The 57,671-nt window shown below is 61.1% G+C and carries 41 protein-coding genes (1 of these 41 only partly in view); 24 read left to right on the forward strand and 17 right to left on the reverse strand.

Going from position 1 to position 57,671, the window contains the following annotated elements; translation table 11 throughout:
- Positions 1-207: the 3' portion of a DUF6124 family protein gene (locus tag CD58_RS22820; RefSeq protein ID WP_419178811.1), read on the forward strand. The gene continues 66 nt to the left of window position 1, outside the view; 207 of the gene's 273 nt are visible here — the last part of the coding sequence; the start codon falls outside the window, past its left edge; its stop codon occupies positions 205-207.
- Positions 208-376: 169 nt separating this feature from the next.
- Here the strand turns inward: CD58_RS22820 and CD58_RS22825 are convergent, their stop codons facing one another.
- Positions 377-736 (reverse strand): PilZ domain-containing protein, encoded by a 360-nt coding sequence (locus CD58_RS22825; RefSeq protein WP_025215262.1) that lies wholly within the window; start codon positions 734-736, stop codon positions 377-379.
- A 293-nt stretch (positions 737-1,029) separates the two neighbouring features.
- Positions 1,030-1,404: a tetratricopeptide repeat protein gene (locus tag CD58_RS22830; RefSeq protein WP_025215263.1), complete on the reverse strand. Its 375-nt coding sequence runs from the start codon at positions 1,402-1,404 to the stop codon at positions 1,030-1,032.
- A 365-nt stretch (positions 1,405-1,769) separates the two neighbouring features.
- On the opposite strand from CD58_RS22830, the gene pyk reads away from it, so the two are divergent.
- Positions 1,770-3,221, forward strand: coding sequence for a pyruvate kinase (pyk, locus tag CD58_RS22835; RefSeq protein ID WP_025215264.1), 1,452 nt, complete (start codon positions 1,770-1,772; stop codon positions 3,219-3,221).
- A gap of 1,269 nt (positions 3,222-4,490) precedes the next feature.
- Here pyk and CD58_RS22840 read toward each other — a convergent pair.
- Together CD58_RS22840 and CD58_RS22845 are read right to left on the reverse strand one after the other, a co-directional pair.
- Positions 4,491-5,438 (reverse strand): iron-sulfur-binding ferredoxin reductase, encoded by a 948-nt coding sequence (locus CD58_RS22840; RefSeq protein ID WP_025215265.1) that lies wholly within the window; start codon positions 5,436-5,438, stop codon positions 4,491-4,493.
- Positions 5,431-6,537, reverse strand: coding sequence for a sensor domain-containing diguanylate cyclase (locus CD58_RS22845; protein ID WP_025215266.1), 1,107 nt, complete (start codon positions 6,535-6,537; stop codon positions 5,431-5,433). The genes CD58_RS22840 and CD58_RS22845 overlap by 8 nt, the downstream gene beginning before the upstream one ends.
- Positions 6,538-6,999: 462 nt before the next feature.
- On the opposite strand from CD58_RS22845, the gene CD58_RS22850 reads away from it, so the two are divergent.
- From CD58_RS22850 to CD58_RS22860, 4 genes are all read left to right on the forward strand, one after another.
- Entirely contained in the window at positions 7,000-8,523 is a 1,524-nt protein-coding gene (locus CD58_RS22850) for a fumarate hydratase (RefSeq protein WP_025215267.1), read from the forward strand.
- Between the two features lie 239 nt (positions 8,524-8,762).
- On the forward strand, positions 8,763-9,884 hold the full coding sequence (locus CD58_RS31995) for a SpvB/TcaC N-terminal domain-containing protein (protein ID WP_419178812.1): 1,122 nt from the start codon (positions 8,763-8,765) through the stop codon (positions 9,882-9,884).
- Between the two features lie 29 nt (positions 9,885-9,913).
- Positions 9,914-13,222 carry a toxin TcdB middle/N-terminal domain-containing protein gene (locus CD58_RS22855; protein WP_419178813.1) on the forward strand — a complete coding sequence of 1,103 codons (3,309 nt, stop codon included), beginning with the start codon at positions 9,914-9,916 and terminating at the stop codon, positions 13,220-13,222.
- Positions 13,219-16,017 (forward strand): RHS repeat domain-containing protein, encoded by a 2,799-nt coding sequence (locus CD58_RS22860; protein ID WP_025215268.1) that lies wholly within the window; start codon positions 13,219-13,221, stop codon positions 16,015-16,017. Before CD58_RS22855 ends, CD58_RS22860 begins: the two co-directional genes overlap by 4 nt.
- Before the next feature lie 59 nt (positions 16,018-16,076).
- Here CD58_RS22860 and CD58_RS22865 read toward each other — a convergent pair whose 3' ends face one another.
- A complete protein-coding gene (locus tag CD58_RS22865) occupies positions 16,077-18,926 on the reverse strand; it encodes an NEL-type E3 ubiquitin ligase domain-containing protein (protein ID WP_158482162.1) in 2,850 nt (949 codons plus the stop codon).
- The gene (locus CD58_RS22870; RefSeq protein WP_144238615.1) at positions 18,817-20,646 is read right to left on the reverse strand and encodes a dermonecrotic toxin domain-containing protein; all 1,830 of its coding nucleotides are present in this window, start codon (positions 20,644-20,646) and stop codon (positions 18,817-18,819) included. Before CD58_RS22870 ends, CD58_RS22865 begins: the two co-directional genes overlap by 110 nt.
- 252 nt (positions 20,647-20,898) lie before the next feature.
- Between CD58_RS22870 and CD58_RS22875 the strand changes: the two genes are divergently transcribed.
- The 3 genes from CD58_RS22875 to CD58_RS22885 all read left to right on the forward strand — a co-directional run bounded on the left by CD58_RS22875 (position 20,899) and on the right by CD58_RS22885 (position 26,948).
- Positions 20,899-23,637 carry an RHS repeat-associated core domain-containing protein gene (locus CD58_RS22875; protein WP_025215271.1) on the forward strand — a complete coding sequence of 913 codons (2,739 nt, stop codon included), beginning with the start codon at positions 20,899-20,901 and terminating at the stop codon, positions 23,635-23,637.
- A gap of 202 nt (positions 23,638-23,839) precedes the next feature.
- Entirely contained in the window at positions 23,840-25,606 is a 1,767-nt protein-coding gene (locus CD58_RS22880) for a sensor histidine kinase (protein WP_025215272.1), read from the forward strand.
- The gene (locus tag CD58_RS22885) at positions 25,599-26,948 is read left to right on the forward strand and encodes a sigma-54-dependent transcriptional regulator (protein ID WP_025215273.1); all 1,350 of its coding nucleotides are present in this window, start codon (positions 25,599-25,601) and stop codon (positions 26,946-26,948) included. The genes CD58_RS22880 and CD58_RS22885 overlap by 8 nt, the downstream gene beginning before the upstream one ends.
- 110 nt (positions 26,949-27,058) lie before the next feature.
- Here the strand turns inward: CD58_RS22885 and CD58_RS22890 are convergent, their stop codons facing one another.
- The gene (locus CD58_RS22890) at positions 27,059-27,388 is read right to left on the reverse strand and encodes a hypothetical protein (RefSeq protein ID WP_144238616.1); all 330 of its coding nucleotides are present in this window, start codon (positions 27,386-27,388) and stop codon (positions 27,059-27,061) included.
- Positions 27,389-27,756: 368 nt separating this feature from the next.
- On the opposite strand from CD58_RS22890, the gene CD58_RS22895 reads away from it, so the two are divergent.
- The 7 genes from CD58_RS22895 to CD58_RS22925 all read left to right on the forward strand — a co-directional run bounded on the left by CD58_RS22895 (position 27,757) and on the right by CD58_RS22925 (position 36,296).
- The gene (locus CD58_RS22895) at positions 27,757-28,470 is read left to right on the forward strand and encodes a fimbrial protein TcfA (protein WP_158482163.1); all 714 of its coding nucleotides are present in this window, start codon (positions 27,757-27,759) and stop codon (positions 28,468-28,470) included.
- Between the two features lie 90 nt (positions 28,471-28,560).
- Positions 28,561-29,058, forward strand: coding sequence for a CS1 type fimbrial major subunit (locus tag CD58_RS22900; protein WP_025215276.1), 498 nt, complete (start codon positions 28,561-28,563; stop codon positions 29,056-29,058).
- Positions 29,059-29,130: 72 nt separating this feature from the next.
- Positions 29,131-31,830 (forward strand): TcfC E-set like domain-containing protein, encoded by a 2,700-nt coding sequence (locus CD58_RS22905; RefSeq protein ID WP_025215277.1) that lies wholly within the window; start codon positions 29,131-29,133, stop codon positions 31,828-31,830.
- On the forward strand, positions 31,827-32,990 hold the full coding sequence (locus CD58_RS22910; protein ID WP_080712605.1) for a CfaE/CblD family pilus tip adhesin: 1,164 nt from the start codon (positions 31,827-31,829) through the stop codon (positions 32,988-32,990). The genes CD58_RS22905 and CD58_RS22910 overlap by 4 nt, the downstream gene beginning before the upstream one ends.
- Before the next feature lie 347 nt (positions 32,991-33,337).
- Positions 33,338-34,657, forward strand: a complete 1,320-nt coding sequence (locus CD58_RS22915) for an MFS transporter (protein ID WP_025215279.1) — start codon at positions 33,338-33,340, stop codon at positions 34,655-34,657.
- A 299-nt stretch (positions 34,658-34,956) separates the two neighbouring features.
- Positions 34,957-35,406, forward strand: a complete 450-nt coding sequence (locus CD58_RS22920) for a hypothetical protein (RefSeq protein ID WP_025215280.1) — start codon at positions 34,957-34,959, stop codon at positions 35,404-35,406.
- A gap of 269 nt (positions 35,407-35,675) precedes the next feature.
- Positions 35,676-36,296 (forward strand): flavin reductase family protein, encoded by a 621-nt coding sequence (locus CD58_RS22925; protein WP_025215281.1) that lies wholly within the window; start codon positions 35,676-35,678, stop codon positions 36,294-36,296.
- A gap of 163 nt (positions 36,297-36,459) precedes the next feature.
- Here the strand turns inward: CD58_RS22925 and CD58_RS22930 are convergent, their stop codons facing one another.
- Positions 36,460-36,693, reverse strand: a complete 234-nt coding sequence (locus tag CD58_RS22930) for a hypothetical protein (RefSeq protein WP_025215282.1) — start codon at positions 36,691-36,693, stop codon at positions 36,460-36,462.
- Between the two features lie 42 nt (positions 36,694-36,735).
- Positions 36,736-37,089 (reverse strand): putative quinol monooxygenase, encoded by a 354-nt coding sequence (locus tag CD58_RS22935; RefSeq protein ID WP_025215283.1) that lies wholly within the window; start codon positions 37,087-37,089, stop codon positions 36,736-36,738.
- A 331-nt stretch (positions 37,090-37,420) separates the two neighbouring features.
- Here CD58_RS22935 and CD58_RS22940 point away from each other — a divergent pair, with 331 nt between their 5' ends.
- Positions 37,421-38,350 carry an AraC family transcriptional regulator gene (locus CD58_RS22940; RefSeq protein ID WP_025215284.1) on the forward strand — a complete coding sequence of 310 codons (930 nt, stop codon included), beginning with the start codon at positions 37,421-37,423 and terminating at the stop codon, positions 38,348-38,350.
- Positions 38,351-38,410: 60 nt separating this feature from the next.
- On the opposite strand, the gene CD58_RS22945 is transcribed toward CD58_RS22940, so the two are convergent.
- Positions 38,411-39,430 (reverse strand): alpha/beta fold hydrolase, encoded by a 1,020-nt coding sequence (locus tag CD58_RS22945; RefSeq protein ID WP_025215285.1) that lies wholly within the window; start codon positions 39,428-39,430, stop codon positions 38,411-38,413.
- A 217-nt stretch (positions 39,431-39,647) separates the two neighbouring features.
- On the opposite strand from CD58_RS22945, the gene metR reads away from it, so the two are divergent.
- Positions 39,648-40,565, forward strand: a complete 918-nt coding sequence (gene metR / locus CD58_RS22950) for a transcriptional regulator MetR (RefSeq protein ID WP_025215286.1) — start codon at positions 39,648-39,650, stop codon at positions 40,563-40,565.
- Positions 40,566-41,051: 486 nt separating this feature from the next.
- Here metR and CD58_RS22955 read toward each other — a convergent pair whose 3' ends face one another.
- The 4 genes from CD58_RS22955 to CD58_RS22970 form a co-directional block, all read right to left on the reverse strand.
- Positions 41,052-41,549, reverse strand: coding sequence for a GNAT family N-acetyltransferase (locus CD58_RS22955; RefSeq protein ID WP_025215287.1), 498 nt, complete (start codon positions 41,547-41,549; stop codon positions 41,052-41,054).
- Positions 41,546-42,184, reverse strand: a complete 639-nt coding sequence (locus CD58_RS22960; protein ID WP_025215288.1) for a LysE family translocator — start codon at positions 42,182-42,184, stop codon at positions 41,546-41,548. Before CD58_RS22960 ends, CD58_RS22955 begins: the two co-directional genes overlap by 4 nt.
- Positions 42,185-42,201: 17 nt before the next feature.
- A complete protein-coding gene (locus tag CD58_RS22965; protein WP_025215289.1) occupies positions 42,202-42,618 on the reverse strand; it encodes an NUDIX hydrolase in 417 nt (138 codons plus the stop codon).
- Positions 42,619-42,910: 292 nt separating this feature from the next.
- Positions 42,911-44,278 carry an HD domain-containing phosphohydrolase gene (locus CD58_RS22970; protein WP_025215290.1) on the reverse strand — a complete coding sequence of 456 codons (1,368 nt, stop codon included), beginning with the start codon at positions 44,276-44,278 and terminating at the stop codon, positions 42,911-42,913.
- 228 nt (positions 44,279-44,506) lie between these two features.
- On the opposite strand from CD58_RS22970, the gene CD58_RS22975 reads away from it, so the two are divergent.
- The 6 genes from CD58_RS22975 (at position 44,507) to CD58_RS23000 (ending at position 54,755) form a co-directional block, all read left to right on the forward strand.
- Complete coding sequence (locus tag CD58_RS22975; protein ID WP_025215291.1) at positions 44,507-46,798, forward strand: EAL domain-containing protein; 2,292 nt, start codon at positions 44,507-44,509, stop codon at positions 46,796-46,798.
- Positions 46,795-48,669 carry a putative bifunctional diguanylate cyclase/phosphodiesterase gene (locus CD58_RS22980; RefSeq protein ID WP_025215292.1) on the forward strand — a complete coding sequence of 625 codons (1,875 nt, stop codon included), beginning with the start codon at positions 46,795-46,797 and terminating at the stop codon, positions 48,667-48,669. Before CD58_RS22975 ends, CD58_RS22980 begins: the two co-directional genes overlap by 4 nt.
- A gap of 40 nt (positions 48,670-48,709) precedes the next feature.
- Complete coding sequence (locus CD58_RS22985) at positions 48,710-49,669, forward strand: cytochrome-c peroxidase (RefSeq protein WP_025215293.1); 960 nt, start codon at positions 48,710-48,712, stop codon at positions 49,667-49,669.
- Positions 49,666-51,468: a DAHL domain-containing protein gene (locus CD58_RS22990; protein WP_025215294.1), complete on the forward strand. Its 1,803-nt coding sequence runs from the start codon at positions 49,666-49,668 to the stop codon at positions 51,466-51,468. The genes CD58_RS22985 and CD58_RS22990 overlap by 4 nt, the downstream gene beginning before the upstream one ends.
- Entirely contained in the window at positions 51,465-52,871 is a 1,407-nt protein-coding gene (locus tag CD58_RS22995; protein WP_025215295.1) for an ATP-binding protein, read from the forward strand. The genes CD58_RS22990 and CD58_RS22995 overlap by 4 nt, the downstream gene beginning before the upstream one ends.
- A 264-nt stretch (positions 52,872-53,135) precedes the next feature.
- Complete coding sequence (locus CD58_RS23000; protein WP_025215296.1) at positions 53,136-54,755, forward strand: FMN-binding glutamate synthase family protein; 1,620 nt, start codon at positions 53,136-53,138, stop codon at positions 54,753-54,755.
- A 16-nt stretch (positions 54,756-54,771) separates the two neighbouring features.
- Here CD58_RS23000 and CD58_RS23005 read toward each other — a convergent pair whose 3' ends face one another.
- The 3 genes from CD58_RS23005 to CD58_RS23015 are packed head-to-tail and all read right to left on the reverse strand — an operon-like array spanning position 54,772 to position 57,613.
- Positions 54,772-56,292: a glucosyltransferase domain-containing protein gene (locus tag CD58_RS23005; protein ID WP_419178847.1), complete on the reverse strand. Its 1,521-nt coding sequence runs from the start codon at positions 56,290-56,292 to the stop codon at positions 54,772-54,774.
- On the reverse strand, positions 56,292-57,242 hold the full coding sequence (locus CD58_RS23010) for a glycosyltransferase family 2 protein (protein ID WP_025215298.1): 951 nt from the start codon (positions 57,240-57,242) through the stop codon (positions 56,292-56,294). Before CD58_RS23010 ends, CD58_RS23005 begins: the two co-directional genes overlap by 1 nt.
- Positions 57,239-57,613, reverse strand: a complete 375-nt coding sequence (locus tag CD58_RS23015; protein ID WP_025215299.1) for a GtrA family protein — start codon at positions 57,611-57,613, stop codon at positions 57,239-57,241. The genes CD58_RS23010 and CD58_RS23015 overlap by 4 nt, the downstream gene beginning before the upstream one ends.
- Positions 57,614-57,671 lie beyond the last annotated feature (58 nt).

Here is a 57,671-nt window from a genome sequence, read left to right on the forward strand (position 1 = left end):
TTCATCGTCGCCCCCGACGCCGATCCCGAAGGCATGCTCGCGCACACTTACGAAACCTTCTGCTCGGTGAGCACGCTGATTCTGGATTTGTCCGAAGACCTGGAAGGCGCCCCGCGCAACCTGGCCCTGGCGATTCACCAGATGGGCGAGATGGGGGTGTTGTTGCTGGAGCGGTTGCTGGATAACGAGGCGAAGGTTCAGCGCTGAAGGTCGAACGACCTATAGACATACAGGGTGTATGAAGAACTTGTGGGAGCGGGCTTGCTCGCGAAGGCGGCGGCACATTCAGCATTGATGCAAGCTGAACCGCCGCTTTCGCGAGCAAGCCCGCTCCCACAGTTGGATTGAGGTATACCCGCGAGAGTCAGGCCAGCTATCAAGCCGATTCCGGCAACGGATAAAAACTGAAATATTGCTGCAACGCACTGATCAGTTGCCCGTACTCCGGCGGCGCCCATTTCAAGCTGAAACCGGCATCGAAATGCATCGGCGTCACGTCTTCACGGCACCACAGGCAATTGGCTGTCAGCTTGATGTTTTGCTGCGGTCCCTCATCGGAAGGGATTTTCAAATGCAGTTCAAAGTCCGCCCCCACCATCAAGGGCAAATGGCTGATCAGCATCAGGCCACTTTCAGAGACGTTACCCAAAAAACCGATGGGCCTGTCATTGACGCCGTTGAACACACGCAAAAAACACGGCAACTGGTGCCGCTCGATTCGCCTTTTTTTGTACATGTCTTGTATCGCTTTTTCAACGACCCCGAACAGGGGTAAACGAATACTTCGGAACGAACCCAAGCCAGGCCGCTCTCCCCGATCTCGGTGCCAGACACTTCAGGTGCTTGGCTAAGACTTTCTGCCGGTCACAGGTGCTTCTCAACATTAGAGATCTAACTCTAATACGACTTGTACAAATATAGCTGAAGGTTTGGCAACAGCCAGTCCGGTCACCCACCTTTCATCTACCCCAACGGTACAAGAAGGAGGTGGCCAGGGATTGCCCCTGGCCGTGGATCTGACGAGCGGTATCAGGACGCTGTAGGGCGCACTGCCGAGGCGCTGCGGGTGGGGTAATGACCCAGGCTCTGCAAGGTTTCGAGGCGGGCGCGGGCACGGAACGCGTATTCGCTGTTAGGGTATTGGGTGATGATGAACTGGTAGGTTTGCGCCGCATCGATGAACAGCTTCTGCCGCTCCAGGCACTGGCCACGCAGCATCGAGACTTCCGGCTGCATGTAGCGGCGGGCACGGCTGGCGCGGTCGACTTGCGACAACTCGAGCATCACTTGCTCGCAATTACCGCGGTCATAGGCCTTGTAGGCCAGGTTCATGTGGTGGTTCATCGACCAACGGGTGCAGCCCGTGACGCTCAGGGCCAGGGCAACAAAAAGCACGAATCGCATGGGAGGTTCTCCTGTCTTGAGCTCTGTATCGACCTGGCTGGAAAAATCTTCAGCCTGAAAACAGTACGGCGGCAAGCACCTATCCCCGTGGCGAGGGAGCTTGCTCCCGCTGGGCTGCGCAGCAGCCCTGAAACCTGGCCCCTCGGTGTATCAGGCAGCCCGGGTTCAACTTGTTTGGGGTCGCTTCGCAACCCAACGGGAGCAAGCTCCCTCGCCACAAGAGCCTGTGCCAGGTTTTAAAGAGGCGCAAAAATTTTCAAGAATGTTCATTTCGAAAAACAAACGAAAAAGTAGTGCATATGAACAATGACTACACCCAAAGAGCATAGTAGCCTTCGCTGGCGCTTGAACTTGAGGAGTCTTGCATGTCCGTCCGTCGCACCAAAATCGTCGCTACCCTTGGCCCGGCCAGTAATTCGCCGGAAGTTCTCGAACAGCTGATTCTGGCTGGCCTGGACGTTGCCCGCCTGAACTTTTCCCACGGCACCCCCGAAGAGCACAAGGCGCGTGCCAAGCTGGTACGCGACCTCGCGGCCAAGCACGGCCGTTTCGTTGCCCTGCTGGGTGACCTGCAAGGCCCGAAGATCCGTATCGCCAAATTCGCCAACAAGCGTATCGAGCTGAAGATCGGTGACAAATTCACCTTCTCCACCAGCCATCCGCTGACCGAAGGCAACCAGCAAGTAGTGGGTATCGACTACCCGGACCTGGTCAAGGACTGCGGCGTGGGCGACGAGCTGCTGCTCGACGACGGCCGCGTGGTGATGCGCGTCGATACCGCCACCGCCACCGAACTGAACTGCACCGTGACCATCGGCGGCCCGCTGTCGGACCACAAAGGCATCAACCGTCGCGGCGGTGGCCTGACGGCGCCGGCCCTGACTGAAAAAGACAAGGCCGACATCAAGCTGGCTGCGGAGATGGAAGTCGACTACCTCGCGGTGTCCTTCCCCCGTGACGCCGCCGACATGGAATACGCCCGTCAACTGCGCGACGAAGCCGGCGGTACTGCCTGGCTGGTGGCCAAGATCGAACGCGCCGAAGCCGTGGCCGACGACGAAACCCTCGATGGCCTGATCAAGGCCTCCGACGCCGTGATGGTGGCCCGTGGCGACCTGGGCGTGGAAATCGGCGACGCCGAACTGGTGGGTATCCAGAAGAAGATCATCCTGCACGCACGCCGCCACAACAAAGCGGTGATCGTCGCGACCCAGATGATGGAGTCGATGATCCAGAACCCGATGCCGACCCGCGCCGAAGTGTCCGACGTAGCCAACGCCGTGCTCGACTACACCGACGCGGTGATGCTCTCGGCCGAGAGCGCCGCCGGTCTCTATCCGCTCGAAGCCGTGCAAGCCATGGCGCGTATCTGCATCGGCGCGGAAAAACACCCGACCAGCAAGACCTCCAGCCACCGCATCGGCAAGACCTTCGAGCGTTGCGACGAGAGCATCGCCCTGGCGACGATGTACACCGCCAACCACTTCCCGGGCGTAAAGGCGATCATCGCCCTGACCGAAAGTGGCTACACGCCGCTGATCATGTCGCGCATCCGCTCCTCGGTGCCGATCTACGCGTTCTCCCCGCACCGTGGAACCCAGGCCCGCGCCGCCATGTTCCGTGGCGTCTACACCGTGCCGTTCGACCCGGCAGCCCTGCAACCGGGCGAAGTCAGCCAGGCGGCGGTGGATGAACTGGTCAAGCGTGGCGTGGTGCAGACCGGTGATTGGGTCATCCTCACCAAGGGCGACAGCTATCACACCATCGGTGGCACCAACGGGATGAAAATCCTGCACGTTGGCGACCCGATGGTCTGAGTGACCGACCGCTGAAAAACAAAAGCCCTGCCATGTGAATGGCGGGGCTTTTTGGTTTCTGCCTGAGGATATGCCGGGCCTGGACTGACGCCATCGCGAGCAAGCTCGCTCCCACAGGGTTTGGCGGTGGTCACAAAATCGGAGCCCCCCATCCAATGTGGGAGCGGGCTTGCTCGCGAAAGCGGTGGGTCAGCTGGCAATGATGTTGAATGTGCCGCCGTCTTCGCGAGCAAGCCCGCCCCCACACTGAGTCGATGCTGATCTGAAACTCATCAGCCACCCCAAATCCCCTGTGGGAGCGGGCTTGCTCGCGAAAGCGGTGGGTCAGCTGGCAATGATGTTGAATGTGCCGCCGTCTTCGCGAGCAAGCCCGCTCCCACACTGAGTCGGTGCTGATCTGAAACTCATCAGCCAACCCAAATCCCCTGTGGGAGCGAGCTTGCTCGCGATAGCGGTGGGTCAGCTAGCAATAATGTTGAATGTGCCGCCGTCTTCGCGAGCAAGCCCGCTCCCACACTGAGTCGATGCTGATCTGAAACTCATCAGCCACCCCAAATCCCCTGTGGGAGCGGGCTTGCTCGCGAAAGCGGTGGGTCAGCTGGCAATGATGTTGAATATGCCGCCGTCTTCGCGAGCAAGCCCGCTCCCACACTGAGTCGATGCTGATCTGAAACTCATCAGCCAACCCAAATCCCCTGTGGGAGCGAGCTTGCTCGCGATAGCGGTGGGTCAGCTGGCAATGATGTTGAATGTGCCGCCGTCTTCGCGAGCAAGCCCGCTCCCACACTGAGTCGATGCTGATCTGAAACTCATCAGCCAACCCAAATCCCCTGTGGGAGCGGGCTTGCTCGCGAAAGCGGTGGGTCAGCTGGCAATGATGTTGAATGTGCCGCCGTCTTCGCGAGCAAGCCCGCTCCCACACTGAGTCAATGCTGATCTGAAACTCATCAGCCACCCCAAATCCCCTGTGGGAGCGGGCTTGCTCGCGATAGCGGTGGGTCAGCTGGCAATGATGTTGAATGTGCCGCCGTCTTCGCGAGCAAGCCCGCTCCCACACTGAGTCGATGCTGATCTGAAACTCATCAGCCAACCCAAATCCCCTGTGGGAGCGGGCTTGCTCGCGAAAGCGGTGGGTCAGCTGGCAATGATGTTGAATATGCCGCCGTCTTCGCGAGCAAGCCCGCTCCCACACTGAGTCGGTGCTGATCTGAAACTCATCAGCCAACCCAAATCCCCTGTGGGAGCGGGCTTGCTCGCGAAAGCGGTGGGTCAGCTTGCACTGCTCTCGCGGGTGAGGAAAACATCAGCCAGCAGTTGATTACGTGGTAGTCCGGCGAGGTACAGGCGCTTGGCAAAGGCCTCGACCCGGTCGGGATGGCCGCAGGCCAGCGCTTGGGTTTGTCGCGAAACCAGCCGTAGCTGCGCCAGCATTTGGGGCGCCTCGGCCGTGGTCAGCAGCTCAACGGTGAGGTGTTGATGCTTGGCGGCCAGCGCCGCCAACGGTTTGGCCAGGTAATGCCCGGTCTCATGATGGGCCACGTGAATGAGCCGAATCGCGCCTTGGTGTTGCTGGCGCAGGGCTTCGCGCAGGAGGCCGAACAGCGGCGCCAGGCCGGTGCCGGCGGCCAGCAACCACAGCGGCTTGTCGTGCCAGTCGGGGTTGTAATGCAGGGCTCCGCCGCGCAGTTCGCCAAGACGGATCGGGTCGCCGACCTTCATGCGCCTGGCGGCAGTGATGAACTGGCCGGGCTCGCGGCAATCGAGGTGAAATTCCAGAAAACGGTCTTCGTCGGGCAGGCTCGCCAGGGAATACGGCCGCGCCACGTCGCCGGCCCACAGCACCAGATGTTGCCCGGCCTGGTAACGCAACGCCCGCTCAGGGATGACGCGCAAACGCAGGACATCAGGGCCCAGCCAATCCACCGCGGCCACCTGGGCGGCCTGGCCGTCCCGCTGCGGGTCGAAGGTGTGGATCTGCACGTCCTCGACCACCTGGCACTGGCATGCCAGTCGCCAGCCTTGGGCGCGTTGCGCCGGGCTCAGGGCGTCGGGCCGGCCGTCGCGCACATCGCCGCCCACACATTGCACCAGGCACGCATGGCAACTGCCGGCGCGACAACTGTAGGGCACCGGCACACCGGACTGATTCAACGCGTCCAGCAGGTTACTGCCCGCCTCCACCGTCCAGTGCCGGCCGGCGACTGTCAGCTCAGGCATCGACGTTCTCCCAGGCGGCGGCACAACGATTGCGACCGTCTCGCTTGGCCCGGTACAACGCCTGGTCGGCACGCTGCAAGGCGTTGTCCAGGTCGTCCCCGATCTCCAGCAAGGTCAAACCGGCCGACAGGCTGAGGGGGCCGACCTCAAGGCCGATCAGCTCGACTTCGGTAAACGCCAACCGCAAGCGCTCGCAGCAGGCCGTCAGGCGCGAAGGGTCGCAAGCGGGCAGCAGCATGACGAATTCTTCGCCCCCGTAACGGGCCAACACGTCGCCCTCGCGCAGGCAGGCCGTGGCAACGGCGGCAAACGCCTGGAGCACCTGATCCCCAGCGGCGTGGCCGTGCAGGTCGTTGATGCGCTTGAAATGGTCGAGGTCGATCAAGGCCAGGCCATGGGCGACGCCCGGCCTGAGGGTGTTGAGTTCACGGGACGCCAGGCGCAGGAAATGCCGGCGATTGAACAGGCCGGTCAATTCGTCTGTGGCCACCAGGTCTTCGAGCTGGCGCATCATGCCGCGCAAGGTGTCCTGGTGCGCCTGCAGGGCAAACCGTCGCTGGCGCATGCGTTGGCGGGAGGTCTGGACGTAGCGGGCATAAAACACCAGCCACACCAACACAATGAACAACACGCACACTTGCAAACCGGCCAGTGTGGGGTCGGGCAGTCGAAAGAAGTAGCCGTCCCACAAGGTAATGCCGGTGAAGCTGATGAACACCAGCGTCGCACAGCGCAAAAAGGCCCGGCGGGACAGGTGAAACAGCCCGAACAGCAGGATCAACACATAGAACACCAGGAACACGCCCCGGGCCTGGTCCAGGTGCGCCATCATCCAGGTCTGCCAGCCAAGACCGATCAACACTTGTATTTCCGTGAGGCTGGGGTCGGCGAACCGCAGGTTGCGGTCGGTGATGAACAGCGCGAACAGCCCAGCCTGGCACAGCACCACCAACACGCTGCCGATGATCACATCGCGCAACGAATCGAGGTAATGACCACTGAAAAATGCCAGCCACAACAACACCAATGCCAGCGCGTAAGTCGCGGCTGCCAAGGCGAAGCGTTTCAGCAAAAGACGTTGGATGGCGTTATGGGTCAATCGTTGACTCACCATGGGAAAGGAAACTGACAGGAGGCGTCCTACGCTACAGGCCAGACGCCACTTTAGTGGCGTGTAGGGCAAATGACCATTCAATTCTGGAGCAGAAAAATGGCGTCAAAGCAATGGCCCAAATTGACGCATTTGTTTGAGGCTACAGATGTCCCTGTGGCGAGGGAGCTTGCTCCCGCTCGGTTGCGTAGCGACCGCAAAATCCTGGGGCCGCTACGCAGCCCAGCGGGAGCAAGCTCCCTCGCCACAGGTTCCACGTTCACCTCGCCTTTGCGTTGTGATCGCGAGCAAGCTCGCTCCCACAGGGTGCCTGCCTGCGATATACTGCCGCGCCTTTTTAGCGTCGCGCCAGCATGCCCGGCGTGCCTTAAGAGGTGCCGTCCGTCGACCGATGCACCCAAACGGCTGGCACCTTATTGAATGTTCCCGTCTTAGAGAGGAGCGCGACTCATGACCGTGATCAAGCAAGACGACCTGATTCAGAGCGTTGCCGACGCCCTGCAGTTCATTTCCTATTACCACCCCGTGGATTTCATCCAGGCGATGCACGAGGCCTACCTGCGCGAAGAATCGCCGGCGGCCCGTGACTCCATGGCGCAGATCCTGATCAACTCGCGCATGTGCGCCACCGGCCATCGGCCGATCTGCCAGGACACCGGCATCGTGACCGTGTTCGTGCGCGTGGGCATGGACGTGCGTTGGGATGGCGCGACCATGGGCCTGGACGACATGATCAACGAGGGCGTGCGTCGCGCCTACAACCTGCCGGAAAACGTCCTGCGCGCATCCATCCTCGCCGACCCGGCAGGCGCGCGTAAAAACACCAAGGACAACACCCCGGCGGTCATCCACTACTCCATCGTCCCGGGTAACACCGTGGAAGTGGACGTGGCGGCCAAGGGCGGCGGTTCCGAGAACAAGTCGAAGATGGCCATGCTCAACCCGTCCGATTCCATCGTCGACTGGGTGCTCAAGACCGTTCCGACCATGGGCGCCGGCTGGTGCCCGCCGGGCATGCTCGGTATTGGCATCGGCGGCACCGCCGAAAAAGCCGCGGTCATGGCCAAGGAAGTGTTGATGGAATCCATCGACATCCACGAGCTCAAGGCCCGCGGCCCGCAGAACCGTATCGAAGAGATGCGCCTGGAACTGTTCGAGAAGGTCAACCAACTGGGCATCGGCGCCCAGGGCCTGGGTGGCCTGACCACCGTGCTCGACGTGAAGATCATGGACTACCCGACCCACGCCGCCTCCCTGCCGGTGTGCATGATCCCCAACTGCGCCGCCACCCGTCACGCCCACTTCGTGCTCGACGGCAGCGGCCCGGCGTCGCTGGAAGCGCCACCGCTGGACGCCTACCCGGAAATCGTCTGGGAAGCCGGCCCATCGGCTCGTCGTGTGAACCTCGACACCCTGACCCCGGAAGACGTGCAGAGCTGGAAACCGGGCGAAACCGTGCTGCTCAACGGCAAGATGCTCACCGGTCGCGACGCAGCGCACAAGCGCATGGTGGAAATGCTGAACAAGGGTGAAACCTTGCCGGTGGACCTCAAGGGTCGCTTCATCTACTACGTCGGCCCGGTCGATCCGGTGGGCGACGAAGTGGTGGGCCCGGCCGGCCCGACCACGGCCACGCGGATGGACAAGTTCACCCGCCAGATCCTCGAGCAGACCGGCCTGTTGGGCATGATCGGCAAATCCGAGCGCGGCCCGACCGCCATCGAAGCGATCAAGGACAACAAGGCGGTCTACCTGATGGCCGTCGGCGGTGCTGCTTACCTGGTGGCCCAGGCGATCAAGAAATCCAAGGTCTTGGCCTTCGCCGAGCTGGGGATGGAAGCGATCTACGAGTTCGAGGTCAAGGACATGCCAGTGACCGTTGCGGTCGATAGCAAAGGCGAATCGGTGCACATCACCGGCCCAGCCATCTGGCAGAAGAAGATCAGCGACAGCCTGGCGGTCGAAGTGCAGTAACACGTACATCGCCCCCTCAGAAGGCCGACGGGTGACTCACCCGTCGGCCTTTTTTCATGCCCGTCGGGTCGCCATGCAGCGAATTCCATCCGGGGCAACGGTCTGCCTGACCGGGCATCTACCACTTATCGGCCTGCTTGCGCACCTGTCGGATCTGACAGGTTACCCGTCGGCCATCTCTTGGCATTCTCATGTTTTGCCGGGTATTGGCCCTGGCGATGCCGAACGAGACGATCCCGATGGCAGAGCAGACGCCCCTCCAGATTGTGCCCCCCACCATCACCAACAGTGCATCCATTGCCACGATCGGCAACCGGATCGGTCCTGTTGGCACGCGAGGGGCCGCTTCTTTCGAGTTGCCATTGCCCTTGTCCGGCGCCCGCCACCTGACGCCCGCGCTGGCGCTGCTCTATAACAGCCAGAGTGGCAACGGCACCTTCGGAATAGGCATGCGGCTGTCCGTCGCCAGCATCGCTCGCCGAAGCAGTGAAGGCGTACCCCACTACGCCGACGACGATGTGATGATCGACGCCGACGGCGTCGAGCGTTGGCCCGAACTCGTGGACCCGCCGATCATTCGTACCCAGGCAGGCCCAGGCGGTGCCACCTGTTCGGTGGTGCGCTATTACCCCAGGGTCGAAAGCGCCTTCGATGTCTACGAACTCTGGACGCCCACGGACGGCCGCGCGTCGTTCTGGCGTGTCCAAGGCAGCAATGGCCACCTGTATTGCTATGGCAACAGCGAAGCCTCGCGTATCGCCGAACCCAAGCGCGAAGCCAGCCCCGAGGCCACCCCGATACGCATCGCCGAATGGCTGCTGCTGGAAGAAGTCAGCCCCTGTGGCGAGCACATCTACTACGAATACGCAGCCGATCCCGGCCCGTTCGACGGCCCTCACGACTATCGCGCCCAGCGCTACCTGCGCCGGGTGCGCTACGGCAACGCCACGGCCAGTGAAACCTTTTACTGTTTCGAAGACGTAGACCCGGCAAACCGGGACTGGCATTTTCACCTGCTGTTCGACTACGGCCAGCGCACCCTCGACCTTGCGCAAAAACCTTCCTGGCTGGCCGACGAAGAGGCGCCATGGCCTCTGCGCGACGACCCGATCCACACTTACCGGTATGGGTTCGAAGTCGGCACGCGGCGCTTGTGTCATCAGGTCCTGATGTTCCATCACTTTCCCATCGACGCCGGTACCGAGCCTGCCCTGGTACAACGACTGCTGCTGGAATACACCCCGACGGCACTGGGCTACAGCTTGCTGACCGCCGCCCATTACCAGGCCTGGGACGCCGAGGATCGGGTCGAATACCGCCCCCCGTGGAACTGCAGTACAGCGCTTTCGAGCTCAACCTAACTCCCGAAACCTTCTTTGAGCTCGAGACGATGCCGGCCATCGAGGACGGTCGACGCTATCAATGCGTCGACCTCTACGGCGAGGGTGTTCCGGGCTTTCTCTGCCGGTACACCGATGGCTGGTATTACCGCGAACCCGAGCGCGCCGAGGCCGGTGGCGACAAGATCGCCTACGGCCCGTGGTCACGCCTGGAGAATATCCCGGTCGCCAGCGACAACCCGGCGGTGCTGCAGGTGTTGACCGACCTGACCGGCAGCGGGCGGCTCAACTGGATCATTGCCCAGCCCGGCATGAACGGCTTCTACACCCTCAACCCGGACCGCAGTTGGTCAGGTTTCCAAAGTTTCCAGCGCTTCCCGACGGAGTTCCTGCACCCGGCCGCGCAACTGGGTGACCTGGCTGGCGACGGCTTGCGTTCCCTGGCCATGATCGGGCCCAAAAGCGTGCGGCTGTACGCCAATCTCCGTGAACAAGGATTCGCCCCTGGCGTGAATGTGCCCCACGAACCGGACAGCGACTTGCCTCTGTTCAGCGACGTGCGCAGCGAGCTGGTGATGTTCGGCAACCTACTGGGCAGCGACAGCACCGAGCTGTGTCGCATCCGCTTCGATGAGATCAAGTGCTGGCCGAGTTTGGGACATGGGCGTTTCGGCGAAGGATTTGTCATGAGCGCCCTGCCCTTTCGTTACGGTGAGTTCGACGCCGACCGGGTAAGGATCGCCGACCTGGACGGCTCCGGTGCCCCCGCGCTGATCTACCTCGACAGCGACGGCTTCGACATCTACCTCAACCGCGGTGGCAATGGTCTCGAGCAGACACCGATCCGGGTGCCCTGGCCCACCGGCGTGCGGTACGACAATGTGTGCCAGGTCACCCTGGCCGATCTGCAAGGACTGGGTTGCGCCAGCCTGATCCTGAGCACGCCCCACATGACCGATATCAACAAGCCCAGGCACTGGCGCTATGATTTCGTCGCGGCCCGCCCCTATCTTCTCAACGATACGAACAACAACATGGGCTGCAGCACCTTCCTCGCCTATCGCAGCAGCGCTCAATACTGGCTGGATGAAAAACAGCAACTCGTGGCCCAGGACAAACGCCCGGCGTGCTATCTGCCGCTGGCCCTGTCGCTGGTGGCGCGTCAACAGCAGCGGGACGAGATCACCGGCAATTGCCTGACCCAACGCTTCACTTATTTCGAAGGCGACTACGATGGTCGCCTGCGTGAGTTCCGTGGCTTCGGCCGGTTGTACCAGGTCGACAGCGAAGTCCCCGAAGACGAAACGCAAGAGGGCTTCACCGCACCGGTCCTGGTCAAGACCTGGTTCCATACCGGTCGCACCGTCGACCAGCCCCTGAAAGACTGTTTCGCAGGCGACACCGACGCGGTGCCGTTGGGGCCGACACTGCTGACCCGCTTCCATGAAGGCGACGAGGCCGACGAGATCATCACCCCCGACCCCGACACTGCTCGAGAAATGGCTTATGCCCTGGGCGGTCACGTATTGCGCAGTGAAACCCATCCCGCCGATCCGGACGGTCTCCCCAGGCCCTATACGATGACGCAACAGCGTTACCTGCTGCGCCACCCTCATCCACGTCATAAAAGCCTGCTGGTGCTGGAGCTGGAGACCCTCACCCATCAATACGACGGTTTCTCCAACGACCCACAAGGCCGGCACGACATCAACCTGAAATGGAACCTCTTCGGCCAGCTCATCCACGGGTTCGCCGTCCACTACGCCCGTCGTCTCACCGCCCTCGACGCCCCGCCTTTCGAAGATGAATTGGAAAACACCTGGTGGTGCGATGCACATGACGAACAGCAGCAGCTGTTTCATGTCATCGAGAAACGGGCCCAATACCTGCACCTGATCGACGACACCGGCTTGCGCCAGCGCCTGGGCCTGCCATGGCGCTCCAGGATCAATGGGCTGCAGCGTCCAAAAGGTGAACTGCCGCAGGGACTCAACCCCAGGCAGATAAGCTACGAAACTTTCCTCGAACACCAGGGCTCCGCGCAATGGCTCGCCGCTCGGCAACTGATCGCACTCCAGGAACAGAACTACCTGCTGGACGAGCACGACGATATTGCCTTCCAGGCCTTGCGCGGCCCGCTGGAAGTGGCCGAATTCGACAAACAGGCACTGGACGCCTATGACGCGGTGCCGCCACCTTTCGACATTCGCGAGCAACTCGAGACCATCGGCTACGCGCCCATGAAACTGTTCCTGCCGGAAGATCCCGACCAGGACGAGGCTGAAAATCTCTGGTCGAAAAAGATCGGGTTTGCGACCTACCGGTCTCTGGAAGGGTTCTTCCAGGTCAGTGCCTTGCAGGACACCCAAAGTCACGGTGTCACGACGGTCGAATATGACCCTTATCATCTGATGAGCACCGCCATCACCCTGCCGGACGGCTGCACGACCCGGGTGCAATACGATTACCACTCGCTGTTGGCGCGGCAGATCGTCGATGCCAACGACAATGTCCAACAAGCCCTGTACGGCCCTGGCGGGCTCCCATTGGGCGTCACGTTCCATGGCACCGAAAACGGCGTTCCGGCCGGCTTCGATGACATCGCCACGTACCGCCCCCCCGAAGACCTGACGCCAGGTCACGCCATCGCGTATCCGGAAGAAACCCTGGGCGACATCGCCAGCGCGGTACGCACCGATGTGCTCAGTTGGATGGGCTCGCTCGACGTCACGCTGGTACTGGCGACGCAGCGCAACGAGTGGATCCGCGAGCGTTACCTGCTGCCCGACGGCCATGTCCGTGCCTCAGGTCGCGCTCGTCTGGCGCAACTGAGGCACCGCACCGCTGCCGAGGAACTGCTTTGGGTACTGATCAATGCCGCGGCCCGTGAACCCGCCCACAGCGTGGTGCTGAGCGCCGACCGCTACCCGGACGATCCGTTGCGGCAGATCCGCATCGCCGTCAGCGCTGTCGATGGTTTCGGTCGAGCCCTGCAAACCAAGCAGCGGGTCGAAGCCGGCCAAGCCTTTGCCGTGGCCGAGGACGGCTCACTGATGCAACAGGACGGCAAGCCGCTCCAGCTTCTGGCGGAACAGCGTTGGCGGGTGAGCGAACGGGTCGAGTACGACAACAAGGGGTTGGTCACGCGGGTCTATCGGCCCTATTTTGCCGATGCCTGGCGCTACATCAACGACGCCTCGCTGCGCGTGCACGGCTACCACGACCAGCAGTTCTACGACCCGCCGGGACGCCTGATCAAGGTCATCAATGCCAAGGGGCACGAGGCTTGGCATGTCTATCATCCGTGGTACCAATGCGCCCACGATTACAACGACACCGAACCAGGGCCTGACGAATGAGCCAGGCCCATCGAAATACCCCCGTGCTGGCGGTGTTCGACGGACGAGCCGGGCCCGTGCGGCGAGTGGACTACTTGCGCGACGCGACCCACGATCAGGCCCAAAGGCTGGTCACGACCCAGACCTATGACGTTGCCGGCCGCATCATTGCCCAATGGGACCCTCGATTGCATGGCACGCCAACGGCCAATCTGCGCAGCGTCTACAGCCTGTCGGGCACACCGCTGTGCACGGACAATGTCGACGGTGGGCTGCGTCGCGAACTCTTCGGCGTGGCCGGGCAAAACCTGCGGCGCTGGGACGAACGCGGCAGCGAACAGCAAACCGACTACGACACACAGCTGCGCCCTACGCTCATCCGGGAGCGAAACCAGGGCCAGGCGTGGGCCAGCGTCGAATACCTGCGCTACGGCGAAAACTCGGCCAGCAGCGCCTTGCACAATCAATGCTCGCGCCTGGTGGAACACTACGACACGGCGGGGCGTGTATCGATTGTCGATTATTCAATGGTGGGCGCGCCCTTGCACCAGTGTCAGCGCTTTCTCGCCACTCTGGATTCGCCGCACTGGCCACAAGACGAGGCCGAGCGCGAGTCCATGCTTGAGCCCACCCACTACGACACACACTGGCGCTACAGCGCGATGATTGAAACCCTGGACCGCACGGATGCCAAGGGCCACACGCAACACATGCTTCTCGACATCGCCGGTCAGCTCAAGCGCAGCCACCTGCAATGGGCGGGCGGCTCGACTTCACAGATGATCGTTGACGCACTGCAGTACAGCGCAGACGGCAAACTCCAAAGGCAAACCGCCGGTAACGGCGTCACCACCTCTTACAGCCATGACCCCGCTGACGGGCGCCTGAGTGAACTCAAAGCCGTGAAGGGCGACGACGTTCATCAGCATTTCAGTTACCTGTACGACCCCGTGGGCAACGTGAGGTCCATCACCGATCACACCCACGTCACTCGCTACCACGCCAATCAGCGCATCGACGGCATTCGCACCTTCGCTTATGACAGCCTGTATCGCCTGGAAAGCGCCACGGGCCTGGAAGCATCGGGCGCAGGCACTCAACCTGAGTTGCCGGGGCTGATCCCTCCGGCGGACCTTTCGCTGCGCACGCCCTACACCCAGCATTACCACTATGACGTTGGCGGCAACCTGGAGAAACTGGTCCACAGCAGCGCGACCCCGGGACGGGCGCACACGTTGTGGCTGACCCTGGCTCCAAACAGCAATCGCTGCGTCAGCTGGCGCAAGGGGGAAACGTCTCCCGGCGATGATCTCGATTTCGATGAATCGGGCAATCAATTGTCCCTGCCGGCCGCCGGGCAATCTCTGGCCTGGAACGCGCGGAATCAATTGCAAAGCGTGACCCAGGTACACCGCCAGGACGCCGACGACGACGCCGAGCGTTATGCCTATGACGCCCAGGGCCGCCGCGCGCGCAAACGACAAAGTACCCAGGCGACATCCGTTACCCACGTACGCGAGGTGCGCTACTTACCCGGCCTGGAAATCCATACCCTGGACGACAGCGAAGAACTGCACGTCTGCGCTTTGCAAGGCATGGCTTTTAACGTGCGGGGACTTTATTGGGAAAAAGGCCGACCGGATGACATCGAGCAAGGCCAACTGCGCTACAGCCTTGACGATCATTTGGGTTCCCTGGTGAAGGAACTGGACCAGGACGCCAGGCTCATCAGCCACGAAGGTTATTACCCTTTCGGCGGCACCGCGTGGTGGGCCGCGGATTCACACGTGCAGGCCAGCTATAAAACCCTTCGTTACTCCGGCAAAGAGCGCGACGCCAGCGGACTTTATTACTACGGGTTTCGTTATTACGCCCCCTGGATGATGCGCTGGCTCAACCCGGACCCGGCCGGGCCGGTGGATGGGTTGAATCTGTATGCGATGGTGGGGAATAACCCGATGTCGTTCGTGGACCCTTCCGGGTTAAACGCAGAAGATGCTTTTTATGCAAACTTGAGCAGGAGAACAGAACAGATACTGCACGGGGCAGCGAAAAACCCTGTGCCTGCCAGAAAGGGTAAACCGCACGAGTATGCGGAAGTGGAAAAACGGCATTTTGAACAATATCCGGATGCCATATTCACCAGTGCCAACAAGAAAAAAATGGCGGCCCATGCCGGCGTCATGTTTCACACCGGTGACGCCGCCGACACCATCATGCTCATGAATGTATTCAACATGCCCCTGCCAGCCGGCGGGGTTGAGTCCGTTCCAGGCATTAGTATCCACAAGCCGCGAAATAAAGATCTGCCGAGGGAGAATCTCGCCGACCTTGGTGTACTCAGCATCGATTCAGATACATTTCTGAGTCATTTGGCCGAGGAATACATAACGCTCGTCAGGACAGCCGATATAAGAGTTTTCAAAGGCCAGAGCATGGATTTTACCGGCCTGAGCGGGGTGGAGTATGAAACGTCGTTGCCCCACCTGGTCAGAGATCTGGTCAAGCCTCACATAGAGCAAAGCGGCAACCTGATCCCCCAGGGGGCCGGGGCGCCGGGCTACCATGCGGAAGTTATTCAAGGAAACCTGATACAGCTGTTCCCGAACGTGAGAGGCAATCTTCAACATGTAAGGATTGCCACCCAGAAGCTGCAGAGCGTGGAGCGGGCCGAAGCCTTTCCCGCCTGTTACAACTGCGCCAACATCCTGGTAGAAAACTACAACGGCGGCGCTGGCTTCAACATCATCACGGGACGAACGAATGTCTCCCATGAAGCCTGGCGAAAAATGCTGGTTGAAGCCTACCCGAATTGACCATCATTGCCTGGGCCTGCCTGTCGGCACGACAACACGTATCGACAGGCAGCGTCCGATCATCCGTCGGGGTTCATTTCATGAAGGGCCAGCCGGGTCAGGCTCCTGAGCAACTCCTTGCGTGCAAAGGCCAACACGTTCATTTTCTGTTCGTATTCCTGCTGCGAAAGGGTTCCTGCCAGTTGCTCGTCAAGCAATGCTTCACCCTTCTGGCGATAGGTGGCGGAATTTTCTTCGAATGACGAGGCATGACGCGTCTTCAAATATCGGCGCCAGAACCGCTGCTCGATGAGATGATTGATCAGCCCGTCGCCGGACTCCTGCTCCAGGATCGACGCATAAGCTTGCGTTATCGCCGCATCGTCCACCCCGGATACCCCCCTGAACAACATGTCATTGGATTGCCACGGCAGCCCAAGTTTATGCGCCAACCCCGTTTGGAACGCCAGGTAGACCTCCACCTCATCGATAGTCCCGGTGATCTCACCGTCTTCATCCAGAGCGGTAAAGGTTTCCCCTGCCTGCAACCGCTTCAGGATCAGGTCACGGGCGATCTCATTGACCCGGTCCAGTCGGGACTTGCCCTTGGCCAAAGCCAACAGACTGGCCTGGATTCGGACCGGATCACCCGCTCGATACGCCTCATGGACCATGACCTTCACCCCCATCTCGTTGAATAGCTGTGCGCCGGCATCCGCACAGGAATCCGGATTGATCACCATGCGAAAGAGCTCCTCGCGCAAGGGCGTGTCCTGCGCCATTGCGTCCAGCATCCGCCAGACACGCGCCGTCAATGACGAACGAAACGTCTCGTCGACGTAATCGGCGCTTTGCGTCAACTGTTCCAGCACTTCGAAGAAACCCTGGGCACCGGGTTCGCGCTCAAGCTCATCCCAGGTACGTTGCCTGGCCGCTCGCAGCTCGGCCCCTTGGCCCTCCAGCCAGTACTGACTGGTTTCCTCGCCCTTGGGCGGATAGCTACGCATCGGGTCATAGCCAACCGAACGCAGGTAATCCTGAAACTGCCGCAGGCACTCGTCCGGCAACTCGTCACGACTCAAACGGGTACGGGCGATCAACCGGGCCTGCTCGGAACCTGGCGTCACATCCGGCATGCGAGCGATGGGGTTGCCTTGCAGATCCAGTTCGAATGTGCGTGGACGGCCGATCGTCAACAAACCCGGCGGCCAGTCAGTGGCCCCGGTGTTGTGCAGATCCAGCACGTTAAGCTCCGGCATGCGGCTGATGTCAGGCAGCAGAGTCAAGGCCGGGTTATGACTCAGTTTCAACACTTCAAGACGGCTCAGGCCGCCCAGGTCAGCGATGCTTTGGGGCGTGAGGCTCAATTGGTTATGCGCAAGGTCCAACACCTGTAGTCCCGCAAGATTTTCCTGTAGCCGAGGGAGCGTCACCAGCTCGTTATGACTCAAGTCCAGACGCTTGAGATGGGGAAAATAACCGAGAAACCCGGTGATATCGGTGCGCAATGCGCCGTTGCGCCATTGCACGGCGTTCACATGGGGAAAACTCACGTCCAGGCTGGGAAAGTCGTCAAGAAAGTCACTTGACCAGTGATGATTCAAATCCAGCGTATAACCCTCGGGCAACGTATCCACGGCAGCCCGCCAACATTGCTTGAGGGTCGAGGTCAGTTTTCCCTTGTGGTAGCGCTGGTCGATAGGAAGGGTATCGCCCCGCTCGATCGCCACCCACCTCTCCAGCGCCCTGCTCAGCCCCTCGAACTCCAACTCACGCCCCCTGAGGCTGGCCAGGGCCATTTGTTCGGAGCTGAACGAGCCAACAAACCCGGCGTAAGTCTGGGCCGATGCGGCGGGATACAGCGCCTTGAACCGCGCCTCCAGGTTCAACGCGCCCCCCGTGCCGAGCAGGCGCTCATCGAGCCGTTCATACCCTTGCCGACCACCCGTCAAACGCGTGACGATCGGTGGCTCCATCGTCGGCACAACAGCCGCGTCGCGCAGGATTTCGCGAAACGCGGGGCGATCCAGCGGTGCTCGCTTGATGGCCTGGCTCAACAATGGGCCTTGGCTGACGAGGTAGCCCAGCTCACGGCGCTCTGCCTCAGACAAGGCCTGCAGGATGTCGGTATAGAAATCATCGACACCGTGCACCGAGTTGCCCTGCTCGCCAAAAAGCTCGGCGGTCGCCTCCTCCTTGAATGCCAGGACTTTACGGGGCGATGCGGAGGTCGGCCCGATGCTGTCGAGTAACGGTCCCTCAAGCGCCCCGTCGCGGATCTCGATACGCACCTGCGCCGGCCATCCCGGCAATTGTGCCAGGCTATGCAGCGCCAACTGCCAGGTATCGGGGTTGCCCTTCGTGGGCAGGTACAACCCCTCGTAGGCCTGGACGATGCGCCATTCCTGCAGCGCCGCGAGGGCCGCCTGGCGCAGACGCAAGGGCAGGTGCCGTTGCTCGCTCATCTGCCGACGTTCCAGGCCCGTCGCGTCAACCAGCAGTTCGTCCACCACAGCGCCAGGCAGTTGTGGAAATTCGCCGCGCAGCAACTGAGCGTCGGCAGCCATGCCAACATCTGCCGCATCGCCATCGACCGGTTCGACGCCCTGTCGAATGTCCTGCGCGCTCTTGAAACGCTTGATCGTTTCGCTCAGCAATGCCCCGGGCCGCTCATGCTCGACATGCAGTTTGCGCAGGACATCCTCTTCGACCCCGCTGACGATACGGATCTGTTCCAGGGTCTCGTCCGAGAACGATTCGACGCGGTGCCCCAGGCGCCGCATCAGCTTTGTGCCTTGCCAGGTTTGTGGACGTTCGGCCTCATGGACCCAGGCGCCAGCATCGTTGTGGGCAAGCCTTGGGGCATAGGCATCGGCACGCGTGGGGTGCTGGATACGATACGGCCCCGGGCTGGGCGTTTGCTCGACCACGATTGCCGGCCGTCGAGCACCAGGACCTCGCGCCCCTGATGAACGTAAAGACCATTGGCCTGTGTCCGCGCCTGCGTGTCGAGCGCCAACGTTCGTTCGTACGGCGCGAGTCCGGATGCCATAAACGCGACTGCCCGGGGCGGGTTTCGACCACCCTCATCTGCTCGACAAAGGCAGAAGGCCGGGCAGACCGCACAGCCCCTACCACCTTCCCACCCACCGCGAAGGCCCCCAACAGCGCCATGTTTTCAGCCACCCCGAGCAAGTGCGCGGCCGCCTCGGCCCGGCGCCCCGCCGACCACGCGGCAATCCCTTCGAATGTCTCATCGAGCAATTGATAGACGGTGTAGGCCATCATCGCTTCACCGAGTATCGGCACAAAAGACACCGCCACAAAAGCGGCCATCTCCAACACGGTCTCGGCCACGTGCATGACGCTGTCCCAGCGAGCCCAGCGGGATTTGAGATCCTCATCCCCCGTTGGCACTGCCATTACCCGGGCGTCCTGGACGATCCGGTTGCGCCACTGTTCGAACCCATGGTTCCAGATATCGCCCGCCACCCGACGGCAGCTCATGCGCAGTTTGGGGGCTGGTACAGGTTTGCGCCGGGGCGCTGGCGAGGCGAAAGCCGTGGAGGGCTGACGTGGGTGGTGAACAGCCGGGCATCCAGCGCGGCAAAAAAAAAGCCCCGGCGCGACTGGGCAACGAAGCGACTGAAGAACCGCTGATAAGGGGGTCGAGCGCAATCGCCCGGTCAACGCCTCCAGGAAAGCAACCGTGGAGCGGTACTGCTTGACGGGATGCTCGGGGTCGTGGGGGATGTACACCAGGATTGGCGAGACCTGCCGGCTCCGGTCCAGGTCGGGGCCGATCATCACGATGCCCGTCAGCGGGGTGTCGAGCAGGGTCAGGTCATGGCAATACTGGGGGGTGCCACGCTCATCGACAGCGCGCTTGCCATCGGCCAGGTCGAGTAGCACTCGATAGGCATCCGGGCCAATATCGCCCTTGACCCGCGCTAACGCCGCTGCCGCGCGCAATGCATCCTTGTCGCTGTTTTGCACGCGGTCCTGCAGTGCCGAACCGGCGACGGGGTCGTTGGGCAGCAGAAACTTCTTCAGATAGGTTTGATACTGCCCACCGATGTCCAGCTCCCGACAAAGCGCCACGAAAACCGGTACGGTGAGCGTCTTGCCGAGGGGCAGGATATCGAATTGCCCGCTCGACGAGGGTCGGGTAATGAAGCGGGAGGCCTCGTCGAAGAAGCCTGGACGAGCCTCTTTCGCCTCGAAATTTTGCAGGGCGGCATCCAGCAGGGAAATCGTCCTGATTTTGTACGCCACGGACACGCCTTCGGGCCTGTAGAGCCTCAGGAAGGTTTCCCTGACATCCAATGTGATGTTGCAGCGTTTTTTCAACGCGGCAACCAACAACGGTTCGGCAAAGGTTTCGACCGACTGGAGCCGGTCGAGCATTTCTTCCAGTTTGTTGTGGGATTTCCAGCTCGCGCCCAGGGCCTCTTTCAAGGCGCGCCGATCCTCGGCGTTGGCTTGGGCGAGCCTGGGGGCTATCGGCCCGGCCGCCTGTATCAGCGCAGTACGTTGCTTCGATGAAAGACCCAGCACCCAGTCGGGCATCGAATCGGCGAGCCATTCATTGGGATTGGAAAGTAATGCGTGCATCGGTACCGTCGGCACCAACGTTCGTGTATTGAGCATGTATTCAAGTCATCCATGACAAGTGAAGCCGCTACGCTAAATGGGCATGGCCATCAGAACCAGTCGAAACCTGTTTCCAAACAAAACCCCACCCTTAGAAATTCCAGGCCCCGCCGCTAGCGCTGAACACCCCACCCGAGCCTGTCAGACCTGACAGGTTCCAGCCTGTTTTTTCGTTGTTATATTAAGGCACCCTCAGTGCCCAACGTCAGGCAACGATCAAAGCGCCGAACCCCTGGAGGCCATCGACCGATGAGTGCCGTCCATGCCCGTACTCCAAACGTCGTAGCCGTCGACGGCCGTGGCCTGCCAACACGGCAGGTTGCTTACTTGCGTAGCCAAGCCTGCGAGTCTGCCGTCGCACTGATAACCCGCCAGCGCCATAATGTTATCGGCCACCTCGTCGAGCAGTGGGATCCACGCCTTTTCGGCCACGGCCCCAAACCGAACCAGGCCACCCTTCACAACCTCGCGGGTCAGCCGCTGCATACCGACAGTGTCGATGCCGGATGGCGCCTGGTATTGCCGGGGCTGGCAGGTAAAACCTGGCAGCGTTGGGATGAACGCGGCAATCACTGGCGTATCGCCTATGACCCTCAATTGCGCCCGGTGGCCCTGGAGGAAAACGGCCAGGCCGACATCGATACTTTCACCTACGCCAACGCCACGGCCGATGCCGATCACAACCTGCGTGGGCAGTTGCTTGAGCAGGTCGATCCGTCGGGTACGTTGCACCTCGACAGTTATGGACTGCTCGGCCATCCGTTGCGCCAGACGCGTACCTTTCATGACGGCATGACCCTGACCAACCGTCGTACCCACGATCCGTTGGGCGCCGTCCTGGAGCAGACCGATGCCGGTGAACATCAGCGACAGTGGCGCTACGATCTGGCCGGACAGCTCAAGGGAATGCAGTTGCGACTGTTGGGACAAACTGACTGGCAGCCTGTGTTGCACGATGCCCAGTACAATGCCGCCGGTCAGATGATTGAACAGCGCGCCGGCAACGGCGTTGTCAGCGACTGGACTTACGACCTGGCCAACGCTCGCCTGCTCAGGCAACGCTCACGAAAAGACGAGATGACCGTTCTGGTGGATTTCGAGTATGCCCACGACCCGGTGGGCAACGTCACCCGGATCCTTGACCACACCTTCACCCCCACCCATTTCGCCAACCAGCGAGTCGATGGCCAGCGTGCCTTTGGCTACGACTCGCTCTATCGACTGTTCAGTGCCAGTGGTTACGACGATGGCCTGCCCTCGGACATCCCAGGCCTGCCCCAGCCAACCGATCCCAACAACCGGCTCAATTACCGACAGACCTATGAGTACGACATTGGCGGTAATTTGACCAAGCTCACCCATGTGCGCGAGGGCGCCAGCCATACCCGCCAAATGTACATCGACCCAAACAGCAATCGGGGTGTTCGATGGAAGCCTGGTGATCCCACCCCGTCATTCGGCACACTGTTCGACCGCCATGGCAATCTCCAGGCACTGCAACCTGGGCAAGCGCTGCAATGGAACGCTCGGGACCAAATGGCCTGTGCCACCCTGCTCGATCGCGAAGACGGCCCCAATGACGAAGAGCACTACCGCTACAGCCAAGGCATGCGGGTCTACAAGCGCCACGAAACCCATACCGCCACCCACAGCCATTTTCAGGATGTGCGTTATCTGCCGGGGCTTGAGATCCGCACCCAGGACAACGGCGAAGAACTGCACGTCTTAACCCTCGATGCCGGGTTCGCCAGTGTCCGTTGTTTGCACTGGGTGACGGGCAAACCGACAGGCATCGAGGCTGATCAATTGCGCTACAGCCTGGAAGATCACCTGGGCTCAAGTGTGATGGAGCTGGATCAACGAGCCCAACTAATCAGTCACGAAGGCTATTACCCGTTCGGCGCCACGGCGTGGATGACCGCGCGCTCGTCGGTGGAAGTCAGTTACAGGACGGTGCGGTATTCGGGCAAGGAAATGGACGCCAGCGGGCTTTATTACTATGGCGCACGGTATTACGCGCCGTGGCTGCAGCGTTGGATCGGCCCGGACCCGTTGGGAAATATCGACGGGCTGAATCGATATTCGATGGTGAGGAACAACCCGGTCAGTTTTGTCGATGAACAAGGCGCAATGACACGACCGCCACCATCGACACCGACAGAAACCGCCATTCAAATGAGCGCCTCATTGTCACGGACAAGCTCCACCGACAGCAACACAGCGGGCAGTACGGGCACACCCGCGCCACTGGATGACCCTGAAAACAATCCTCCCCCACTGCCATCCAAGCCTGATGAGACGTGGCGGGCATGGGCCAGGCGAATGGCGTTGGAAGCGGTCAACTCCAGAGTCGGGCTGGCGTTGCTTCCGGTCGGTACATCAAGCCCGGCCAATGCCGCAATTGTTTCGACAGTGCTTACCGCCGCAGCGCAACTGACGATCCACGCCACTTTGTTCAACCCCGGCTGGTCTCCGCCCGGCAGCTGGGATCCCTCCGGCGATGGTTCACTTCCGCCCGTGGAGGTGACGCAAGGCGCCAATCGCACGTTCGTCACGACCACCCTGGCCATCACCACCGCCGGGGCCGTGATCGGTGCCGCTCTAGGCCCGGTCGTGGGCGGCTATGTCGATGAACTCAGGGGGACGAAGGACAAGGCCGAGAAAAAAACGCAGGCCGGCAAGTGGATAGACACCATCGACAAGCTGATCGCCGATCATCGCACACAGGATGAAGTGTCAGAGAAAGCGCAGCGCTCGCTTCATGATCAAGTGCTGGAAGTCGAAGAGTTGATCGGCATTACCTGGCAGACCATGGGCATGCTTGAAAAAATCGCCAGGCTGCGGCCGGCAAGCCGCAGCGCGGGTGCTGCGTTGTTACGACAAGCCTCTGACGACTCTCAACGGTCCACTGTCAGCCATGTCATACAGAGGAACGCACCGGGCCGGACTCCAAAACGCAAATACAATCCTGTGGGGACGACTCGATAAATACCAAGAGCGGAGCCCGGTATATCCTTGTGGCGAGAAAATTATCTCTGTGGGATTGCGCATCAGCCCTCAGCGATGGATCAAGGCGCCGGTCTCAGGGCCGCGCCCCGGCCCAGCGGGTTAAAGCGCTCCCTCCTCCTTGTCGTTGCCCACGGTCGGCATGCTATGGTGCCCGCCCGACTTTCTACCGGTTTGCGCCAGCATGCTGTCGACTCCCCGTATCTTGCGTCTGTCGTTATATATCTTGCTGATCCTCGCTGGCGCCCTCGGCGCCGCTACCCTGGCCGTGCGTCACGCCGAACGCCAGGCCCTGGCGGAAGACGCCAACCGCGCCAATCAGCAGCTGGCGTTGTACGCCAACTCGCTGCATACCCTGATCGAACGCTACCGCGCCCTGCCCGCCGTGCTGGCGCTGGATCCGCAATTGCGCGCGGCGCTCAAGGGGCCGGTCAGTGCGGCGCAACAGGATGCGTTGAACCGCAAACTGGAACAGATCAACGGTGCCGCGCAATCGTCCACCTTGGAACTGCTCGACCACACCGGCCTGGCCGTGGCGGCCAGCAACTGGCGGCTGCCCAGCAGTTACGTCGGGCACAACTATGGCTTTCGTCCCTATTTCCTCCAGACCCGCACCCAGGGCACCGGGCGTTTCTATGCGGTGGGGGTGACCAGCGGCATCCCGGGGTACTTCCTCTCCAGCGCCGTGACCGGCGACAACGGCGAGTTCCTTGGCGCGATGGTGGTGAAGCTGGAGTTTCCCGAGCTTGAACGCGAATGGCGCCAGGGCAGCGACACCCTGTTGGTCAGCGATGCCAAAGGGATTATCTTCATCGCCAACCGACCCGGCTGGCGTTATCGGCACCTGCAGCCCCTGGCCGACAGCGACCGCGCCGAACTCAAGGCGACCCGCCAATACGACAAGCAGCCGCTGCAACCGTTAGCTTTTGAGCCCCTGCGGCACTTTGACGACAACAGTCGCCTGGCCCGGGTCGAAACCCCCGATGGCCCAGCGGATTACCTGTGGGAATCCCTGCCGCTGACCGCCGAAGGCTGGACGCTGCATTTGCTGCGCCGCCCGCAGATCGCCTTCGAAGACCGTCGCAATGCCGGGCTCGCCGCCGCCGGATCATGGCTGGCGCTGGTGTTCCTGCTGCTGTTTCTCAACCAGCGCTGGCGCCTGGCGAAACTGCGCCAGCGCAGCCGCGAAGAGCTTGAACGCTTGGTGGAAGAACGCACCCGCGATCTGCACACGGCTCAGGACGGCCTGGTGCAATCGGCCAAGCTGGCTGCTCTGGGGCAGATGTCGGCGGCCCTGGCCCATGAAATCAACCAGCCGCTGACCGCCCAACGCATGCAATTGGCAACGTTGCGCCTGCTGTTGGATCACGGTCGGGTCGAGGATGCCTACAAGGCCCTCAGACCGGTGGACGAGATGCTGACCCGCATGGCCGCCCTCACCGGCCACCTGAAAACCTTCGCCCGCAAAAGCCCCAGCGGCCTGCGCGAACGCCTGGACCTGGCGACGGTGGTGGACCAGGCGCTGCAACTGCTGGACACGCGCCTGCGGGACGAACAGGTCAGCACCGTGCTGCACCTGACTCGCCCGGCGTGGGTGCGCGGCGATGCGATCCGCCTCGAACAGGTGTTGATCAATCTGCTGCGCAACGCCCTCGACGCCATGCTCGACCAACCCCTCAAGCGCCTGGAAGTACGCCTGGAGGCTGATGACCAATTGTGGCGCCTGACCGTCAGTGACAGCGGCACCGGGATCGCCGAAGAACACTTGGCCCAGGTCTTCGACCCGTTCTTCACCACCAAGGCCGTGGGCGACGGACTGGGCTTGGGACTGGCGGTTTCGTTTGCGATCATTCATGAATCCGGCGGGCGGCTGACAGCGGACAACCATGAGAACGGCGCGGTGTTTTGCGTGACTTTGCCTATCGACCAGGAGGCGCACCTGCATGCTTAGCCACTCCACATTGAAAAAGGTCATCCTCGTCGACGACGAAGTCAGCATCCGCAGCGCCGTCGAGCAATGGTTGAGCCTGTCGGGGTTTGACGTGCAGTTGTTCAGCCGCGCCGAAGAATGCCTGGCGCAATTGCCGGGGCATTTTCCCGGGGTGATTCTCAGCGACGTGCGCATGCCCGGGCTCAGTGGCCTGGAGCTGCTGGCCGAAGTACGGCGGCGCGACCCGGACCTGCCGGTGATTCTATTGACCGGCCATGGCGACGTGCCGATGGCTGTGGAAGCCATGCGCGATGGCGCCTACGACTTCCTGGAGAAACCCTTCAGCCCTGAAGCCCTGCTGGGCAGCCTGCGTCGGGCCCTGGACAAGCGCACGCTGGTGCTGGAGAACCGTCGCTTGCATGAGCAGGCCGACGCCAAGGCCCGGCTCGACGGGACGTTGCTGGGGGTTTCACGGGCGCTGCAAAACCTGCGGCGTCAGGTGCTGGATCTGGCGACCCTGCCGGTCAATGTGTTGATCCGTGGCGAAACCGGCAGCGGCAAGGAGCTGGTCGCCCGTTGCCTGCACGACTTCGGCCCGAGGGCGAACAAACCCTTCGTCGCGTTGAACTGCGCGGCCATCCCCGAATCGCTGTTCGAGGCTGAACTGTTCGGCCATGAAAGCGGCGCCTTCACCGGCGCCCAGGGCAAGCGCATCGGCAAGCTCGAATACGCCAACGGCGGCACGCTGTTCCTCGATGAAATCGAGAGCATGCCCCTGGCCCAACAGGTCAAGTTGCTGCGGGTTTTGCAGGAACAGAAGCTCGAACGCCTGGGCTCCAACCAGAGCATTGACGTGGACCTGCGCATCATCGCCGCGACCAAGCCCGATCTGCTGGATGAAGCCCGGGCCGGGCGTTTTCGCGAAGACCTGGCTTATCGCCTGAACGTCGCCGAGCTGCGCCTGCCGCCACTGCGTGAACGGCGCGAAGACATTCCCCTGCTATTCGAGCATTTCACCCACAGCGCCGCCGAACGCCTGGGCCGCGCCGCCGCCCCCCTGAGCGGCCCGCAATTGAGCCATCTGCTCAGCCACGACTGGCCAGGCAACGTGCGTGAACTGGCCAATGTCGCCGAGCGCCAGGTGCTGGGGCTCGATCAACCACAGGCCCTGGAGACCGAGCCCGGCCAGTCCCTCGCCGCCCAACAGGAAGCCTTCGAAGCCCAATGCCTGCGCGCCGCCCTGACGCGGCACAAAGGCGATGTGAAAGCGGTGCTCGAAGAACTGCAACTGCCGCGTCGCACCTTCAATGAAAAGATGCAGCGGCATGGGTTGAGTCGGGAGATGTTTTTGTCGGGGGGCTGAATGTTCTGCGCCTGTACCGGCCTCTTCGCGACCGAGATCGCACCCACAGGGGGCTATGTGTACATAGGTCAGGATGTGCGAGCCTGCTCGCGATGAGGCCAGTCACCTGGCTAGCCCGAGATCAACCCGGCGAGCAGTCGTTTCTTACCGGCCACGTCCAGGGCGCGGTATCCCTCCAATAGCATTTCCTCATCAGGCGCCAATAACGATTTCGCGGTTTGAGCGCGTTCGCCGATCAGGACGTATTGCGCATCCACGCCGATCACCGCCAGTTTCGCCACCAGATCGGCCGGGCATTTCTGCCGCCCGGACACCACTTCCTTCAAGCGCTGCGGGCTGGATTCCCCAGCGGCCCGAGATGCTGCGGCCAATGACAAACCGCAACGATCAATCTCTTCGCGCAGGCGCACGTGGATATAACCCACCAAATCTATTGACATGGTGTAAATATCCCACCAAAATAATTCGGACAAACAACACTCATCTTTGCCTCACAGGAATCCACCATGCCCGTGCCGGTGCCGTGCGTCCGAGAAGTCACCTCATTGACGGCAGCCAGTGCGTTCAGGTGCGTTGGGTCTGAATCTACTTTGGAAATTTCCTACATGAAATAGGGATGCATCTGTAGCACAAAAGGAAGTAACACAAATATAGCTCGCCCCCAGGACGAGAGATTTCTCTTCTCCGTCACGGGTCCGGGGTCGAGGGCGAGATCCTTCATCAAGCGTACTGAAAACCTTGATGTTTTCTCACTTACTTGAGGTCAGACATGCATTTGTATCAAACATTTACCATTCGATGGACTGTCTTGAGCAAGCTGGCATTCCTGACGCTGGTGCTCGGCTTGTCGATGCCGGCGGCCGCCAACATGGTGGTTTACCCGATGACCAGCACCATCGGTGCCGAGCAGGATGGTATCGGCCAGATCCAACTGCACTCCAAATCGGACAAGGTGCAGTACATCAAGGTCAGCGTGACCCGGATCCAGCGCCCCGGCACGCCGGACGAGCATGAAAGCCCGCTGTCTCCCGCCGATAGCCAGGGCATCGTCGTATCGCCGCAACGCACCGTACTCGCCCCCGGCGCCAGTCGTACGGTGCGTATTATCGCGCAGGCGATCCCCACCGAGGAAACCGTCTACCGCGTTTATTTCGAGCCGGTGGCCGCGCCGGACCTGGAAGATGAAAATTTTTCCGACCAAGGCGTACAGCCGAGGATCGGGGTCAACCTGATCTGGGGCGCGCTGGTGCGCCTGCTGCCCGACGAACGCCGTACCAGCATCAGCCTGCAACAGAACGGCGGCGCCTTGCGCAACGACGGCACCCTGCGCGTCGGCGTCTTGCAAGTCGGCCGCTGCGCCGACACCAAGGGCGAGAAGGACTGCATCTGGAACGACGTCAATCGCAGCCTGTATCCCGGCAGCACGCTTCCCGTCTCGCCACCCGGCGTAAACGGCAACGTGCTGATGCGCTTCGTGACCAGTGACGACAAGCAGCCCCGCACCCTGGCCGTGCTGCCTTAAAGCCCCAACCTCCAAACCCTTTTTAATCCTGAGCTACGTGCCTTGCACGTGGTCCGGCCCTGTTCATCCATAGCAAAGAGGCAACACCCCATGAAACTGCTCCAAATCGCTCCATTGGCACTGGCTGCCCTGGTTTCACTGCCCGCCCTGGCGGTGGAAAAAAGCATCCTGGTCTACGCCGATGTCGATCCGACGATCGAACTGCTCCAGTCCGATGGCAGCCCGCTGCCGGCTTCCATGGAGATGGCCTACCTGCCGGGCGCCGGTCTGCAACCTACCCGTCTGGGCACGCGGATCTTCAGCAATGACACCGATAAGGACATGACCCTGCGGCTGATCACCAACCCGGTGCTGGCCAACATGACCAATCCCGCGGCCACCGGCGTGCCCCTGTCCGTCAGTTTCGGCGGACGGGCGCTGAACACCACCGGTGTCTCCCTGTCGGCCGCCGACCTGTTCCCGGGTGGCGACCCGAGCAGCGGCTCGATCGAGCAGTTGCTGGATATCCGCCAGACCACCGTCGGCGCCATCGCGAACGCCGGCCGCTACGAAGGCATCGTCAGCCTGGTCCTGACCCAGCAGCCGTAACGACCACCGGTCCTCCCCGGAGGGGGGGTACGGCACCGTCGTACCTCCCCTTTTTCTTCGTCAAGGCCACGTATGAAACTCCATTTCACCGCACTCTCCATTTCCCTTTCATGGGCGCTGGCCGATGCCGTAGCGGCCACGCCCGCCGACCTGACTCGGGTACCGGCCGGATTCGAGGCCCTGGTCGAGGGGCAGGTGGAACAACTCGAGCTACAACTGTTCAACCGCAACCTCGGCCTGCACCCGGTGCTGGTACGCCCCGGTCGGATCGAATTCCAGCAACCCGAGCGTATCGCGGCCCTGCTGGTGGAGGCCGGCGCGCTGGCCACGCCTCAGGAACTGTTGCCACTGCTGTCACAGCCCTTGCCCAGCAACAGCCAACTGGCCTGCTCCTACGGTTTGGCCAGCGAGGCAAGTTGTGGCTATCTCGAAACCGAGGCCGTGGCCGTGATTCTCGACGAGGCCGGCGCCCGCCTGCAGGTGCTCCTGCGCAAGGACTGGCTGCCGGCCAACGAGGTCTCGGCCCTGCGGCTGCACACACCGAGCGAGGCGCAGAACGCCCTCGTCCACCGGCAGAACATCAATATTGCCCAGTCCGACAGTTACCGCGCCCTGGGTGCCAGCGGCCTCGGCGCACTGGGCCTGGGTGAAAACAGCCACCTGGGCTTCACCTGGATCTATCAAGCCAACCAGAACAAGCGCGGCAGCGACAGCAACCTGGAATTCAACAACGCCTACTACCGGCACGACTTCGACCGCGAACACTATGCGCAGGCGGGACGCATGGACATGAGCAACCTGTCCAGCGCCGAAGGCGGTAACTTCAACTTCAGCCTGCTGCCCCTGGGCCGGATCGACGGCGCCCGCGTCGGCACCACCCTGGCCTACCTCAATCGCGACGTCGTCGGACAGGGAACGCCCGTCTCCCTGATCCTGACCCAACGCGCCCGCGTCGATGCCTTTCGCGGCGAAGAATTGCTCTCCACTTCTTACCTGGATGCCGGCGTGCAGAACGTCGACACCCGGACCTTCCCCAACGGCAGCTATCCGGTGACCCTGCGCGTGATCGAAAACGGCCAGGTGACCCGTACCGAAACCGTGCCCTTCAGCCGCACCGACGGCAACGGCCTGGGGGATGACACCGTGCAATGGTTCTTGCAGGGCGGGCGCACGGCCGAGCACTCCCTGTACGAGCAGGACCCCGCCGCCGTGGCCCAGACCGGCCTGCGGGTGCCACTGCTCGATAACCTGGCACTCACCAGCGGGATCACATGGCTGGACACCGCGTTCTACAACGAAAGCCGCCTGGACTGGGCCGGCACGCTGGGCGCCAGCAGTTGGTCGCTGTCGGCCGCCATCCTGGAGGGCAATGACGGGGCGAGCGGCAACAGCCAACAGTTCACGTTCAACCATGGCCTGTCCTGGAACCTCTATCGCTACTCGCTGCGCAGCCCGTCCTGCGAGCACAGCCGCCGCACCTACCAGCAGAGTGGCTGCAACGAATCGCTGACGGCCAGCGCGTCGCTGCCACTGGCTGGCGGTGCCCTCAGCGCCGGCTACAGCTATAACCGTTATGCCCAGGTGAACCCGTCCTATTACTGGAATACGTTGCCCGGCGAACCGGACCTGACCGACGACCTGACGACCGCCACCTGGGCCCGCACCCTGCAATTGGGTTTTTCCCGCGGGCATCGCCTGGGCCAGTTCCACCTCACGCACCGCGTGGGCGCGTTTCGCAATCAGAGCGGCAACCGGCCGACTGACCACGGTCTGTACTTGAGCCTCAGCCTGTCTCACAACGAGCGCTCGACCTCCGGCGGATTCCAACACTCCAGCGTTGGCCTGGACGCGCGCCGCGAACAGGCGGCCAGCGACAGCGTGCGGACCAGCCTGGCCCACACCCGCGTCTGGGACGGCGAGCAAGGTCGGAACGAGATCAATACCGGACTCGGTTATGACGACCTCGGCCGCTGGGACGCCGAACTGGCCGGGCGCCTCGAACGCAGCTGGGGCGAAACGAGCCTGGCGCTGTCGCAGCGCGGCGGCGACCGGCATGATTCACGCCTTGGGCTCAGCGGCAACCACGCCTCTTCCCTGGCACTGGGGCGCGAAGGCTTCTTCTGGGGCAACGGCCAAGGCGGCACAGGCCCCGGAGCCGCCGTCGGCATCGTCGCGGCGCCGGTGGAAAACGCAAGCGGTGCCGCGGCCAAGGTCAGTGGCGGCTACGGTTCCCAGACCAGCATCGGCTTCGGCGAAAAACGGCTGATTCCGATCAATGGCTTCCAGGTCTCCCAGACCCGCATCAGCGATGCCGATGCCTCGCGCCAGAACCTGAGCTCGGTGAACGTCGGCAACGGCAGCCGCGACTGGTTCCTGCCCCCCGGCAAGCTGGCGGTGCAGCACATCGAGTCCAGCCTCAGCTACACCTACGTCGGACGCCTGGTGGATGCCCAGGGACAACCGCTGGCGCAGGCCGCCATCCTCAACGCGGCCATGATGGAAACCGCCGAGGACGGCAGCTTCGTCGTCGATCTCAACAAGCACCCACAACCGTTGTTCGCCCTGGACCTGAACGGGGTGCATGCCTGCGCCGTGCAGTCCGCGACCGCCCACAGCAGCTTGCGCCGGGTCGGCACGCTCACCTGCCAGAGCACCACCCTGGACGCCCTGCCCAAGGACCTGCCCAAGGACCTGCGCAACCCCGACCGACTGGAGCGCTGGACGGCACACCGCAGCGCCGCGTTATCGCCAGACAAGAGAAACCAGCCATGAATCTGCCTACACTTTTCCGTCGCCGGATACGCCGGGCCTGTTCAATGCTCTGCAGCATGGCAGCGCTGGTGACGTTGCCTGCAACGGCCCAGAGCAATGTCGTGTTGAGCGATTATTATCAACGCGACGAGCTGAACTTCGACCGTGCTACGCCGGCTTCTGACCATTACTTATGGACCCAGAAAATGCACGGCTACAGCGAGAACAATTTTAACTATCGCCAGATGCTTTTTGTCTGTCTTTCTTCCACTGATCCGAAAAACGGGGCCTGCCCTACCTCGAACTGGGGCAACGAGGGGATCAGTTCCATCTCGCTTCGCTTCACCGAACGACGCAGCCGCCTTTCGCAGGTGCTGGTTGTCCGCGGGTACATGGAACGGTACTTCGTAGGCTCGAGATGTTACGGCACCGGATGGGGAAACCGGCGGCACCACCTGACCAGCAACAATCATCAAGTATGTGAGGATTACATCAGCCCGCGTGGCAGCGCCTCGACAATTTGGATACCGCAATCAGAACTGGCAAAACTGCCATCGGGCGGTGTCTGGACAGCGCAACTGGTGCTCAAGCTGAAGACGTACGCCAGCCAGCCCATCGGGGCGGCCAGTACCTACACCGTAGACTTCAATCTCGACGTCACCGACCATAATAATATGCAGATCTACCTGCCCGCCTACGGCATCAGCACCCCGCAAGTGGACCTGAACCTGCGCACCCGGCCATTGAGCAGCGGACCGGGCGGCGTAGTATCCGGCCAAGCGGTGATCGATGCCTGCCTCTATGACGGCTATAACGCCAATAGCCAGCGCTACGAGGTGCGCGTCACCGGCACCAACCCCGTGCCAGGCATGGAGGGCCGCTTCTTCGTGCACCATGCCTCCGGTGGCACGGGTGAGCGAAACCGGATCGAATACCGGGTTCGCACCCGCACCGCCAACCTGGGCGAAACCCAGCATGTGTCGGGACAAACGGTGATCCATACCGGTATCGACAATGCCGATATCCGCTCAGTGCGCCTGCCCAACGTGCCCTTCCCGGTCGTTTGCACGCCATGGCCTATCACCCTGGACACACCGGCTTTCAACCAGATCGACAAGAACACCGGGCAGTATCGGGGCGAGTTGAAGCTTGAGTTCACACCGTCGACGAGTTCGCCCTGAGGCTGGCACTGGACAGAGGCTGCGCCGAGGAGCTTCTGTCAGGTCGTTCTTCTTGCAGTGACTGGCCTGGCCTCTTCGCGAGCAAGCTCGCTCCCACATTTTGTCCGGTGTACATATCACCCTGTGGGAGCGAGCTTGCTCGCGAAGAGGCCGGTACAAACAATACAGCCCACTCCAAGTAAGCGGATTCCCGCTCACCCTCAGACAAAAACAAGCGGATTTCCGCTCATTCAATGCCGCTGCCCCCTCTAGACCGGCCCTCTGCCCGGTGGCACGGCTCCTGCTATAGCCCTGGCAGGCTGCGTTCCCACGCGCTCCACAAAAACAATTAAACGAAGGATCCTTCAATGGATAACTCCAACGCCCTGCCCCTTGGGTCGGCTGCCGCGCCCGCCCGTGAAAGAACCACCGCCAGCCGGATCAAATCGATTTTCAGCGGTTCGGTCGGCAACATGGTCGAGTGGTATGACTGGTACGTCTACGCCGCATTCTCGTTGTACTTCGCCAAAGTCTTCTTCCCCAAGGGCGACACCACCGCCCAGTTGCTCAACACCGCCGCGATTTTCGCCGTGGGTTTCCTGATGCGCCCGATTGGCGGGTGGTTGATGGGCCTGTACGCCGACCGCGCCGGTCGTAAACGGGCGTTGATGGCCTCGGTGTACCTGATGTGCTTCGGCTCGCTGATCATCGCCCTGAGCCCCAGCTACGAAACCATCGGCGTCGGCGCGCCGATCCTGCTGGTGTTTGCCCGTTTGCTCCAAGGCCTGTCGGTGGGTGGCGAGTACGGCACCTCGGCGACCTACCTCAGCGAAATGGCGACCAAGGAACGTCGCGGCTTCTTCTCCAGCTTCCAGTACGTGACGCTGATTTCCGGCCAGCTCATCGCCCTCGGCGTGCTGATCGTGTTGCAACAGTTCCTCACCACCGAGCAGCTGTATGCCTGGGGCTGGCGCATTCCGTTCGCCATCGGCGCCCTGTGCGCGGTCGTGGCGCTGTACCTGCGGCGCGGCATGGAAGAAACCGAGTCGTTCACCAAGAAAGAAAAATCCAAGGAAAGCGCCATGCGCACCTTGCTGCGTCACCCCAAGGAACTGATGACCGTGGTCGGCCTGACCATGGGCGGAACCCTGGCGTTCTATACCTACACTACCTACATGCAGAAATACCTGGTGAACACCGTCGGCATGAGCATCTCCGACTCCACCACCATTTCCGCCGCCACCCTGTTCCTGTTCATGTGCCTGCAACCGGTGATCGGCGGGCTGTCGGACAAGATCGGACGCCGGCCGATCCTGATCGCCTTCGGCATCCTCGGCACGCTGTTCACCGTGCCGATCCTCACCACCCTGCACACCATCCAGACCTGGTGGGGCGCGTTCTTCCTGATCATGGCCGCACTGATCATCGTCAGCGGCTACACCTCGATCAACGCCGTGGTGAAAGCCGAGCTGTTCCCCACCGAAATCCGCGCCCTGGGCGTCGGCCTGCCGTACGCCTTGACCGTGTCGATCTTCGGCGGTACCGCTGAGTACATCGCCCTGTGGTTCAAGAGCATCGGCATGGAAACCGGCTACTACTGGTACGTCACGGCGTGTATCGCTGTGTCGCTGCTGGTCTACGTGACAATGAAAGACACCCGCAAGCATTCGCGGATCGAGACCGACTGATCTACCAAGCACAAACAAAAGGGGCGAACCTGATCAGGGTTCGCCCCTTTTTTTCGTTCCCTGACTAAAGATTTATCTGACATTAATCTCTGGTTAATGCCTGCCCTCCATTCTCATTCTCAACAAAACACAATTCCGATACCTCGGTGATGGGATTTCCGCCCGGCCTGAAATGATCGCAAACACATCGATTTAATCGATTTGTTTAAGCGTTTTTTTGCGCTTTTTAATCAAATTAACAAGGGTAGTATGAACTCCACACCCAAGGCACTTAACGCCAACCACTCTGGAGCACAACCATGAAAACCAAACTGATCCTCGCCCTGACCCTTTCTGTACTGGCTGCCAACACCTTCGCCGCCGATGGCTTCGACCGCACCAGCTCAGCAATCGCCGCTGATGGTTACGACCGCACTGGCACTGCCACTGTTGCTGCTGATGGTTACGACCGTACCGGTGGCGCCACTGTCGCTGCTGATGGCTTCGACCGCACTAACGGCGCTGCCGTCGCTGAAGATGGTTTCGACCGCACTAACGGCGCTACCGTCGCTGAAGATGGTTTCGACCGCACCAACGGCGCTACCGTCGCTGAAGATGGTTTCGACCGCACCAACGGCGCTACCGTCGCTGAAGATGGTTTCGACCGCACCAACGGCGCTACCGTCGCTGAAGATGGTTTCGACCGCACCAACGGCGCTACCGTCGCTGAAGATGGTTTCGACCGCACCAACACTGCTGCCATCAGCTAATCCGATAACGACACCCTCACAGCCCGGCCTCGGCCGGGCTTAGTTGTTTTTGGGGTACAGGTATGAAAAAACAGGTTTCATCGTCACCACTCGTCCAAGTGTGGGAGCGGGCTTGCTCGCGAAAGCGGTGGGTCAGCTTGCATCAATATTGAATGTTCCGACCCCTTCGCGAGCAAGCCCGCTCCCACAGGTTCTGCGGTGCTGACAAAACCAGTTGGCCCCTGCACTATCGTCAAAACCTTCAAAATACAACCCAGGACCTGCGCTCCATGCCCGACGATATCCACTACTACGAACCCACCAACGGCCACGGCCTGCCCCACGACCCGTTCAATGCTATCGTCGGCCCGCGTCCCATCGGCTGGATCTCCTCCCAGGACGCCGAAGGCCGCCTGAACCTGGCGCCCTACAGTTTCTTCAACGCCTTCAACTACATCCCGCCGATCATTGGTTTCTCGAGCGTCGGACGCAAAGACAGCCTGAACAACATCGAACAAACCGGCGAGTTCGCCTGGAACCTGGCCACACGCCCACTGGCCGAGCAGATGAACCAGAGCTGCGCGATGGTCGCGCCAGAGGTCAATGAGTTCGAACTGGCGGGTTTGACGCCGGTGGCGTCACGGGTGATCCAGGTACCGCGCGTGGCCCAAAGCCCGGTGTCCTTCGAATGCAAGGTCACGCAGATCATTCAGTTGCAACGGGCGGACAAAGGGCTTGTGCCGAGCTGGCTGATCCTCGGCGAAGTGGTCGCCGTGCATATCGCCAAGTGGCTGTTGAAGGATGGGGTATATGACACCGCCGCCGCCGAGCCGATTCTGCGCGGCGGCGGGCCAGCGGACTACTTCCAGTTGGGGCCTGAGGCGTTGTTCAAGATGCATCGCCCGAAGTAAGCGACGCGGCTCTCAAGACGAAACTCAACCTGTGGCGAGGGAGCTTGCTCCCGCTGGACGCGCAGCGTCCCCTTGCGGTGTGTCAGACAAACCAGGGGGCCGCTTCGCAGCCCAGCGGGAGCAAGCTCCCTCGCCACAAAAGCCCTACCGGCCGATCGTGCCGTTACCAAACCAACCCGCCCTCATCGTCGACACCCTTGAGATGGGTCAGTTGCACGGCAGCGGCGTCGTCGGCTTCGGTCGCCGTCTTGAAAGACTGTTCTTCAAGCACCTTGTTAAAGCGCGGCGCACCGGAACCGCCGATGGCCTTCGTGGCAATGGCGGCATGGTAGCCGCCGCCTTCTTTGGGGATCACAGCGGAAACAGCTTCAAAGGTTTCAAAGGCTTTACGTGCCATGTTTGTGCATCCTGGCGGTGGGAAATGACCGCCATTAAACCTTCAACCGGCCAGTTTGTGTACCTTCGCCAGGCACGCTTCGGTCGCTTGGGCGGCGGATACGTCCCTGAACGTGTGGAAGTCCAGGCTGCTCACCACCAGCTCCTGCACCAGCTCGGTGAAAATCGCCATGGCCGGGGAATTGAAGTAGGCATCCATTGCCGCCTGATTCACCCAAAGCCCGGACACCAGCCACAAATCGGCGTCGCACTGGGAATGCTGCAAGGCAAAGTGCAGGCAACCGGGGGCCTGGCGCGAAGGCGCAATCAGCGTACTCAGGCGAGCACCCAATTGCTTCGAGCAACCGGCACGAGCACGGACAAAAGCCATGTGACTGACGGGGATCTGTGTAGACATGTTCAACCCTCCCAGGTCATCCGTTGTGCAGCCGGGGGAGAGGCTGCGACAGATTCAAAGGTTAAGCGCGCCGACGCCAGCTTCGTTAGTCGATTCCTGCCGACCCATTGCACGATCCTGCCCACGCACAGGACAAAATCCGCCATTGATCGGGTTGGAACCCGAGAAGTTGAAACAAAAGGTTTCAAGCAAGTTTCGGCGGCGTTGCAGTGTCTTGTGTCCAAGCGCCGTGCAGGATCAGGCAAGCTTTCGACAGGATGTGGCTATCGCTGCACCTTGCACAAACATAAGCTCTGCTCATCGCTCTCTATCATTCTTCGAGGATTCCGGCATGTCGCCTCTCGACCAAGCCCAGGTCCCGCTGGACACCTTTCTGGAACAACAGCGCGCTGAACTGGCGTCGATCATCGACCGCAACACCAGCGAAGACGGCAGCTACGCCACGGCCATCGGCTCGCTGCACCTGTCGCGGCACAGCAAGCCCCAGGCGTTCGCCCCGGTGCTGGCGCAACCGGCACTGTGCATCATGGCCCAGGGCAGCAAACAGGTGCGCCTGGCCGACGAATTGTTCGACTACGATCCGCTGCATTACCTGGTGGTCTCGGTGTCGATGCCGTTGAGCGGCTGCATGGCCGACGCTACACCCGAACAGCCGATCCTGGCCCTGCGCCTGGACATCGACCCGGCGGAAATCACCGCGTTGATCGCCGATGCCGGCCCGCTGGGTGTGCCGACCCGCCCCGCCGGACGTGGACTGTATGTCGAACGCCTGGACACGCCGATGCTCGACGCCGTGCTGCGCCTGGCGCGGTTGCTGGACAGCCCGAAAGACATCGCCATGCTCGCGCCGTTGGTACGCCGGGAAATTCTGTATCGCCTGCTGCGCAGCCCACAGGGCTATCGACTGTACGAAATCGCCATCGCCAACAGTCAGAGCCATCGCATCAGCCAGGCGATCAAATGGCTCAATGGCCATTTCGAACAGCCGTTGCGCATCGATGACCTGGCCCGGGAGGTGAATCTCAGCGTCTCGACCCTGCATCATCGCTTCAAGGCCATGACAGCCATGAGCCCGCTGCAATACCAGAAGCAACTGCGCCTGCAGGAAGCCCGGCGGCTGATGCTGGCCGAAGGACTGGAAGCCTCGGCAGCGGGGTATCGGGTGGGTTATGAAAGCCCGTCGCAGTTCAGCCGCGAGTACAGTCGGTTGTTTGGCGCGCCGCCGTTGCGGGACCTGGCGCGTTTGCGGTTGACGGTTTGACCTGTGAGCATCGTGGCGAGGGGATTTATCCCCTCGCCACAGAAAAGCGCCAGGCTTGAGTTAGAGCAGATTCGGCGCCGGCACCGGCTCGATCTGCGCCCAGTGCGAGGTGTCTTCGCGATGCTGCTGCAAATAAGGCAACACCGCCCCCAGTAACGGCGCCTTGAACGCATCCTGAAAGCGATGGGCCAGACCGGGGATCAGTTTCAACTGGCTGCCCTGGATATGCGCTGCCAGGTGCACGCCGTGCATCACCGGCAGCAACGGGTCAGCGGTGCCGTGGACGACCAGGGTCGGCACCCGCAGCTGGTTGAGCAGCGCCACCCGGCTTGGCTCGGCCATGATCGCCATGATCTGGCGCTTCACGCCCTCGGGGTTGAAGGCCCGGTCATAGGCCAGGGCGGCCTGATGCAGCAACGCCTGGCGGTCATCGACCACCATCGGGCTGCCCAGGGCGGCCAGCAGATCGGCCTGCTGTTCCAGGGCCATTTCGCGATTCGGCGCACCGCGCCGGGACAACAGTTGCACCAGCCGTTCGCTGGGTGCGGGCAGACCCTGGGCGCTGGAACTGGTCATGATCAGGGTCAGGCTTTCGACCCGCTGCGGCGCCATGGCCGCCATGTGCTGGGCAATCATCCCGCCCATGCTCGCCCCCAGTACGTGAAAGCTCTGCACGTGCAGCGCATCCATCAACCCCAGCCCGTCGTCGGCCATGTCGGTCAGGGTATATGGCGCGGCGACGGGCAAGCCGAGTTTGTAGCGCAAGGCTTCAAAGGTCAGGTTGGCGCTGCCGGGGGCCTGCCGCCAGGTGGACAACCCCACGTCGCGGTTGTCGTAGCGAATCACCCGGAAACCCTGCTCGCACAGGGCGACCACCACTTCGTCCGGCCAATGGATCAATTGTCCGCCCAGCCCCATCACCAACAGCAACGCCGGATCCGAGGCACGACCAATGCTCTGGTACGCCAGGCTCACCTGATCCAGATCGACCCGTTGGGTCGCAACGTTGACATCACAACGAGAGGCCGCCAACGACGGCAAGCCGCAAAACAACGCGGCCAGGAAAATGAATACACGCATGAAGAAACACCGAAACGCAGAACCCCAGTAGAGCGCGAGTCTGATGAAGTTTGTTCAAGCGCGCTGCCACAGTTACGTGACAGTTTGATGAAGTTTGCCGAGTGGTTGCCATACCGAACTGAAACCTAAAAGAAGGCACTGTTATCGACAGCCCGCCCCACATGAGACAAACTCAACCTATTTGCTCTTACCACAAGTTTTCCTCATGGAGCCTACGGTGCTTGAAATCCGTCACCTCAAGACCCTGCACGCACTGCGCGAGGCCGACAGCCTGGTCGAAGCCGCCGAACGCCTGCACCTGACCCAGTCCGCCCTCTCCCATCAGTTCAAGGAACTGGAGGAGCGCCTGGGGATGCAGTTGTTCGTGCGCAAGACCAAACCGGTGCGCTTCACCAGCGCCGGCCTGCGTTTGCTGCAATTGGCCGACGCCACCCTGCCCCTGTTGCGCGGCGCCGAACGGGACATCGCTCGCTTGGCTGGCGGCACCGCCGGGCGTTTGCACATGGCGATCGAATGCCACAGTTGCTTTCAGTGGTTGATGCCGACCATCGACCAGTTCCGTGACGCCTGGCCGGAAGTCGAACTGGACCTGGCCTCGGGCTTCGCCTTCGCCCCGCTGCCGGCCCTGGCCCGGGGCGACCTGGACCTGGTGGTGACCTCCGACCCGCTGGAACTGGCCGGCATCACTTACGTGCCGCTGTTCACCTACGAAGCGATGCTCGCCGTGGCCAACCAGCATCGACTGGCGGGCAAACCCTACATCGTGCCCGACGACCTGGTCAGCGAAATCCTGATCACCTATCCGGTGGAGCGGGACCGGCTGGACATCTTCACCCGGTTCCTGGAGCCGGCCGACATCGAACCGGCCCAGGTGCGCACTTCTGAACTGACGGTGATGATGATGCAACTGGTAGCCAGCGGCCGAGGTGTGTGCGGCATGCCGCACTGGGCGCTGCATGAATACAGCTCGCGGGGTTATGTGAAAGCCAAGCGGCTGGGGGAGAAAGGCCTGTTTGCCACGCTGTACGCGGCGGTGCGCACCGACATGCTCGACGCGCCGTACATGCGCGACTTTTTGCTGACGGCCAAGGACACTTCGTTCTCCACATTGGATGGGGTCAGTGCGGTTCGGTGAGACCCAGTGGCCTCTATCGCGAGCAAGCTCGCTCCCACATTGGATTTTTGCTGAGCACAGGAAGTGTGTTCACCGCAGATCCCTTGTGGGAGCGGGCTTGCTCGCGAAAGCGGTGGGTCAGGCAACGCTGTTAGCGACTGATACGCCGCCTTCGCGAGCAAGCCCGCTCCCACAGGGGGACCCTCGGTGGTTTTGGCTCCCTCACCACAAAGCTCAATAGTCATGACCGGTGGGTTCTAGAGTTCACGCCACATGTGGATCCTCTATCGCGAGCAAGCTCGCTCCCACATTGGATTTTTGCTGAGCACAGGAAGTGTGTTCACCGCAGATCCCTTGTGGGAGCGGGCTTGCTCGCGAAAGCGGTGGGTCAGGCAACGCTGTTAGCGACTGATACGCCGCCTTCGCGAGCAAGCCCGCTCCCACAGGGGGATCCTCGGTGGTTTTGGCTCCCTCACCACAAAGCTCAATAGTCATGACCGGTGAGCTCTAGAGCTCACGCCACATGTGGATTTTGTCGAGGTAGTCCTCGCCCACCCGTATCGCCTGCGGCTCGAGGCCGTATTGCACAAAGCCGCAACGCTGGTAAAGCTTCAGGGCCGGGGCGTTACCGGCCGTGACGGTCAGTTGCACCAGGCGCAAAAAACTGTGGCGGCGGGCTTCGTCGAGGGCCGCTTGCACCAATTGGTAACCGAGCCCCCGATGGCAATGGGCATCGCTGACATACATGCCGAACAGCGTCACCTTGTGCCGGGCCTTTTCCCGGGGTTCCAGGGACAGCCCGACAATACCCACCAGCTCATCCTCCACAAACGCCCCCAGCAATACATCGAGCCGGCTGGTCAGGCGTGTCTCCCACCAATTGATGGGCAGCGTCGCCCGCTCACTGACGCTGGAGGTGAAAGCCTGAGGATGAAGCGCGTACGCCTGGAGCATCAAGTGGCGATACGCCTCGACATCGCCCGCCCTCAGCCGTCGAATGCTCACGCCGAACGCCGTTGCTCAAGCATCAGGCGCAGCGCCAACGCTCCCAGCACAAACCCCATGAAGTAGCGCTGGGCCGCCAGCCAGGTGGGATTGTGGACGAACCACGAGGCAATGCCCGCGGCGAACAGGGCAATCAGCAGGTTGACGCTGAAGCTGACGCTGATCTGGGTCAGCCCCAGGATGATGCTCTGGGTGAACAGCGAACCGTGTTCCGGGCTAATGAACTGCGGGAACACCGAGAGATAAAACACCGCGATCTTCGGGTTCAGGGCACTGGTGAGAAAACCCATGGTGATCAACTTGCGCGTCGAGTCCGCTGGCAGCTGCTGGGCTTCGAAGGGCGAGCGCGCCCCCGGCTTCACGGCCTGCCAGGCCAACCAGAGCAAGTACAGCGCACCGGCCCATTTCAACACTTCATAGGCCAGCGGCACCGCCAGGAACACCGCCGTCAGCCCCGCTGCCGCCGCGAACATGTGCACGAAAAATCCCGCCACCACCCCCAACAAGGACGTGACACCGGCCTTGCGACCCTGGCAGATCGAGCGGGAGATCAGGTAGATCATGTTCGGGCCGGGCGTGAGCACCATCAACAACGCGGCGGCGGCGAAAATCAGCAGGTCCGGCAATGGAATCATGGGCATCAATCCTTGAGTCAGCAGGTCACAAGACAGGTCGCTCGATAAAACGGCAGGATCACCTCGCCTGTCAACGGCGCCAGCGACAGATCGCCGTCACTGGCCGGGTCGATCCAGCGAACTTCCTCAATTTCAGCGGCGGGAGACACCGGGGCGTCGATGGTCAGCAAAAACACTTCGGCCTGCACGACAAAACCCGGTTCGTTGGCGGCCGGCGCACTGAACGCGCCCAGGTAACGGGCCTGTGCCGGGTCGATGGTCAGCCCAAGTTCTTCATCCAATTCCCGGGCAAGGGCTTGGACCGGCTGTTCATGGGCCTCGATCTTGCCGCCCGGCTGCATGAAAGCCAGGGTGCCGCGCTTGCGCACCAGCAGGGTTCGACCGTCCGGCCCGATCAACAGGGCGGCGGCGATACGGATGAGGGAAGTGGTCATGAGCGATCAAAGCCTTGGGCGGGAAAATGCCGGGGAGATTACAGACCAGAGCCGCAGGAGCAAAGCCTCGCCCCCGTTTCAGGGTCCGTACATCCCCTCTGGAAGGCAAGGCAGTTCACTCAGGAAAGCAGATGACCCGTGGCGAGGGAGCTTGCTCCCGCTTGAGTGCGAAGCACTCACAAAAAATGGGCCTGCTGCGCAGTCCAGCGGGAGCAAGCTCCCTCGCCACAATGAGTCTGACAAGCCTCAAGCGGGCAGCAAGCCCACAGGTTGGATTGTCCTCAGATCCCCATTACCCCAACATCGGCTTCGGTGCCGAAGGGTCTGCTACCTCCTCGGGAATCTTGACGAACACGCTGTAGCGGGCCCCTTCCATCGCTTCGAAGGCGATGAGTTTTTCCACCAGCGGGCCGCTCAGGATCTTGCCGGCGTTGAGCAGCAGCATGCCGTTGTCGGCGTTGAGGTTGCGGGCCAGGATCATGCCGGAGGCCAGTTCGCGGGTGGTCTTGACCTCCACCGTCGGGTCGGACAGGGTCACGTCCTCCAGGTATTCCCCACAGGCCTTGATGAAGTCCTCGATCATGTCCGGGTCGTACAGCTTGCCGGCGTATTTGCGGATGTAGACCAGCGCTTCGTCGCTGTTCATCTGCCGCTCGAGGATCAACCCGCGCTGCAGCTCGATGAAGTCCACCGCCAGTTTCAACAGCCGCGAACCGAACGGAATGGCCTCGCCCTTGAGATGCTCAGGGAAACCACTGCCGTCCCAGCGCTCCTGGTGATGGCGGATGATCCGTGCCGCGTCCTTCATCGGGTCCAGGGTCATCAGCAGCGATTCGCTCTGCTTCGGATAAGCCCGGTACAGTTCAAGCTCGCTGTGATGCAGCAGGTCAGCGGGCGTGGTCATCATGTTATCGGTCCAGCTCAGCTTGCCGATGTTGTAGAGCGCCGCGGCCATGGTCAGGTCGCGGTCGGTGGACTCGTCCAGGAAATGCAGCCGGCTGTAGACCCTGATCAGCTCGATGATCTGCCGGTTGGTCTGCTTGGCCTTGGGCAGGCGCAGGTTGGCGATCAAGGAAAACACTTCGGTGCTGGTTACATAACTGCGCTTGAGCTCGTCATAGGCCAGGTCGAGCATGTCGGCGGTCTGTTGCAACTCAGAGGTGCGCGAGGCCACGCGTTTTTCCAGGGTGGCGTTCAGCGTCTTGAGTTGCTGGTTCTGCTCGCTATTCAGCGCTTCGAGGCGCTGGCGCTCGCTTTCGGAATGCTGGTGAGCCAGGGCCTGACGCAGCGCCTGCACCAATTCCTCGTCATTCCAGGGCTTGCTGAGGTAGCGATAGAGCTGCCCCTCGTTGATGGCCTTGGTCATCATGTCGACATCGGCATAACCGGTGAGCAGGATGCGCAAGGTCGACGGATAGAGCTTGCGAATCTGCGCCAGCAGCGTGGCGCCATCCATATTCGGCATGCGGGCATCGGTCATGACCAGGTCGACCGGCCGCTCCTTGAGGATTTCCAGGGCTTTGGCACCGCTGTCAGCCAATAGAATCTCATACGGCTGACTGCGCAGTAACCGACGCAGGCTGCTGAGAATCGACTCTTCGTCATCGACCAGTAGCACCGTAGGTTTTCTGACCGGAACGTCCGGCGATTGATCTTCCATTTCCACCCCCTCCTGTTAACGACAACTGTTCTACCGCACCCCTGAAGGACAGGCTAGTAGATTGCGTTCATTTAGTCACAATTCGCCATGACTGGCCGAGCGCATCCCCATGAGCCGACTATGCTGTACCCCATGAAGGGCCATGTACAGGCCAGAAGACTCATGCCAGAGAAAGGGATATCAGATGTTCCCACGGTTCTATCGTCAGCATCGCCGCGGTGCACGGCCATGAGCCTGCCGACGGAGAAAGGCAATCGGCGGATCCTGATCGTCGACGACACCCCGACCATCCATGAGGATTTTCGCAAGATCCTCAGCCCCCAGGCGACCCCCGAAGACAGCCTGAGCAGCGCCGAAGAGGCCCTGTTCGGCGCGCCGGTGGCGGTCGCCCAGCAGCGTTTCGAGCTCGACTCGGCCTTCCAGGGCATGGAAGCCCTGAACAAGGTGGAATCGGCGCTGGCCGAGGGGCAGCCTTTTGCCATGGCCTTCATCGACATGCGCATGCCCCCGGGCTGGGACGGCCTGGAAACCATCGAGCGGCTGTGGCGGGTCGACCCCAAGCTGCAGGTGGCCCTGTGCACCGCTTACTCGGACTATTCCTGGGAAGACATCTCCGAGCGCCTGGACCTGGGCGACCGGCTGCTCATCCTGAAAAAACCCTTCGACGCCATTGAGATCCGCCAGATGGCCAGCGCCTTGACCGTCAAATGGCAAATGACCGAAGACGCGGCACTGAAAATGGACATGCTCGAACGGGCGGTGGAAGAACGCACCCGGGAGCTGGCCGACGCCAACATCATTGTGCAGAACAGCCCGACCATCCTCTATCGCCTGCGCGGCGAGCCGCCGTTCCCGCTGATGTACATCTCCCACAACATCACCAAGTTCGGCCATGTCGCGGCGCAACTGATCAACTCGCCCGACTGGGCGCAAGTCCTGATCCACCCCGACGACCGGAGCAAAGTCGACGCCGCCATGGTGCGCGTCCTTGACCGCGACACGGCGGGCGCTTCGATCGAGTTCCGCATGCGCACTGGCGACGGTACGTTTCGTTGGGTGGAAAATCGCTACATTCCGGTGCGCAACGAGCAAGGCCTGCTGCTGGAAGTGGAAGGCGTCATCCTCGACATCACCGAACGCAAGCTGGCCGAGGAGAAAATCGCCCTGCTGGCGCGCACCGACGGCCTGACCGGGCTGGCCAACCGCGCCACCATGATCGAACGCCTGCACCAAGCCTTCGCCGCGGCTCGCCGGGGGGCGGCGCCGTTTGCGATGTTTTACCTGGACCTGGACCACTTCAAGCGGATCAACGACACCCTGGGCCATCCCATCGGCGACCTGTTGTTGCAGGAAGTCGCCGCGCGCATCAAGGCCTGTACCCGAGAAAACGACGTGGTGGCGCGCCTGGGCGGCGATGAATTTGCCATCTTGCAACTGGATGTCCACGAAGTGACCCATTGCGCCGCCCTGGCGGGCAAGATCCGCGATGCGCTGGTGGCGCCCTATGCCCTGGACGGCAACGACGTACGCATCTCCGTGAGCATCGGCATCGCCCTGTACACCCCGCAAAGCCTCAGCGCAGATAGCCTGATGGCGCAATCCGACATGGCGCTGTACCGCTCCAAGGAAAAGGGCCGCAACCAGTACCATTTCCATAACGAGGAAATTAACCAGGAGGTGACCGACCGGGTCGCCCTGGCCAACGACCTGCGCCTGGCCATCGAACATAACGAATTGCAATTGCACTACCTGCCGGAGGTCGACCTGCGCACCGGCAAAATCCTCGGCATGGGCGTGCAGGTGCGCTGGAAACACCCCCATCGTGGCTGGTTGGAACCGGCGGCCTTCATGCCGGCGGCCGAGAAGACCGGAATCATCATTAGCCTGGGTCATTGGGTGCTGGACCAGGCCTGCCAACAAATGCGCCAATGGCGCGACCAAGGCATGGCGCCCCCGGTGATCGCCATCGACCTGTCCCTGACCCAGCTCAAGACCGGCCCGGAACTGATCTACGACGTGCTGCGCACCACCGCGCGCTGGGAACTGGCACCCTGGGACCTGCGTTTCGACGTCACCGAAGCCACCCTGGCCCAGACCAAGTGGACCCACAACGACGTGCTGCCGCGCCTCTGCGAATTGGGCGTGCAGATTGCAATCGATGATTTCGGCACCGAGTACTCCTCGTTCGATTACCTCAAGACCTACCGGGTCAATCACCTCAAGCTCGCCCAGCGGTTTCTCGACAGCGCCAACGACGACCCCGAGAACGCCACGACCCTGCGGGCCATCATCAACTTCGCCCGGGATGTCGGCATCGGCATCATTGCCGAAGGTGTCGAAACCCAGGAGCAGCGCTCTACGCTGATGTCCAGCGGCGGGGCGATGCAGGCCCAGGGACATTACTTCAGTACCGTGGTCGACAGCGGCCAGGCCGCCGAACTGCTCAAGGCCGGCACCATCGTTCCCATCACCGACCACTGGACCCGGCCGCCGAGCGAGCTATCGGAGAGCACCCCATGAACCCCATGTCAGTACCTGCCAATCGGCGGATCCTGGTGGTGGACGATACACCGGCAATTCACCAGGATTTTCGCAAGATCCTCAGCCCCGGCACCAATGGCAATGATTCACTGGACGACACGGAGAGCCTGCTGTTCGGCACGTCCCATGTCAGCCAGCTGCAATTTCAGATCGACTCGGCCTATCAGGGCGAAGAGGCCCTGGAACTGGTCAAGCGCGCCCAGGCCGAAGGCCAGCCTTATGCCCTGGTGTTCGCCGACATGCGTATGCCACCGGGCTGGGACGGGCTGCAAACCATCGAGCGGTTGTGGGAAGCCGACCCGCGCCTGCAAATCGCCCTGTGCACGGCGTTCTCGGATTACTCCTGGGAAACCATGTCCGAACGGATCGAGTTCGACGATCAGTTACTGATCCTCAAGAAACCGTTCGACACCCTGGAAATCCGCCAGATGGCCAGCGCCATGACCTGGAAGTGGCAACTGGCCCAGGATGCCGCGCGCAAAATGCGCAGCCTGGAGCGCACGATAGAGGAGCGGGTCCAGGAACTGCTCAAAGTCTCCCACCTGCTGCAATACGATGTGCTCACCGAACTGCCCAACAGCATGCTGCTGGGCGATCGCCTGACCCAGGCCATGGCCCAGTGCCGTCGACACGACCGGCAACTGGCGGTGATGTTTATCGGCCTGGACCGCTTCAAGCGCATCAATAACGCGCTGGGGCATCCGGTGGGCGATGAAATGCTCAAGCGGGTGGCCCGGGCGCTGGCAACCGTGGTGCGTGAATCCGATTCGGTGTTTCGCTACGGTTCCGATGAGTTCGTGGTACTGGTGGGGGACGTCGGCGACCCGCAGCAGACCAAAGGCGTGGCCGAAAAACTGCTGAACGCCATCAGCACCCCCCAACCCATCGACGGCCACGACCTGACCGTCACCGCGAGCCTGGGCATCAGCCTGTACCCGGCCGACGGTTTCGATGCGGTGGCGCTGATCAAGAAAGCCGAGACGGCGATGCGCAACGTCAAGGAAACCGGCCCCAACGATTACCGTTTTTTCACCGAAGACATGAACCGCCGGGCGCGGCAGCAGCAGACCATCGAATCCGGCCTGCGCCTGGCGCTGCAACGTAAGGAATTCGTGTTGCATTACCAACCCAAGCTCGACCTGACCAACGGCAAGGTGGTCGGCGTCGAAGCGCTGGTGCGCTGGAACCGACCGGATCAAGGCATGGTATTCCCATCGGACTTCATCCCGGTGGCCGAGGACAGCGGGCTGATCGTGCCGCTGAGCCAATGGGTGCTCCAGGAAGCCTGCCAGCAGGCCTGCCGCTGGCAAGCCCAGGGCATGCGCCCGCTCTCTCTATCGGTCAACATCTCGGCCATCGACTTTCGCCAGCGCGGCTTCGTCGAAGGTATCGCCCGCACGCTCAAGGAAACCGGATTCGCCCCGACACAGTTAGAACTGGAGATCACCGAAAGCGTGCTGATGCAGAACATCGACACCACCGTCGCCACCCTCAAGGCTATCAAGCAACTGGGGGTACGACTGGCCATCGACGATTTCGGCACCGGTTACTCGAGCCTGAGCTACCTGCAGAAGTTCCCAGTGGACGTGTTGAAGATCGACCAGTCGTTCGTTGGCGACCTGAGCATCGACAGCAACGACGCCAAACTGGTGAGCACCATCATCAGCCTGGGCAAGAGCCTGAACCTGCACATCATTGCCGAGGGCGTGGAAACCCGTGAGCAACTGGAGTTTCTCAAGCTTCACCAGTGCGAGGAGGCCCAAGGGTATTACTTCAGCAAGGCAGTGGAACCACAGGCCTTCGTTGAATGGATGACTGAATGGGAAACCCGCCAGAACCCGTTTTCGTGAATCAGAGCCCATAAACCAAGCGTTTCAAGGAAACCACCCCATGGCATCACATGGACTGATTCTGGCTTTCGGCCTGCTCGTGGGATTAAACGTGGCCGCTCATGCCGAGCCACTGGACGAACCCCTCAAACCGTTGCCTCCCGCTCCGACGCTGGATCCCAAGCGCGTCCAACTGGGCCTGCGGCTGTTCAATGACCCGCGCCTGTCGGTCAACAACACCCTGTCCTGCGCCAGTTGTCATCGCCTGGACAAGGGCGGTGCCGACGACAAGCCGCTTTCCCTGGGCTTTGACGGCAAACCGGTGGAGGTCAATACGCCGACCGTGTTCAACGCCAGCCTGAACTTCCATCAGTTCTGGGACGGTCGCGTCGACACCCTGGAAGAACAAGTACACGCTGTCGTGACCAGCCCCGTGGAAATGGGCAGCACCTGGGAAGCCGTGGTCAAGCGCATCGCCGACGACCCCGGCTATGCCAAGGATTTCAAGGACGCCTACCCCGACGGGGTGACCAAGCCCAATGTCCAAGGCGCCCTGGCCGATTACGAGCGCACCCTGCTGACCCCCAACTCGCGCTTCGACCAATACCTGCTGGGCAATACCGACATCCTGACACCCCGGGAAAAGTTCGGTTACCAGCGCTTCAAGGAATATGGCTGCATCGCTTGCCATCAGGGTGTGAACATCGGCGGCAATATGTTCCAGAAGTTTGGCGTCATGGGCGACTATTTCCAGGACCGGGGCAACCTTACCCGCGCTGATGAAGGTCGCTTCAACATCACCGGCGATGAAGCGGACCGTCAGGTGTTCAAGGTGCCCAGCCTGCGCAACGTGGCCGTCACCGCGCCGTATTTCCATGATGCCTCCGCGCCGACCCTGGAGCGTGCGGTGGAGGTCATGTTCAGGTACCAGTTGGGCCGTGAGCCGCTCAAGAACGATACGGCACTGATCGTCGAATTCCTCAAGACCCTCACCGGTGAATGGGAGGGCAAGCCACTATGACGATTCTCCGTCGCCTCGGCCTGGCACTGCTCGGCCTGTTGTTGGCTTCTGTCCTGCTGTTCATGTACATCCAGTCGGGCGCTCAACAGGCCGCCTCCTACCTTGAATCCCGGGACCTGGTTCGCCTGCTCAAGCAGCAGGATGCCATCTGGGACAACGAAGTGCTCAAGTCCAGGGTCGCCCTGACCCACAACTACGATCCACTGGTTTCCCCCCTGCACGAAATGTCGCGTCTCTGGCAGCGCCTCGACGCCATCGAATCGGAACCGGGTCGCCACGGGCCATCCCTCTGGGAAACCCAGCGGGACGAATACCTCAAGTCGATCAAGGAAAAAACCCGGCTGGTGGAACAGTTCAAGTCCCACAACGCGGTGCTGCGCAACTCCATGGCCTTCCTGCCCGCCGCCGAAGACGAAATCCAGGCGCAATTTGCCCGGCTGCCGGACGCGGACCGGCTGCAATTGCAAAACGTGGCCATCGACACCTATGACCTGTTGCTCAGCAGCATGGAATTCGCCCAGGTCAGTACCCAGGAGATCGCCGCCGAAGTGTTGCTGGGCCTGAACCGGCTGGACATCAACAAGGAGCGCATGCCGGAGGCGCTCCAGAAACCCGTCGACATCCTGAGCAGGCACATCGCGCTGATCCTGCGGGAACAACCGCGGGTCAATGCGTTGTTGCAGGGGATCGAAGAAATACCCGTGGCGACTCGCCTTGATACCATCACCGTCCTGCTGGAGAAAGACCAGGAGAAGGCCGCTGCCAAGTATCAGCGCAACCACATTTACCTGCTGGTGTTCGCCACGCTGCTGGTGCTGATTCTGATCTGGCTGGCGATCCGGCTGATACGCAGCTTCGCCGAGATCAAGCGGGTCAACAACGCCCTGCAAACCGCCAACGACGTACTGGAACAACGGGTCGAAGAGCGCACTCGCCAGCTCAAGGACACCCAGAGCGAATTGATGGACACCGCTCGCCAGGCGGGCATGGCGGAAATCGCCACCAACGTGCTGCATAACGTGGGTAACGTGCTCAACAGCGTGAACATCTCCGCCGATCTGGTTACACGTAAACTGCGCAACAGCAAAGCCCTGGGGCTGGGCAAGGCGATGCAACTGATCAACGAGCATTCCCAGGACTTGGGGCACTTCCTCACCGAGGACGAAAAAGGCAAGCTACTGCCCGGCTACCTCAACCAACTGGTGGACGCCATCGCGCTCGAGCAGCAAAGCCTGACCGACGAACTGGCCCAGTTGAGCAAGAGCGTGGACCACATCAAGGACATCGTCTCCACCCAGCAATCCTATGCCGGCGCCAGCAGCCTGCTGGAGCCGCTGATCGTCAGCGAATTGCTCGAGGATGCCCTGCGCATGAACTCCGGCGCCCTCACCCGCCACCATGTAACGGTCATCAAGGAATACGGCGACGTGCCACGCATCATGGGCGACAAGCACCGCTTGCTGCTGATTCTGATCAACCTGATCAGCAATGCCAAATACGCCATGGCGGGGGTTTCCAACCATGCGCGGAACATGACCCTCAAGGCCGCGGTCGTAGACGGCGAGACGCTGCAAATCAGCGTCAAGGACGAAGGCGAAGGCATCCCGGAGGAGAACATGACGCGCATCTTCGCCCACGGTTTTACCACGCGTAAGGAAGGCCACGGGTTTGGCCTGCACAGCTGCGCACTGGCGGCCATTGAAATGAACGGCCAACTCACCGCCCACAGCGAGGGGCCAGGCACAGGGGCGACATTCCGATTGCAAGTCCCCCTCAAACTCGCCGAAGGAGAGCCATGAACAGCTTGAGTAACCGCCGCATCCTGTTGATCGACGATACACCCGCCATTCATGACGATTTTCGCAAGATCCTCACCCCGCAGGATGAGAGCAGCGCCGACTTGCAGGACATGGAAAGCGCGCTGTTTGGCGACGCACCGAAACCTGTCGCCACCGTATTCGAACTCGACTCGGCCTATGGCGGCCAGGAAGGCCTGAACAAATTGCTGGAGGCTGCCGCGAAAGAGCGTCCGTATGCCCTGGCCTTTGTCGACATGCGCATGCCCGAAGGTTGGGACGGCGCCAAGACCATCGAAGAACTCTGGAAGCGCGACCCGCAGCTACAGGTGGTGGTCTGCACCGCGTATTCGGATTATTCCTGGGATGAACTGCTGGACCGCCTGAACGGCCACGACCGGTTGCTGATCCTGAAAAAACCCTTCGACAACATCGAAGTCCAGCAGATGGCCAATACCCTGACCACCAAATGGGAAATGACCTCCCGCGCACAACTGAAAATGAACAAGCTAGAAGTCCTGGTGGAACAACGCACCCAGGCGTTCAAACAGGCCAGCGAGCTGCTGCAAATGGAAATCGACGAACGCAAGATGCTCGAAAGCCAGTTGGTGCAGTCGGAAAAACTCGCCTCGCTGGGTCAGTTGGCGGCCGGGGTGGCCCACGAAATCAACAACCCGATCGGCTTCATTTCCTCCAACCTGGGCGCCTTGGACGGCTACTTTGGCAAACTCCAGGAAATGCTCGAAGCCTATAGCGGCGCCGAGCAATCCATCGCCTCGCAGGAACTGGTGGGGCAGTTGAAGAGCCTGCGCGATCAGGTTGAACTGGACTTCCTCATCGAGGACATCCCGATGCTGATCAAGGAATCCAAGGATGGCATCGCCCGGGTCGGGCAGATCGTCAAGGACCTGAAGGACTTCTCTCGTGTCGACTCCAGCCAGGAATGGCAGTTGGCCAATTTGCAGCAAGGCATGGATTCGACGTTGAACATCGTCGCCAACGAAATCAAGTACAAGGCCGACGTGGTCAAGCAATACACGCCGTTGCCGGAAGTGGAATGCCTGCCGTCGCAGATCAACCAGGTGATCATGAACCTGATCGTCAACGCCGCCCAGGCCATCGGCCCCGAACGCGGCACCATCACCCTGCGCAACGGTGTGGAAGGGGACAACGTGTGGATCGAAGTGGCCGATAACGGTTCGGGCATGCCACCCGAAACACTGCAAAAAATCTTCGACCCGTTCTTCACCACCAAACCCGTCGGCCAGGGCACAGGGCTGGGGCTGTCACTGTCCTACGGCATTGTGAAAAAACACAACGGCGAGATCACGGTGAGCAGCGAAGTCGGTGTCGGTACCACGTTCCGCATTGAATTGCCGATGCGGCAGCTGAAACAGGCGGTCTGACAGGCGCGGTGCAACCACTGGTTTGGTGAAGAGTAAAAGTCCCACCTTTGGCGAGGGAGCTTGCTCCCGCTGGGCTGCGGAGCAGCCCCTCTCAAAAGCCACTCAATCATCCTGACCCACCGCGCTGCCGGGTTTCAGGGCCGCTGCGCGCCCCAGCGGGAGCAAGCTCCCTCGCCACGGGATTGTGTTCCACCCCTTCACCACAGGAGCGGTGTTCCTGAGTACCATATCCCCCCATCAAACGCTCAACCCCAAGGAAACCGCATGAGCCTGTCGCTGCTGAGCCGCTACGCCTTCTTTGCTGGCTGTGTGATCTTTACCCTCGCCAGCCTGCCGTTCCTGCAACACGACTGGCTCTGGCCGATTGCACTGGTGACGGGGCTGTTAAGCCTGCTGGGGCTGTTCGATCTGCTGCAAAGCCGCCACGCGGTGCGGCGCAACTATCCGATCCTGGGCAATATCCGCTATCTGGTCGAAGGCATCCGCCCGGAGATCCGCCAGTACCTGCTCGAATCCGACAGCGACGCCCTGCCCTTTTCCCGTGCCCAACGCTCGTTGGTGTATTCCCGGGCCAAGAACGAAAGCGCCGACAAACCGTTCGGCACCTTGATCGATGTCTACCAGACCGGCTTCGAATTCATCGGCCACTCCATGCGCCCAGCCCCGTTGAGCGACCCCAGCGGTTTTCGCGTGACCGTGGGCGGCCCGCAATGCACCCAGCCGTATTCAGCCTCGGTGTTCAACATCTCGGCCATGAGCTTCGGCTCCCTGAGCGCCAACGCCATCCGCGCGTTGAACCAAGGCGCGAAGCTGGGCAATTTCGCCCACGACACCGGTGAAGGCAGCATCAGCCCCTACCACCGCGAACACGGCGGCGATCTGACCTGGGAGCTGGGCAGCGGCTATTTCGGCTGTCGCACCAGCGACGGGCGCTTCGACCCGGAGCGCTTCGCCGCCCAGGCGCAGAACCCGCAAGTGCGGATGATTGAAATCAAGATGAGCCAGGGAGCCAAACCCGGCCACGGCGGAATCCTGCCCAAGCACAAGGTCACCCGGGAAATCGCCGAGACCCGCGGCATTCTCATGGGTGAGGACTGTGTTTCACCGTCATGCCACAGCGCGTTCTCCACACCGATCGAACTGATGCAGTTCGTCCAGCAACTGCGTGAGCTGTCCGGTGGTAAACCGGTGGGTTTCAAATTCTGCCTGGGTCACCCCTGGGAATTCATGGGCATCGCCAAGGCCATGCTGGAAACCGGAATCCTGCCCGACTTCATCGTGGTGGACGGCAAGGAAGGAGGCACGGGCGCCGAGCCAGTGGAGTTCACCGACCACATCGGCGTGCCGCTGCGCGAAGGCCTGCTGTTTGTGCACAACACCCTGGTGGGCCTGAACCTGCGGGACAAGATCAAACTCGGCGCCAGCGGCAAAATCGTCAGCGCCTTCGACATCGCCAGCGTCCTGGCCATCGGCGCCGACTGGGCCAACGCCGCGCGCGGCTTCATGTTCGCCATCGGCTGCATCCAGTCCCAAAGCTGCCACACCAACAAATGCCCCACCGGCGTCGCCACCCAGGACACCCTGCGCCAGCGCGCCCTGGTCGTCCCGGACAAGGCCCAGCGGGTCTACAACTTCCACCGCAACACCCTCAAGGCCCTGGCCGAAATGCTCGCCGCCGCCGGGCTTGAGCATCCTTCGCAATTGCAGCCCAAGCATTTGGTTCGGCGGATGTCCGCGACCGAGATCAAGCTGTTTTCCCAGTTGCATGTGTTTTTGAAACCGGGGGAATTGCTCACGGGTGAGGTGAATGGGGCGTTTTATTCGCGGATGTGGCAGATGGCGCGGGCGGACAGTTTTGAGCCGCGGGAAGTAGTGGCGGCGTGAGTAGGCAGTCACACCACTAACGAGCCAAATCGCCGCAGTTAACAACACGGCGATTGAGCCGTGCAGGCTCTTTCATAACGATGAAGCCATAGTCACCCAGCAGATAAATCCGGTAATACTGGTTGTCCACGACGGGCACATAGCCCAGATAGCCAACATGGGTCGCATTGCGCCGCTCGCGTTCCACCGCCACGTTGGTGATGCCCATTGACGGTAAGTTTTTGGAAAGTATGAAGTAGTCGATGTTCAGCAAATAAGGCAGAACCGGCAGCTGTTGGAACGAGCCGCAAGCGCTTACCAGCCAGTAGTCAGAATAAGTGACCGATAGATAAATCCGCTTGGCTTCGTACAGTTCCCGGTGCGAAGTGATGTCATACCCCAGACTGTAAAGCGCACCGTTGCTGAAGGTTTTTTGCAAGGTCAGCACCCGACCATAAGCGAAGGACAGTGAAAGCGTTGCCAACAGCGGAATGATCAGCAGCAGCGGCAGGCGAGGATGGAGCGGTGCAAGGGCCAGATAAGCAAGATAAAACAACACCATCAGCAACACACCAAAGCCCATCAAGGTGCGAGCGCCTTCGTTGAAATCACGAAAAAACAGCGTGATGCCAGGTACCAGCAGGATCAACAACGGTAACGTAAGCAAACAACCCAGGATCTTCACGACAGTTTTCCAACGTTGCTCCTCACGGTCCGGTACTCGGCAGCCCAACCGCATGACACCAATAAACGCCAACATGATCAGCGCGGCCAATAGCCAGGCGTATCCACCTTGAAACAGTAGCGCGACCTTCTCCGCCACTCGTCCGATATTGATGCCGATCTGCATCAGCGGATCGGCTTTCCAATTCAACAACGCAGTCCGCTCCGTTCCCATGAGCAAGACGACGGTGGCAAGATAAATCAAAGCGGCCAAGCCAAGTTGAGCCAGCTTCCAACCCAATATTGCCAGCCACTGAGAGTACGGTTCCCGTTTGTATGCCGCCCTGAGCAGTTCCAAGCAACACAGGCCCACGAACACATTGAAGCTGACCTGATAGAGCCCGAATGCCAGCACCAAAAACCCGGCTGGTACCCACAACTGACGCATTCGCGAAGCCCCCCGAAAGGTCATTGCGTAAATGACAGCGACCAAACTCAATGCCATAGCGGGGCCGTCGTATTGATATGACAGGTTCTGCAGCAGGAAGGGGTTGTACCAGAGAGGCAACGAAACCAGGCAGCAAGCCAGTGTTGGCTGAGGGAAGTAATGGAAGGTCAGGCGAGTCAAAGCCAGGGACATGGCCAATGCGGCGAGCAACAACGGCAGCGGAAAAATGTCCGGCGCGGCACGGGTGAAGGACAGCGTTTGATACAGCAGATCAGAGAACCAGCGCCCTTGGTCAGTCCAGGCCGTTCCGGCTTCCAGCGTCCGCCAGTTATCGTCGATATACCGAAAATCAGCGAGGATCAATGGCAGGACGTAGAGCAAGATTGCCGTTAAGAAAAACAGCGTGATCTGGCGACGATTGAGTTCGCGATAGAAAAAGTCGCTCATCATGATTCGTCCCGGGATTTCACCCTGCCTTCCCGAATCATTTCCTTGATGACATACCGGGGCCGATGCTTGGTTTCCAGATAGATTCGCCCGATGTACTCACCCAATACCCCGATGCCGATCAATTGCACCCCGCCCAGAAACAGAATCGCGGTCATCAGCGAGGGGTAGCCGGGCACGTCGTTTCCGAAGAACAGCTTGTCCAGGACCATGTACGCGGCATACACCAACGACACCAATGAGATGCAACTGCCCACATAAGTCCACAACCGCAACGGCACTGTGCTGAACGAAGTAATGCCTTCAAGCGCCAGGTTCCACAACTTCCAGCCATTGAATTTGCTCTTGCCGGCAGCGCGACGGGGGCGGTCGTATTCGATGACCACGGTATTGAAGCCGGCCCATGACAAAACGCCCTTCATGAACAGCTGGTACTCGGGAAGGGTCTTGATCACCTCCACCACCTTGCGGTCCATCAGGCGAAAATCCCCGACGTTCTGCTCGATGTGCGGATTGGCAATGTGATTGAGCACGCCATAGAACAACGCCGCGCCCCGGCGCTTGAGGTAACCGTCGGATGAGCGATCGCGCCGTTTGGCCAGCACCACTTCGGCGCCCTTCTCCCATTCGGCGATCAGCCGTGGAATGACGTCGATGGGGTCTTGCAGGTCCACGTCCATGGGGATCACCACATCACCGCTGGCGTGCTCGAGGCCGGCAAACAGGGCCGGTTCCTTGCCAAAGTTACGGGAGAAGTTGATCAACAGGACCCGGCTGTCCATCAGGGCGATATCACGGGCGATGGCGGCGGTCTGGTCGGCGCTGCCATCGTTGATAAACACAATCTCGATGGCATGGTCTTTCAACGCCGGGTGCTGGCGGACACTTTCGTAAAACAGGTTGATGGCCTGTTCTTCATTGAATACCGGAACGATCAACGAAACGTTCATTGGCGATGTCCACGAAACACCACAAACCGGGACAACAGAAAACCGATCACCAGGCTCAACAGCGAAAATACCGCCACAGTCAGCAGGCCGTGGACATGCCAGCGATCGCCCAGGTAACCCACGATGAAACTGAGGGTTCCCATGACAAATAAGAAAAGAACATAGCCCAACACTGAGGTCTTGGCCTCGAAGGTGTAGAGCGCATTCACATAAAAAGAGAATGAAGCCGCCACGCAAAAGGCAGTGAAGTTGCTCAATGCTTGATTGAGGCCGAACGCCACCCGCAGCACGAAAAATATCTGCCAATGGATCAGCGTATTGGCCAGTCCCACCAGGGAGTAGCTGAAAAACCCTTTCCATAACGTTTTCATGGATGCCCCCGAACGGGCCGGTGCTTCAGGCGACTTAATCTAGGGTTCTGTCGGTGTG

The organism is Pseudomonas brassicacearum (assembly GCF_000585995.1).
In the GTDB taxonomy this organism is placed as follows: domain Bacteria; phylum Pseudomonadota; class Gammaproteobacteria; order Pseudomonadales; family Pseudomonadaceae; genus Aquipseudomonas; species Aquipseudomonas brassicacearum_A.

Excerpts from the sequence above, each read along its gene's own strand:
- CD58_RS22825 (WP_025215262.1), bottom strand. The coding sequence starts at position 736 with ATGTACAAAAAAAGGCGAATCGAGCGGCACCAGTTGCCGTGTTTTTTG.
- CD58_RS22830 (WP_025215263.1), bottom strand. The coding sequence starts at position 1,404 with ATGCGATTCGTGCTTTTTGTTGCCCTGGCCCTGAGCGTCACGGGCTGC.
- pyk (WP_025215264.1), top strand. The coding sequence starts at position 1,770 with ATGTCCGTCCGTCGCACCAAAATCGTCGCTACCCTTGGCCCGGCCAGT.
- CD58_RS22840 (WP_025215265.1), bottom strand. The coding sequence starts at position 5,438 with ATGCCTGAGCTGACAGTCGCCGGCCGGCACTGGACGGTGGAGGCGGGC.
- CD58_RS22850 (WP_025215267.1), top strand. The coding sequence starts at position 7,000 with ATGACCGTGATCAAGCAAGACGACCTGATTCAGAGCGTTGCCGACGCC.
- CD58_RS31995 (WP_419178812.1), top strand. The coding sequence starts at position 8,763 with ATGGCAGAGCAGACGCCCCTCCAGATTGTGCCCCCCACCATCACCAAC.
- CD58_RS22855 (WP_419178813.1), top strand. The coding sequence starts at position 9,914 with ATGCCGGCCATCGAGGACGGTCGACGCTATCAATGCGTCGACCTCTAC.
- CD58_RS22860 (WP_025215268.1), top strand. The coding sequence starts at position 13,219 with ATGAGCCAGGCCCATCGAAATACCCCCGTGCTGGCGGTGTTCGACGGA.
- CD58_RS22870 (WP_144238615.1), bottom strand. The coding sequence starts at position 20,646 with ATGCTCAATACACGAACGTTGGTGCCGACGGTACCGATGCACGCATTA.
- CD58_RS22875 (WP_025215271.1), top strand. The coding sequence starts at position 20,899 with ATGAGTGCCGTCCATGCCCGTACTCCAAACGTCGTAGCCGTCGACGGC.
- CD58_RS22880 (WP_025215272.1), top strand. The coding sequence starts at position 23,840 with ATGCTGTCGACTCCCCGTATCTTGCGTCTGTCGTTATATATCTTGCTG.
- CD58_RS22885 (WP_025215273.1), top strand. The coding sequence starts at position 25,599 with ATGCTTAGCCACTCCACATTGAAAAAGGTCATCCTCGTCGACGACGAA.
- CD58_RS22890 (WP_144238616.1), bottom strand. The coding sequence starts at position 27,388 with ATGTCAATAGATTTGGTGGGTTATATCCACGTGCGCCTGCGCGAAGAG.
- CD58_RS22900 (WP_025215276.1), top strand. The coding sequence starts at position 28,561 with ATGAAACTGCTCCAAATCGCTCCATTGGCACTGGCTGCCCTGGTTTCA.
- CD58_RS22905 (WP_025215277.1), top strand. The coding sequence starts at position 29,131 with ATGAAACTCCATTTCACCGCACTCTCCATTTCCCTTTCATGGGCGCTG.
- CD58_RS22910 (WP_080712605.1), top strand. The coding sequence starts at position 31,827 with ATGAATCTGCCTACACTTTTCCGTCGCCGGATACGCCGGGCCTGTTCA.
- CD58_RS22915 (WP_025215279.1), top strand. The coding sequence starts at position 33,338 with ATGGATAACTCCAACGCCCTGCCCCTTGGGTCGGCTGCCGCGCCCGCC.
- CD58_RS22920 (WP_025215280.1), top strand. The coding sequence starts at position 34,957 with ATGAAAACCAAACTGATCCTCGCCCTGACCCTTTCTGTACTGGCTGCC.
- CD58_RS22925 (WP_025215281.1), top strand. The coding sequence starts at position 35,676 with ATGCCCGACGATATCCACTACTACGAACCCACCAACGGCCACGGCCTG.
- CD58_RS22930 (WP_025215282.1), bottom strand. The coding sequence starts at position 36,693 with ATGGCACGTAAAGCCTTTGAAACCTTTGAAGCTGTTTCCGCTGTGATC.
- CD58_RS22935 (WP_025215283.1), bottom strand. The coding sequence starts at position 37,089 with ATGTCTACACAGATCCCCGTCAGTCACATGGCTTTTGTCCGTGCTCGT.
- CD58_RS22940 (WP_025215284.1), top strand. The coding sequence starts at position 37,421 with ATGTCGCCTCTCGACCAAGCCCAGGTCCCGCTGGACACCTTTCTGGAA.
- CD58_RS22945 (WP_025215285.1), bottom strand. The coding sequence starts at position 39,430 with ATGCGTGTATTCATTTTCCTGGCCGCGTTGTTTTGCGGCTTGCCGTCG.
- CD58_RS22960 (WP_025215288.1), bottom strand. The coding sequence starts at position 42,184 with ATGATTCCATTGCCGGACCTGCTGATTTTCGCCGCCGCCGCGTTGTTG.
- CD58_RS22965 (WP_025215289.1), bottom strand. The coding sequence starts at position 42,618 with ATGACCACTTCCCTCATCCGTATCGCCGCCGCCCTGTTGATCGGGCCG.
- CD58_RS22970 (WP_025215290.1), bottom strand. The coding sequence starts at position 44,278 with ATGGAAGATCAATCGCCGGACGTTCCGGTCAGAAAACCTACGGTGCTA.
- CD58_RS22975 (WP_025215291.1), top strand. The coding sequence starts at position 44,507 with ATGAGCCTGCCGACGGAGAAAGGCAATCGGCGGATCCTGATCGTCGAC.
- CD58_RS22980 (WP_025215292.1), top strand. The coding sequence starts at position 46,795 with ATGAACCCCATGTCAGTACCTGCCAATCGGCGGATCCTGGTGGTGGAC.
- CD58_RS22985 (WP_025215293.1), top strand. The coding sequence starts at position 48,710 with ATGGCATCACATGGACTGATTCTGGCTTTCGGCCTGCTCGTGGGATTA.
- CD58_RS22990 (WP_025215294.1), top strand. The coding sequence starts at position 49,666 with ATGACGATTCTCCGTCGCCTCGGCCTGGCACTGCTCGGCCTGTTGTTG.
- CD58_RS22995 (WP_025215295.1), top strand. The coding sequence starts at position 51,465 with ATGAACAGCTTGAGTAACCGCCGCATCCTGTTGATCGACGATACACCC.
- CD58_RS23000 (WP_025215296.1), top strand. The coding sequence starts at position 53,136 with ATGAGCCTGTCGCTGCTGAGCCGCTACGCCTTCTTTGCTGGCTGTGTG.
- CD58_RS23005 (WP_419178847.1), bottom strand. The coding sequence starts at position 56,292 with ATGAGCGACTTTTTCTATCGCGAACTCAATCGTCGCCAGATCACGCTG.
- CD58_RS23010 (WP_025215298.1), bottom strand. The coding sequence starts at position 57,242 with ATGAACGTTTCGTTGATCGTTCCGGTATTCAATGAAGAACAGGCCATC.
- CD58_RS23015 (WP_025215299.1), bottom strand. The coding sequence starts at position 57,613 with ATGAAAACGTTATGGAAAGGGTTTTTCAGCTACTCCCTGGTGGGACTG.